The organism is Nocardia sp. NPDC050712 (genome assembly GCF_040654295.1).
Taxonomy (GTDB): Bacteria; Actinomycetota; Actinomycetes; order Mycobacteriales; family Mycobacteriaceae; genus Nocardia.
Genome location: NZ_JBFAHT010000006.1, coordinates 399,139 through 456,809, shown reverse-complemented (window position 1 = coordinate 456,809; position 57,671 = coordinate 399,139). Strand labels below are relative to the sequence as shown.

Annotated in this window: 48 protein-coding genes (2 of these 48 only partly in view); 31 read left to right on the top strand and 17 right to left on the bottom strand. The window is 68.3% G+C overall.

The genetic code is table 11. From position 1 onward, the window contains the following. The 3 genes from AB0H76_RS37425 to AB0H76_RS37415 form a co-directional block, all read right to left on the bottom strand. Positions 1–350, bottom strand: the 5' portion of a protein-coding gene (locus AB0H76_RS37425) for a hypothetical protein (RefSeq protein WP_357332142.1). Its footprint begins 148 nt before the window's first position; 350 of the gene's 498 nt are visible here — the first part of the coding sequence; the start codon lies at positions 348–350; its stop codon lies off the left edge, out of view. A 151-nt stretch (positions 351–501) separates the two neighbouring features. Beyond that, on the bottom strand, positions 502–2,610 hold the full coding sequence (locus AB0H76_RS37420; RefSeq protein WP_357332140.1) for a hypothetical protein: 2,109 nt from the start codon (positions 2,608–2,610) through the stop codon (positions 502–504). Between the two features lie 154 nt (positions 2,611–2,764). After that, positions 2,765–3,517, bottom strand: coding sequence for a CPBP family intramembrane glutamic endopeptidase (locus AB0H76_RS37415; protein ID WP_357332138.1), 753 nt, complete (start codon positions 3,515–3,517; stop codon positions 2,765–2,767). A gap of 251 nt (positions 3,518–3,768) precedes the next feature. Between AB0H76_RS37415 and AB0H76_RS37410 the strand changes: the two genes are divergently transcribed. Continuing rightward, positions 3,769–4,164, top strand: a complete 396-nt coding sequence (locus AB0H76_RS37410; protein WP_357332136.1) for a hypothetical protein — start codon at positions 3,769–3,771, stop codon at positions 4,162–4,164. Here the strand turns inward: AB0H76_RS37410 and AB0H76_RS37405 are convergent. From AB0H76_RS37405 to AB0H76_RS37395, 3 genes are all read right to left on the bottom strand, one after another. Then, positions 4,161–5,090, bottom strand: coding sequence for an RluA family pseudouridine synthase (locus tag AB0H76_RS37405; protein ID WP_357332135.1), 930 nt, complete (start codon positions 5,088–5,090; stop codon positions 4,161–4,163). The genes AB0H76_RS37410 and AB0H76_RS37405 overlap by 4 nt on opposite strands. 35 nt (positions 5,091–5,125) lie before the next feature. Further along, positions 5,126–7,360, bottom strand: coding sequence for a hypothetical protein (locus AB0H76_RS37400; protein WP_357332133.1), 2,235 nt, complete (start codon positions 7,358–7,360; stop codon positions 5,126–5,128). A gap of 68 nt (positions 7,361–7,428) precedes the next feature. Continuing rightward, positions 7,429–7,863, bottom strand: coding sequence for a TIGR03667 family PPOX class F420-dependent oxidoreductase (locus AB0H76_RS37395; protein ID WP_357332131.1), 435 nt, complete (start codon positions 7,861–7,863; stop codon positions 7,429–7,431). A gap of 161 nt (positions 7,864–8,024) precedes the next feature. Between AB0H76_RS37395 and AB0H76_RS37390 the strand changes: the two genes are divergently transcribed. After that, a complete protein-coding gene (locus AB0H76_RS37390; protein WP_357332129.1) occupies positions 8,025–9,869 on the top strand; it encodes an ABC transporter ATP-binding protein in 1,845 nt (614 codons plus the stop codon). Next, entirely contained in the window at positions 9,866–11,602 is a 1,737-nt protein-coding gene (locus AB0H76_RS37385; RefSeq protein ID WP_357332127.1) for an ABC transporter ATP-binding protein, read from the top strand. The genes AB0H76_RS37390 and AB0H76_RS37385 overlap by 4 nt, the downstream gene beginning before the upstream one ends. A gap of 63 nt (positions 11,603–11,665) precedes the next feature. Here the strand turns inward: AB0H76_RS37385 and AB0H76_RS37380 are convergent, their stop codons facing one another. Beyond that, on the bottom strand, positions 11,666–12,373 hold the full coding sequence (locus tag AB0H76_RS37380; protein WP_357332125.1) for a siderophore-interacting protein: 708 nt from the start codon (positions 12,371–12,373) through the stop codon (positions 11,666–11,668). 135 nt (positions 12,374–12,508) lie between these two features. Here AB0H76_RS37380 and AB0H76_RS37375 point away from each other — a divergent pair, with 135 nt between their 5' ends. Continuing rightward, on the top strand, positions 12,509–13,795 hold the full coding sequence (locus AB0H76_RS37375; RefSeq protein ID WP_357332123.1) for a SidA/IucD/PvdA family monooxygenase: 1,287 nt from the start codon (positions 12,509–12,511) through the stop codon (positions 13,793–13,795). Between the two features lie 12 nt (positions 13,796–13,807). Here the strand turns inward: AB0H76_RS37375 and AB0H76_RS37370 are convergent, their stop codons facing one another. Continuing rightward, the gene (locus tag AB0H76_RS37370; RefSeq protein WP_357332121.1) at positions 13,808–14,470 is read right to left on the bottom strand and encodes a GNAT family N-acetyltransferase; all 663 of its coding nucleotides are present in this window, start codon (positions 14,468–14,470) and stop codon (positions 13,808–13,810) included. Between the two features lie 148 nt (positions 14,471–14,618). Between AB0H76_RS37370 and AB0H76_RS37365 the strand changes: the two genes are divergently transcribed. Genes AB0H76_RS37365 through AB0H76_RS37335 form a run of 7 tightly spaced genes read left to right on the top strand, consistent with a single transcriptional unit; the run spans position 14,619 to position 31,733 of the window. After that, a complete protein-coding gene (locus AB0H76_RS37365; RefSeq protein ID WP_357332119.1) occupies positions 14,619–15,377 on the top strand; it encodes an alpha/beta fold hydrolase in 759 nt (252 codons plus the stop codon). Positions 15,378–15,384: 7 nt separating this feature from the next. Continuing rightward, complete coding sequence (locus AB0H76_RS37360) at positions 15,385–16,704, top strand: polyketide synthase (RefSeq protein WP_357332117.1); 1,320 nt, start codon at positions 15,385–15,387, stop codon at positions 16,702–16,704. Further along, positions 16,697–19,807 (top strand): nocobactin polyketide synthase NbtC, encoded by a 3,111-nt coding sequence (gene nbtC, locus AB0H76_RS37355; protein WP_357332115.1) that lies wholly within the window; start codon positions 16,697–16,699, stop codon positions 19,805–19,807. The genes AB0H76_RS37360 and nbtC overlap by 8 nt, the downstream gene beginning before the upstream one ends. 31 nt (positions 19,808–19,838) lie before the next feature. Beyond that, positions 19,839–24,890, top strand: a complete 5,052-nt coding sequence (locus AB0H76_RS37350; protein WP_357332113.1) for an amino acid adenylation domain-containing protein — start codon at positions 19,839–19,841, stop codon at positions 24,888–24,890. Continuing rightward, on the top strand, positions 24,887–29,494 hold the full coding sequence (locus AB0H76_RS37345) for an amino acid adenylation domain-containing protein (RefSeq protein ID WP_357332111.1): 4,608 nt from the start codon (positions 24,887–24,889) through the stop codon (positions 29,492–29,494). The genes AB0H76_RS37350 and AB0H76_RS37345 overlap by 4 nt, the downstream gene beginning before the upstream one ends. Before the next feature lie 44 nt (positions 29,495–29,538). Further along, entirely contained in the window at positions 29,539–30,630 is a 1,092-nt protein-coding gene (locus tag AB0H76_RS37340) for an MAB_1171c family putative transporter (protein WP_357332109.1), read from the top strand. After that, complete coding sequence (locus tag AB0H76_RS37335; RefSeq protein WP_357332107.1) at positions 30,627–31,733, top strand: MAB_1171c family putative transporter; 1,107 nt, start codon at positions 30,627–30,629, stop codon at positions 31,731–31,733. Before AB0H76_RS37340 ends, AB0H76_RS37335 begins: the two co-directional genes overlap by 4 nt. On the opposite strand, the gene AB0H76_RS37330 is transcribed toward AB0H76_RS37335, so the two are convergent. Both AB0H76_RS37330 and AB0H76_RS37325 read right to left on the bottom strand, forming a co-directional pair. Further along, entirely contained in the window at positions 31,717–33,084 is a 1,368-nt protein-coding gene (locus AB0H76_RS37330) for a SagB family peptide dehydrogenase (protein ID WP_357332105.1), read from the bottom strand. The two genes, AB0H76_RS37335 and AB0H76_RS37330, sit on opposite strands and share 17 nt — an antisense overlap. 18 nt (positions 33,085–33,102) lie before the next feature. Next, complete coding sequence (locus tag AB0H76_RS37325) at positions 33,103–34,035, bottom strand: ABC transporter substrate-binding protein (protein WP_357332103.1); 933 nt, start codon at positions 34,033–34,035, stop codon at positions 33,103–33,105. Positions 34,036–34,145: 110 nt separating this feature from the next. Here AB0H76_RS37325 and AB0H76_RS37320 point away from each other — a divergent pair, with 110 nt between their 5' ends. Next, complete coding sequence (locus AB0H76_RS37320) at positions 34,146–35,237, top strand: MAB_1171c family putative transporter (protein WP_357332102.1); 1,092 nt, start codon at positions 34,146–34,148, stop codon at positions 35,235–35,237. On the opposite strand, the gene AB0H76_RS37315 is transcribed toward AB0H76_RS37320, so the two are convergent. After that, a complete protein-coding gene (locus tag AB0H76_RS37315) occupies positions 35,212–36,276 on the bottom strand; it encodes a DUF6545 domain-containing protein (protein ID WP_357332100.1) in 1,065 nt (354 codons plus the stop codon). The genes AB0H76_RS37320 and AB0H76_RS37315 overlap by 26 nt on opposite strands. A 132-nt stretch (positions 36,277–36,408) precedes the next feature. Here AB0H76_RS37315 and AB0H76_RS37310 point away from each other — a divergent pair, with 132 nt between their 5' ends. From AB0H76_RS37310 to AB0H76_RS37290, 5 genes are all read left to right on the top strand, one after another. Further along, positions 36,409–38,262: an ABC transporter ATP-binding protein/permease gene (locus AB0H76_RS37310; protein WP_357332099.1), complete on the top strand. Its 1,854-nt coding sequence runs from the start codon at positions 36,409–36,411 to the stop codon at positions 38,260–38,262. A gap of 242 nt (positions 38,263–38,504) precedes the next feature. Continuing rightward, entirely contained in the window at positions 38,505–38,873 is a 369-nt protein-coding gene (gene rplN / locus AB0H76_RS37305; protein WP_194817848.1) for a 50S ribosomal protein L14, read from the top strand. 1 nt (position 38,874) lies between these two features. Next, positions 38,875–39,192: a 50S ribosomal protein L24 gene (gene rplX, locus AB0H76_RS37300; RefSeq protein ID WP_357332098.1), complete on the top strand. Its 318-nt coding sequence runs from the start codon at positions 38,875–38,877 to the stop codon at positions 39,190–39,192. Position 39,193: 1 nt separating this feature from the next. Beyond that, positions 39,194–39,760, top strand: coding sequence for a 50S ribosomal protein L5 (gene rplE / locus AB0H76_RS37295; RefSeq protein WP_194817327.1), 567 nt, complete (start codon positions 39,194–39,196; stop codon positions 39,758–39,760). A 4-nt stretch (positions 39,761–39,764) separates the two neighbouring features. Then, positions 39,765–39,950: a type Z 30S ribosomal protein S14 gene (locus tag AB0H76_RS37290; protein WP_194817328.1), complete on the top strand. Its 186-nt coding sequence runs from the start codon at positions 39,765–39,767 to the stop codon at positions 39,948–39,950. A gap of 98 nt (positions 39,951–40,048) precedes the next feature. Here the strand turns inward: AB0H76_RS37290 and AB0H76_RS37285 are convergent, their stop codons facing one another. Next, entirely contained in the window at positions 40,049–40,549 is a 501-nt protein-coding gene (locus AB0H76_RS37285) for a GtrA family protein (RefSeq protein WP_357332096.1), read from the bottom strand. Positions 40,550–40,716: 167 nt separating this feature from the next. On the opposite strand from AB0H76_RS37285, the gene AB0H76_RS37280 reads away from it, so the two are divergent. From AB0H76_RS37280 to map, 12 genes are all read left to right on the top strand, one after another. Further along, positions 40,717–40,950, top strand: a complete 234-nt coding sequence (locus AB0H76_RS37280; protein ID WP_357332095.1) for a hypothetical protein — start codon at positions 40,717–40,719, stop codon at positions 40,948–40,950. A gap of 25 nt (positions 40,951–40,975) precedes the next feature. Next, complete coding sequence (locus AB0H76_RS37275; RefSeq protein ID WP_357332093.1) at positions 40,976–41,206, top strand: hypothetical protein; 231 nt, start codon at positions 40,976–40,978, stop codon at positions 41,204–41,206. A gap of 23 nt (positions 41,207–41,229) precedes the next feature. Further along, positions 41,230–41,463, top strand: a complete 234-nt coding sequence (locus AB0H76_RS37270; protein ID WP_357332092.1) for a hypothetical protein — start codon at positions 41,230–41,232, stop codon at positions 41,461–41,463. A gap of 329 nt (positions 41,464–41,792) precedes the next feature. Continuing rightward, complete coding sequence (gene rpsH, locus AB0H76_RS37265) at positions 41,793–42,191, top strand: 30S ribosomal protein S8 (RefSeq protein ID WP_194817331.1); 399 nt, start codon at positions 41,793–41,795, stop codon at positions 42,189–42,191. Positions 42,192–42,205: 14 nt separating this feature from the next. Next, a complete protein-coding gene (rplF, locus tag AB0H76_RS37260) occupies positions 42,206–42,745 on the top strand; it encodes a 50S ribosomal protein L6 (RefSeq protein ID WP_357332090.1) in 540 nt (179 codons plus the stop codon). Between the two features lie 2 nt (positions 42,746–42,747). Then, entirely contained in the window at positions 42,748–43,155 is a 408-nt protein-coding gene (gene rplR, locus AB0H76_RS37255; RefSeq protein WP_357332088.1) for a 50S ribosomal protein L18, read from the top strand. Positions 43,156–43,186: 31 nt separating this feature from the next. Further along, a complete protein-coding gene (gene rpsE, locus AB0H76_RS37250) occupies positions 43,187–43,849 on the top strand; it encodes a 30S ribosomal protein S5 (protein ID WP_357332086.1) in 663 nt (220 codons plus the stop codon). Further along, a complete protein-coding gene (gene rpmD / locus AB0H76_RS37245) occupies positions 43,849–44,028 on the top strand; it encodes a 50S ribosomal protein L30 (protein ID WP_357332084.1) in 180 nt (59 codons plus the stop codon). Before rpsE ends, rpmD begins: the two co-directional genes overlap by 1 nt. Positions 44,029–44,031: 3 nt before the next feature. Next, positions 44,032–44,475, top strand: a complete 444-nt coding sequence (gene rplO / locus AB0H76_RS37240; protein ID WP_357332082.1) for a 50S ribosomal protein L15 — start codon at positions 44,032–44,034, stop codon at positions 44,473–44,475. A 138-nt stretch (positions 44,476–44,613) separates the two neighbouring features. Further along, positions 44,614–45,936 (top strand): preprotein translocase subunit SecY, encoded by a 1,323-nt coding sequence (gene secY / locus AB0H76_RS37235; RefSeq protein ID WP_357332080.1) that lies wholly within the window; start codon positions 44,614–44,616, stop codon positions 45,934–45,936. Beyond that, on the top strand, positions 45,933–46,478 hold the full coding sequence (locus tag AB0H76_RS37230) for an adenylate kinase (RefSeq protein WP_357332079.1): 546 nt from the start codon (positions 45,933–45,935) through the stop codon (positions 46,476–46,478). The genes secY and AB0H76_RS37230 overlap by 4 nt, the downstream gene beginning before the upstream one ends. A 4-nt stretch (positions 46,479–46,482) precedes the next feature. Next, positions 46,483–47,283 (top strand): type I methionyl aminopeptidase, encoded by an 801-nt coding sequence (map, locus tag AB0H76_RS37225; RefSeq protein WP_357332077.1) that lies wholly within the window; start codon positions 46,483–46,485, stop codon positions 47,281–47,283. Between the two features lie 61 nt (positions 47,284–47,344). Here map and AB0H76_RS37220 read toward each other — a convergent pair whose 3' ends face one another. Next, complete coding sequence (locus AB0H76_RS37220; protein WP_357332075.1) at positions 47,345–47,875, bottom strand: helix-turn-helix domain-containing protein; 531 nt, start codon at positions 47,873–47,875, stop codon at positions 47,345–47,347. 57 nt (positions 47,876–47,932) lie between these two features. Between AB0H76_RS37220 and AB0H76_RS37215 the strand changes: the two genes are divergently transcribed. Further along, positions 47,933–48,886 carry a hypothetical protein gene (locus AB0H76_RS37215; protein WP_357332073.1) on the top strand — a complete coding sequence of 318 codons (954 nt, stop codon included), beginning with the start codon at positions 47,933–47,935 and terminating at the stop codon, positions 48,884–48,886. A gap of 51 nt (positions 48,887–48,937) precedes the next feature. Beyond that, the gene (locus tag AB0H76_RS37210; protein WP_357332071.1) at positions 48,938–49,825 is read left to right on the top strand and encodes an LLM class flavin-dependent oxidoreductase; all 888 of its coding nucleotides are present in this window, start codon (positions 48,938–48,940) and stop codon (positions 49,823–49,825) included. A 141-nt stretch (positions 49,826–49,966) separates the two neighbouring features. On the opposite strand, the gene AB0H76_RS37205 is transcribed toward AB0H76_RS37210, so the two are convergent. The 4 genes in view from AB0H76_RS37205 to AB0H76_RS37190 are tightly spaced (at most 58 nt apart) and all read right to left on the bottom strand, a layout consistent with a single transcriptional unit that may run on beyond the window. Then, positions 49,967–50,410 carry a hypothetical protein gene (locus AB0H76_RS37205; protein WP_357332069.1) on the bottom strand — a complete coding sequence of 148 codons (444 nt, stop codon included), beginning with the start codon at positions 50,408–50,410 and terminating at the stop codon, positions 49,967–49,969. Next, positions 50,407–50,895, bottom strand: coding sequence for a DUF6301 family protein (locus AB0H76_RS37200; RefSeq protein WP_357332067.1), 489 nt, complete (start codon positions 50,893–50,895; stop codon positions 50,407–50,409). Before AB0H76_RS37200 ends, AB0H76_RS37205 begins: the two co-directional genes overlap by 4 nt. Before the next feature lie 58 nt (positions 50,896–50,953). Beyond that, positions 50,954–51,442, bottom strand: a complete 489-nt coding sequence (locus tag AB0H76_RS37195) for an SMI1/KNR4 family protein (RefSeq protein ID WP_357332065.1) — start codon at positions 51,440–51,442, stop codon at positions 50,954–50,956. A gap of 13 nt (positions 51,443–51,455) precedes the next feature. Then, a protein-coding gene (locus AB0H76_RS37190; protein WP_357332232.1) for a deaminase domain-containing protein crosses the window boundary here: on the bottom strand, positions 51,456–57,671 show its final stretch. It continues 13,728 nt past the right edge of the window; 6,216 of the gene's 19,944 nt are visible here — the last part of the coding sequence; its start codon lies off the right edge, out of view — the gene reads right to left on this strand; its stop codon occupies positions 51,456–51,458.

Below are 57,671 nucleotides of genomic sequence, written 5' to 3'. Positions count from 1 at the left end.
TGCAAACGGACCCATGGTGTTTTGGTTGGCGCCACGGCTTGCAGATCCCGCTTGGTGTCGTCGAACGGCGCCCACCAGAAATCCACGATCGAGCGCAGCACGATCCGATCCGCGCCGTGCGTGTGATCGAACGAAGAGATCCGCGCCGCCGTGAAATGCTGCCCGTGCTCGGTATCGCCGCTGCAAATCGAGCGCTCGGAGCCATACTTCAAGATCGTTGTGCGCCCGACCCTTTCACAAATGAAGCAATCCAGGCTCAACTCGATCAGCCGCTCCCAGTACACCCGCGACCGATGCTCTCGGTCGATCGGTCCCGTCAGGGCGGCAGTGATCTCCACGCTGCGCATCACGCGTCGGATCGTTGCACACGGTGCAAGCACCCACCTAACCCGCGCGTGTCCACCATCGCGTGTTGTCCCTCCGGCACCGTTTGTGAGGGTTCCACCCAGTGCCCCGGCACCCTCCCGTTGCGCCGCGCGGTGCCCTTCGGCCGCCAGTGGGTCAGGTGGCCAAGACGTAGGGGTGGTGGAGTTTGCGGGCGGCTTCGAGGATCCGGGTTACCGCGGAGGACGAGATGCCGACTTCGCTGCCGATGCCGATCGGGGTCCAGGATTGGTCGGCGAGAGTGAGGATTTCGGCGACCTGATCGACCGGGAGCTTCGACATGCGGCGGTCGATGATGGCGCGGGCGATCGCCCAGACACCGTCTTCGGTGTCGGGTTCGATTGTCGGCGCGGGACCGACGGTCTCGACCGCCTCGCGGGCCGCGGCAATGGCGTCCAGGGTGATCCGCGGGTGGCGCGGTTCGGGGCCGATGTCCGTGTCGAGCGTGAGCTGTTCCACGACCGGTTCGTTGCGGGACGGACGCGGCTCGGGCTTATCGGCGGGCTGCGCGGTCGAGCTATCAGGGGCCGAACTCGTTGCCCGGCTGGGGGTTTCGGCACGCACGGCGTCGCTGCCGGAGTCGCGGCCCGCCTCGTCCTCGGCGGTGGGGTTGGCCTCATGGCCGCCACGCGCTTCGCCGGAGTGCTCATCGCTGGAGTGGCTGTCGGCACCGAGACGGTTGTCGGCGAGGTGATTGCCACCGGGGTGGTCGGCGATCAGGTGGTTGGTGCCGGGCCCACCGGCGGTGGGGTTGTCGGCCGCATGGCCGCCACGCGCTTCGCCGGGGTGCTCATCGCTGGAGTGGGTGTCGGCACTGACACGGTCGTCGGCAAGGCGATCGCTACCGGGGTGGTGCTCGGTGCCAAGGCTCTCAGCGACCATGTGGTTGGTGTTCGGTCCATCGGCGGTGCGGTCGTTGACAGATCGGCCGCCGTTGTGGCGACGGGTGTCGTCGGCGTGCCCATTGTTGAAATGACCGTCCGCGCGTCGAAAGTCGGCATCGAGGTTGGCGCTGTTCCCGTTGACGCCATGGCGAGTGGCCGACCGGCCGTTCGTGGCGTACCTGTTGTGCCCGAATCCATTGGTGGAGTGCCCATTGGTCTCGTGACCGCTGAAGGCGTATTCGACCTCGCCGATCCCGTTGGCAGAGTGCCCATGGGCCTCGAGACCGCCGAAGTCGTTGTCGTGGGCGGCATAACCGTTGGTGCCGTACCCGTTGCGGCCACGATCGGCGGAATGCCCGTTGACCTGGTGGCCGTTCACCGACGACTTACCGTTGCGTTGCACCTCGACCCCGGGCCCCGGAACCGAAAAATCCTGCACTACATGCCCATTGAGCTTCCGCATCGGAATCATGGCCGCATACCCGTCATCCCGGGCCCACGATCCACCACCGCGTTCGTCCGTATCCTCCCGTGGCACGGCAATGTGAGGTGCAGGCGGCTGCTCGGCACTGTCCTCAGCAACCGCCACGCTATCGATAAGCTGCGCGTACCGCGCCGAAACCCATGCGTGCAACCAGATCACCACGCCGACCATCACCGGCGCGATCGAGAACTCCGCGGCCTTGCCCCAGTGCCCCGCGCTGAGGTGGGGCCCGGCGTTGAGCCCGATCGTGGTGCCCAGCAACGCGGTTTCGAAGAATACGACCTTGCCGCGCGGCAGCTCCCGGCCCCAGCGCGCCGCGGTGGTCGCCACCACCATGATGGTGATGATCGGGATCGAGATCATCGCCTCGATGCCGAAGGACAGCCAGTACAGCGGATCGGACATGTCCCCGCTGGGCACCAGGTTGTGCTGGACGTTGATACCGGCCCACACCATGCCGAGTATCACGACGCCGATCAGCGCCCGCGACGACCATTCGGCCCGCCGGTACAGCTGCGCCAAGCGCGCGTCCTGACTCGACACGCGGCGCCGCGCCGCGAGGGCCCGCCGATGCCACCTCGCGTCCGCCTCGTCGACCCGCTCGATCGCGGAGGAACTGCGCCGATCCCGCTTTTCGGCTTTCAGTTCCTGCTGGACGGCCCGCCGCCGCTGCCCGCGCCGCTGCGCCCGGATCCATTCCGCCAGCTCCCGCTCGGCCACGATCTCGTCTTCGGAGAGCACCTCGACGAGCGCCGAATCATGCTGCAGCGGCAGTTTCCCCCGCGCTGTCGCGACCCGCTGTGCCAATGCGGCGATCTCGGTACTACCGGCCCCGCCGTTCGACTGTTCGTCGAGCATCGCGAACCTTCCTGAACCAGGTGACGTGCCCACCGCACCGGGTGGCGACATGTTTGCTCGAACATACGTTTGATCGCAGCGAGCGTAAACCGGTCACCCCCGAACGTCAACGCCAACGCCGGGCCGAGTTGCGGCACAGGGGACTTCGCGCTGGTCAGCCGAGTGTGGTGTGCCAGACCAGCGCGGCGGCCAGGGCGCCGGCGCCGTTGACGGACCAGTGCAGCGCGATGGGCGCGAGCAGGCTCCCGGTGTGTCGGCGCAGCCAGGTGAACAGGGCGCCCGCGGCGCCGGTGGCCAGCACGGCCAGCGCGATGCCCGCGATCTGCCCGGGCAGGCCGCCGCCGAGAATCGCGGTGAGGCCGCGATTGGTGCTGGTCAGGCCGAGTGATGAGGCGACGTGCCAGAGGCCGAAAAGCAGTGAGCCCGAGGCGAACAGCCCACGTATGCCATAGACCCGATCGAGGGTGCCGTGCAGCACGCCGCGGAAGGCGAGTTCTTCGGGAATCGCGGTCTGGAGGGGAATCACGATCATCGAGGCGATGAGGGCGCCGGAGAGGGTGGCGTACCGATCGGCGAGGAAGAACGGGCGGGTCAGGGGGAGTAGCGCGCCGATGGCCACCACGGTGAGCACGATCGCGACCGCGCCCACGGCGTAGGCGGTGCCGCGGCGCCAGTGGCGCGGGGACAGCCCGAGTTCGGCCCAGCCGAGACCGCGCTTACGCATGAGCGCGAGCAGAATGACGGCGGAGATCGGAACGGCCAGGATGCTGGCCAGCGCAGTGGTGAAGTGCGCGATCAAATTCGTCCCGGCAAGCACGATGACGACCACCGCGACATCGATATAAGCGTGCACCTTCCGGCGAACCGGGCTGTGTTTACCCACCCCGTCGGCTACGCCTCCTGCCATCCCCCCTGGATCATCGACAACGGTCTGAAGCACCCGGCCCAGTGTACGGATCGATCCCACACCCGCTGTATCCCCCGATCGACCCATCATCGTTAACGGCATACCCCGCCACAGCACCCCCATGGCCATCTCCCGGCAAATGTGAATGAAACACGTTTCAGTATTTTCCCGAAACCACTCCGCCGTGAACTGGACGCTCGATACAGTTCGCGCAATCGCACCGGATGTGCGTGGCTACAAGGAGTTCCCGTATGAGTAAGACCCCCGGCCGACTCGGCGCCGGCCTCACCGCGCTGGCCGCCCTGACCTGCGCGGCAGTACTGAGCGCGCCCTACGCCTCGGCAACGCCCACCGAGCTGGAGGTGTCGGGCCGGACCATCCACGCGGCCTGCACCTACGAGATCACGGCGCAGGTCAATCACTGGTTCGAGGTCTGGTTCTACGACAACGCGCTGGTCATCCCGGGTAGCCCGGTCAAGCCGGCCAACGGCGTGGCGACCATCCAGTGGAAGCCGGCGAAGTCCGGCACGCACACGCTGTCCGCGTTGCAGGGTTCCCACATCGAGATCAAGGTGAACGTCGCCGAGCCGACCCTCACCGGCAGCGCCACCTGCGGCGCCGGTCCGCTCGGCTTCATGGGGTCCTAGCCCGCCCAGCCCTCCGGGTCGGTCCAGGCCTGGAGGGCGCGGGTGGTCTCGAAGCGGCGCGGTGCGCCGCTGATCGGATCGGTGAACTCCAGCACCGCGGCCAGCAACTGCAACGGCCGGGTGAAATCGTGCACCGGTTTATCGGTGAGCACCGGGTAGAAGTCGTCGCCCAGGATCGGGATCCCGAGGCCGTTCATATGCAGCCGCAACTGATGTGTCCGCCCGGTATGCGGCCGCAGCCGATAGCGGGCCAGCCCGTCGCGCTGCTCCAGCAGCTCCACCACGGTTTCCGCGTTCGGCTCGCCCGGCACCTCCTGGGCCGCGAGCACCTGCTTCTCCTTGATGATCCGGCTGCGCACCGTCCGGGGTAGCTCCAGGTCCGGATCGTAGGGCGCGATCGCCTCGTATTCCTTACGCACGGAACGCTTGTGGAACATGGTCTGATAGGCCCCGCGCCGCGCCGGATTGATGACGAACAGGATCAGCCCCGCAGTCACCCGGTCCAGCCGATGCGCCGGAATCAGGTCGGGCAGGTCCAGGTCGTGACGCAAGCGGACCAGCGCCGTCTCCCGGATGTGCTGCCCGCGCGGAATGGTCGCCAGAAAATGCGGCTTGTCGATGACGAGCAGATCTTCGTCCCGGTGCACGACTGTGATGTCGAAGGGCACCGCGGTCTCCTCGGGCAGATCCCGGTGGAACCACACCGCACCGCCCGGCACGTACGGCGCGTCCGGCGCGATCGGCCCTTCCAGATCGACGATTCCGCCCTGGCGCAGCAGCTCGTCGATCCGCGCCGGATCGACCCGCGGCAGCCGCTCGACCAGGTGATCGCGGATCGTGGCCCAGGTGCCGTCCTCCGGCAGCCGCAGGCGCGCCGGATCCAACCCGAATCGCTTGGGCAGCGGCGCCTGCTGTCGTCTTCTCATCGGCTCCGACCCTATGCCCTGCCGGAACGGGCTGGTCAGACCGGGGCGGGCGCCAGTTCGCGCTGCTCGGGCGCGGGCTCGATCGGCGGCACGTCCGAGTCCTGTCGCCGATTGCGCAGGTAGGCCCAGTGCAGCAGACCGGTGCCGGTGAGGCCGACCGCCGCGCCGATCGTCCCGGCCCGCCAGCCCGGCGGCCGCCAGGTGAGCTCGAGGACGGCGTTGTGGGTGCCCGCCGGGATGTCGACGGCGAGGAAGGTCCGCGCCACCGCGCTGACCGGGATCTCCTTGCCGTTCAGGGTCATCCGGTAGCCGGGCCAGTACAGCCGGGCGAACACCACCCGCCCGCCCTCCTCGGAGCTGACCCGGAGCTGGGCCGCGGCCTCGTCGCTGGCCCGCGAGGTGGCCATCACATTGGTGGTGTGCGCGACCAGGCCGTTGATCGTGGAGAGCAGACCGGATTCGCGTTCCAGCACCCAGATGTAGCGCTCGTGACCCGGGTAGTCCACCCACCGCCAGCCGCTGGGCGCGGGCTGCTGACCCGCGTCCGGATATTGCGCCCGATGCAGCACCACCCGGTCGACCTTCATCAGGTCGACGATCGGCGCCCCCGTGCTCGCCTCGACGCCGAACGCGCGCCGGAACGCGTCCGGGCAGGTGCTGCCGTCCCAGGCCATGCACAACTGCCCGGCGAACGGCGCGTGCCCGATCGGGGTGTAGGCGTTGACGTAGTCGAGTCCGAGCGCCTTCGCGTAGTTACCGACGGCCAGTGATCCGTAGGCGGCGGTGATGTCGCGGTCCTGCGGGCCGAGCAGCGCGCGGTCCGCCAGTTGCAGTGTGACGCCGTCGAAGTCGGGGAAGGCCGCGGTCATGGTGGACCGCCGCTCCGGGAAGTTGTACGACATCGGCGTGTGCGGCGCGATCGCCACCTGCGTGTAGGCGATCGGGAACATGGCCACCGCGATGAATCCGCAGGCCACCGCGGCCCCGTGGCGCCGGGCCAGCCAGATCGCCGCCGCGCCGAGGCCGGCGACCGCCAGCACCGCTACCAGGTGCCGCAGCACGATCAGGGGCGCCGCCGAGAACGAGCGCAGGAACAGCAGGCCGATCAGGCATCCCGCCGCGAAGACCCGCTGCTTGGTGGCCGCGAAAGCACCGTGGCGGCTGAGCAATACACACACCAGCACCAGCAGCGCGAGCGCGACCATGGGCAGCACCCGGGCCGGCCAGCGCAGCGGCCCGATCGCGCCCGGCCCGGCCGTCCACATCAGCACCGCCGTCGCGAACAGCGCGACACTGCTGAGTTCGCGCGCCGATTTCGCCGCCGCCCGCCAATCGATGAAGGCCAGCGCCGGAATCAGGAACCACGCGATGTAGACCATCGGCAGCGGTTGCACATGTCCCCACCACGCGGTGAACGCGGGCGTGGTGCTGGGCAGGCTCGCGTTCAGCGATTCCGACCACGGCACGGTGAGGAACGGATCGTTGTGGATGCGCGCGTTGCCGCGCCAGGTGTACTGCGAGGACAGCAGGCCGGGCAGATTCGCGATCAGCGCCGCCGAGGCCGCGAGCGCCGACACCAGCATCAGGTTCAGCACGGGCCGCCATTGTCGCCGATGGATGTACTCACCGGCCGCGACCGTGGCCATCAGCAGCCCGGATTCGACTGCGGGGAAGGCGTATTGGACGGTCAGCGCCAGGTAGAGGAACACGAACAACGCGATCGGCCCGCGTTCTCCGCGCACGTAGCGCACCGCCGAGGCCCACGCGTGCACCATCCACGCGGTGGCCGTCAGGCAGGTCATCCAGCTGGCCTGGTCGAAGAACAGGAACCATCCGCTGAGCGGAAACGCGATGCCCGCCACCGCGGCCCAGTGCACTCGGGCTCCGTAGGCCAGGCAGATCCGGTACACGCCGAGCGCCGCGATGATCGAGAACACCAGTTTCGCCAGCGTCGCGTACAGCGCGAGATTGTCGAACGAGGGCGCCAGGAAGTGCACCAGCAGCTGCGGCGGGTTGTAGAGCCCGGCCTCCTCGATGGTGTAGTTGCCCGCCATCCACTCGTGCGGGATCAGCCACGGGAACTCGCCGTCGCGCAGCCGGTTACCGAGCGCGACCCACATCGGCGCGTACTGCGCCTCGGTGTCGTCGGTGTAGTAGTGGCGCGGGTCGCCGAGCAGCACGGCCAGGTATCCCGCGATGACTCCGGCGACCGTGGCCGCCCCCCACAGTCGTACGTCACGCTTTGTTTCGGTGTCCCCGCCGATGCTCACAATTGCGGGATCGTAGAGCTATTCGGTGAACTCCGGAAGATGGCAACTGCCCGGTCGGTCCGATTGCCTCAGAATCCGCGCAACCGATCGGGCACGACACGAATCGCGACCGAGTAGGTGGCGAAGAACTTCTCCGCGCTCATCCCCAGGCTCCGCAGGCCGTCGACGTATTTCGCGGCGTAGGCGGCGAGTTCGTCCGCGGCCGGCGCGGCCGGGTCGATCCGCGCGTCGCCGGTGAGGACGCCGACGTCGTAGCCGCCCGCTGAGTTCAGGTTCAGCGAGACGCGGGGATTGCGCTGGATATTGCGCAGTTTCGCCTGGCCGGGCTCGCTGAAGATGAGGAACTCGCCCTCGCGCCACTGGAACCACACCGGATTGGGCTGCGGTGTGCCGCTGACGCCGACGGTCGTCAGCCAGATCAGTCCCTCTTTCTCCAGGCGGGGCACGATCTTGGCGCCCAGGGGAGTTGCGGGGTCGACAACGGGACTGTCCGTGGTGGTCATGCCTGTACATAACAAGCCGCGTACCGGCAGCGATTCCGCGCGTGCCGGTTCCGTCCGATTTGCGCCAGTGCGGCCCATGCATCCCGTGTCAACTCAACTTAGGCTAGCCTTCCTTCTGGTCCCGGGTGTTGGGCCACGTAGTCGAGAAGGGGAGTTTTCCTATGACGGTGGAGGTCACGCCGCTGCCCGCGGCGGAGACGGGGAACCGTAAACCCAAGGCGCAGGCGAAAACGCGCAAGCAACAAGAGGCGCAGGCGCGCAAGGAGATTCTCGCTCCGGTGCGCACCCCGCTGCTGCTGGCGAGCGTCATCATGGCGGTGGCCTCGGTGTGCTTGGTGCTGCCGTTCGTGTTCGTCGTCGACGCGTGCCGGGAACTGCTGGCCGATCAGGTCGACACCGACCGGGTCTGGCGGTTGCTGGCCCTGGCCGGTCTGGTGCTCGGCGCCCGCGCGCTGTTGCAGGCCATCGCGCTGACCTGGTCGCATCTGGTGGACGGGAGCTACCAGCTGTCGTTGCGCCGGCTGCTGGCCGCCAAACTCACCCGGGTGCCGCTCGGCTGGTTCGACGAGCGTTCCTCGGGCGGGGTCAAGCGGTTCCTGTCCGACGACGTGGAAGCGCTGCACTATCTGGTCGCGCACGCGCGCCTGGAGTTCGTCGGCGCGTTGACCGTCCCGCTGATCACCCTGGGCTACCTGTTCACCGTCGACTGGCGGCTGACCCTGGTGCTTCTGCTGCCGGTGGTCGCGTTCGGCGTGCTCTACAGCCGGGTCCTCGATATCGACGGCCGGGACCGGATCGTGGTCTACAACCGCTCCGAGCAGCGCACCCAGGAGGCCGTGATCGAATTCGTCGACGGCATCCAGGTGGTGCGGGCGTTCGGTCAGGCGGGCAAGGCGCACGGTGAGTTCCAAGCCGCGGTGGACCATCAGGCCCGCAGCGTGGACCGCATGAAGACGCCGATCATCAAGGTGCAGTCGGCATCCGACGCCGTGATCATGCCGGTGTTCGTGATGCTCGTGGTGCTGGCGGCCGGGCTGATCGCGGTAGGTCTGGACTGGCTGCCCGCGGTCGACGTGCTGCCGTTCCTGCTGGTCGGGCTCGGCGTCGGCTCCTCGCTGACCGGTCTCGGCTACGGCGCGCAGGCCCTGCGCACCGGCGGTGCCGCGGCACTGCGTCTGCACGAGTTGCAGCAGACTCCGGAGCTGGCCGCGCCGCCGGCGGACGCCGCCACCGAAGCGGCGCCCGCGGCCGCGGTGCGGTACGAGGGCGTCGGGTTCTCCTACCGCGCCGACCACGAGGTGCTGCGAGATATCGATCTGGAGCTGGCGCCGGGCACCATCACCGCGCTGGTCGGCCCGAGCGGCTCGGGCAAATCGACACTGGCGCAACTGCTCCCGCGCTTCTACGACGTCGTCTCCGGCCGGATCACCATCGGCGGCCGCGATATCCGCGACTACTCCTCCGAGGAGCTCTACCGCACCGTCGGATTCGTCTTCCAGGACGTGCGACTGATCCGCGGCAGCGTGCGCGAGAACCTGCTGCTGGCCCGGCCCGGCGCGGATGACGCGGCGCTGGAGCGGGTGGCCCGGGCCGCGCGCATCCACGACCGCATCCTGGCCCTGCCGCGCGGCTACGACTCCGAGATCGGTGTCGACGCGACCCTGTCCGGCGGTGAGGCGCAGCGCCTTTCGATCGCCCGCGCGCTGCTGGCCGACACTCCGATCCTGGTGCTGGACGAGGCGACCGCCTTCGCCGACCCGGAATCCGAGGCCGCGGTGCAGGACGCGCTGGCGGTGCTGGTCGCCGGGCGCACCGTGCTCGTCATCGCGCATCGCCTGCACACCATCACCGGCGTGGACCGAATCCTGGTGCTGGAGAACGGAATCCTGGTCGAGCAGGGTGACCACGCGAGCCTGCGGGCCGCGGGCGGCACCTATCAGCGGCTCTGGGAAATCAACGAGGCGGCCCTGGGTGAGCTGGCCATGATCGAAGCCGAGGCACGATGATTCGCAAGGTACTGGGCCTGATTCCCGCCGAATTCGCCCCGCTCACACCGAAACTCTTCGCCGCGATCCTCGCGCAGGCGCTCAGCCAGGCGGCGGCCTACCTGCTGCTGGTCCCCGTGCTGGCCGCGCTGTTCGACAACGACCTCGGCCGCGCCTGGCTGTGGACGGCGGGCATGGTGCTGGCCGTCGCCGGCGTCGTGGTGTTCGGCTACTTGCAGGCCGCCATCGGCCTGCGCATCGGCATCGGTATGCAGCACGGTCTGCACACCCGGCTCGGTGATCACCTGAACGCATTGCCGCTGGGCTGGTTCGAGCAGCGCGACGCCGGTCCGCTCTCGCGGCTGCTGGTGGAGCAGGTCCGGGAGATCCAGGGTCTGGTCGCCTATCTGCTCGCCAAGGTGCTGACCGGCATCATCGTCCCGCTCGGGGTCGCGGTGGGCATGCTGTTCATCGACTGGCGGGTGGCGCTGGCGATGCTGCTCGCCGCGCCGGTGCTGTACCTGATCAACAACCTGGCCAATCGCGGTTACGTGCGCGCGGATCAGCGCCTGCACGCCGCCGCGGCCGAATCCGATTCGCGGATCATCGAATTCGCGCAGGCCCAACCGGTGCTGCGGGCGTTCGGGGCGGTCGGCCGCGGCAACCGCGCCCTGGACGCCGCCCTGGCGGGCCAGCGCGCGGCGGGCCTGCGGATGATCGTGGCCAGCGTCCCCGGCCTGATCGTGTTCGCGCTGTTCGTCCAGGCCGTGTTCCTGGTGCTGGTGTACGTGGTGGTGGGCCGGGTGACCGACGGCGCGATCTCGGCGGCGGTCGCGATCGCGCTGATCGCGGTGAGCTCGCGCTTCATCGAACCGGTGAACCAGGCCGCGCAGGTGGGCAACGCGCTGCGCACGGCGGCCTCGGCCGCCGACCGGATCACCGCCCTGCTCGCCGAACCGGTACTGCCGGAGGCGAATACGCCGGTGACCCCGGGTGCGCCGAGCGTCGTCTTCGACAACGTCGACTTCGGTTACCGCCCCGGCGAACCGGTGCTGTCCGAGCTGACCTTCACGGTGCCCGCGGGCACGACCACCGCCATCGTCGGGCCGAGCGGCTCGGGCAAGACGACACTGCTGCGCCTGGTGGCCCGGTTCTACGACGTGGAATCCGGAAAGGTCGAGGTCGGCGGGCACGACGTGCGCGACCAGCCGTCGCCGACCCTGCTCGATCAGCTGTCGCTGGTGTTCCAGAACGTCTACCTGTTCGATCGCTCGGTCGCCGACAACATCCGGATCGGCCGGCCCGAGGCCACCGAAGCCGAGGTGCTGCGCGCGGCCGGGGCGGCACGGGTGGACGAGATCGCCGAGCGCCTGCCCGAGGGCTACGACACCCGGGTCGGCGAGGGCGGCGCCGCGCTGTCCGGCGGTGAGCGCCAACGCGTTTCGATCGCGCGGGCGTTGCTCAAGGAGGCGCCGATCGTGCTGCTGGACGAGGCGACCAGTGCCCTGGACCCGCACAGCGAGGCCGTGGTGGTGCGCGGCGTGCACGAACTCACCAGGGATCGCACGGTTCTCGTTGTCGCGCATCGCCTGGCGACCATCGCGCACGCGGACCAGATCCTGTTCCTGGACGGTGGGCGCATCGTCGAACGCGGCACCCATGCCGAACTGCTCGACCTCGACGGCCGCTACGCCGCGTTCTGGAACGAGCGCTCCCGGGCGAGCGGCTGGCGTCTGGAGCCCGCTCCCGTCTGACGCGAAAACGGCGAATGCCGCCCGGTTTCTCGGAACCGGGCGGCATTCGGCGTTGCGGGGGAGCTACTTCCAGTAGGCCTGGTACTTGATCGAGGTCTTCGGCAGGCCGTGGGTGGTCTTGAAGGACTTCACCACCGAGCGCGTGGTCTGTCCGCAGCAGGCGACCCAGGCGAAAGCATCGGCGGCGCAGGTGATCTCCTGCGCCTTTTCGCGCAGCAGGCGGCCGTCGTCGACGCGCTGCAGCCAATTCACCTCGTGGTGCGGCTTGTTGCGCACCGGCAGCGTCCGGTCGGATTCGTACTGCCATTCCAGCCAGACCCGTGCCGGGGTGTCGCCGATGGCGTCCAGCAGCGAGTTGATGGCGGGCAGCGAGGCCGTGTCGCCGAACATCACGTATTCGCTCGGAGTCTGTTCCGGCAGCTGGAAATCGGAGCCGAGCACCGTGACATCGAGCGTGTCACCGACCGCGGCGCGACGGGCCCAGTCGGCGGCCGGCCCATTGTGCAGCGCGAACTCGATGAGGCAGGTGTCCTGCTCCGGGTTCGGATCCACCAGGGTGTAGCCCCGGTGGTGCAGCTTGTCGGTGGTCGCGTCCGGAATCCAGAGCCGGACCCACTGCGTCGGATGCACCGGATGCTTGGCCAGCAGTCCGCCGGCGGTGAACCCGAGGCGGATGAATTCGTCGGTGACGTACTCGGTCGAGGTGACTGTGAGCTGGAAGTCTTCCCCACCCCAGGCCTTGACCATTACCCCATTGAAACCCTTGCCCATGCGACTAAGGTTAGCCTAACGACACTCGATTGTCGTCCGGTGGTCACTGCGTCGGGTATCACTCGCTACAGCATGGTGCAAATAAGGTAAGGCTATGCAAAGATAAGCCCCCGGGGCTTAGTGAGTGGAGAGCGAGTGGAGACACTTCTTGTAGTCGGTGCCGGCCCGAAAGCCCTGGCCGTGGCGGCGAAGTCGCGCGTGCTGCGCGAACTGGGCCTGCCCGCGCCGCGCGTGATCGTGGTCGAACCGCACGCGGTCGGCGGCAACTGGCTGCCCAGCGGCGGCTGGACCGACGGGCGGCATCGCCTGGGCACCAGCCCCGAGAAGGACATCGGTTTCCCGTACCACTCCACCTGGGCGCGCGGGCACAGCCACGCGATCGACGAGGCGATGACGGCATACAGCTGGACCTCGTTCCTGGTCGAGCACGGCACCTACGCCGAATGGATCGACCGCGGCAGACCCAGTCCGCAGCACCATGTCTGGGCCAAGTACCTGCAGTGGGTGGCGCGACGCGTCGAACTGGAGCTGGTGCTGGGCGCCGTGACCTCGATCCGGCAGCGGCCCGACGGCTCCGACGGCTGGCTGGTCTCGGTCACCGACGCCGACGGCGGCAGCGTCGACATCGACGCGGACGCCCTGATGATCACCGGTCCCGGCCGCAGCCGCAAAGCGCTCGCCGACCATCCGCGGGTGCTCAGCATCGCCGAATTCTGGGATCTCGCCGGAAAACGACAGCTGCCGGCCTCTTCCCGGGCCGCGGTGATCGGCGGCGGCGAGACCGCGGGCTCGGCACTGGACGAACTGGTGCGCCACGACATGCTGACCATCTCGGTGATCTCGCCGATGGCCACGCTCTACACCCGCGGCGAAAGCTACTTCGAGAACTCGCTGTTCAGCGATCCCGTCAAGTGGTCGGCGCTGAGCATCCAGGAGCGTCGCGACGTGATCCGGCGCACCGACCGCGGCGTCTTCTCGGTGCGCGTCCAGGAAAGCCTGCTGGGCGACAACCGGGTTCACCACCTGCAAGGCCGGGTGACCAAGGTCGTGGCCAACGGCGCCGGCGTCGCGATGACCCTGCAGAACGAGCAGCGCACCGATCAGGTGCACAACTTCGACCTGGTCATCGACGCGACCGGCGGCCAACCCCTGTGGTTCCTCGACCTTTTCGACGCCGACGTGACCGACCTGCTGGAACTGGCCCTCGGCGGCCCGATCACCCAGACCCGGATCGAATCGTCCATCGGCTACGACCTCGCGGTCTCCGGCCTCCCCGCCAAGCTCTACCTGCCGAACATGGCGGCGATCGCCCAGGGCCCCGGGTTCCCGAATCTCAGCTGCCTGGGCGAACTGTCGGACCGGGTGCTGCGCTCGGAGTCCGCGCGCCCGCGGCAGCGGGCGCGCCAGCTCGCGCAGGGGTGAACGATGGCTTTCTCAGCGCAGGACGGCCAGGTCCGCGGGCTCGCGGGGCAGCGTGTACAGCGCGATGCGCCGATCCGGCCGAATGTCGAACTCGCCGAGCAACTGCCAGCCGATCTTCTCCAAGGCCCGGCGCATCGGCCCGTTGCGGTAGTCGGGATCGCACATCAGCCTGCGGCATTCCGGTTCCGCGGCCAGGACGCCCTCGGCCAGCCGGCGCATCCAGGTGGACATGATGCCCTTGCCGACCAGGTTCGGATCCGCGGTGGCGATATGGAAGGCCATATCGTGCGGGTGCGCGTGGTAGAGGGTGCTGATCTCATCCTTGGCGGCCCGGTACAACTCGACGTAACCAACCTCGCGCCGGCCCAGATCGGGCCGGTCGGCGGCGGTGAAGTCGTAGCCGAGAACGCAGGGCAGGGAATAGGTTCCGGCCAGCTGCGCGGCCAGGTTCGCTTGGCGCCAGGCCAGCGGCATGTCCTGTTCCCAGGTCTGTACCAGCAGCGGGCGCGACATCCACTCGGTGATCAGCGCCGCGTCCTCGTCCGTGCTGCCGGCCGGACGCAGCGTGAACGGCGCCTCGAAGGTGGGCAGCACCGGCGCCGGCACGCGGCGGACCGCGTCGGGGATGTCGGTCAGCTCACGGGGGAGGGCGTGCGGCGTCCCGGTCGGGTTCATCGGCGTGGGGCTCCATTTCCTGGTTACTCAGAAGATTAGGCTAGGCTATACTAATTCCGCTCGAGCGGCGTGTGCAGTCCATCCGCGCGCGGAGCGCCCCAGTTCAATTCGGCCGCCGACCCTCTCGGCGGCATGTAGGGAGATCGAAATGGCAAGAGAGCTCGGCTGGCTCCGGCAATTCCAAAAGCCGCACTCCGATTCCCTTCCGCCACTTATCGTGTTTCCGCACGCGGGCTCGGGTGCCTCGGCGTATCGCGTATTCGGCAAGCACCTGGCCGAATTCTTCGACGTCGTCGTGGTGCAATACCCCGGCCGTCAGGATCGCGCCCGGGAGGCGGCGGCCGAGACGCTGCCCGAACTCGCGGCCGGCGCCTTCGCCGCGTTCCGCGACTCCGCGCACCACCGCGATCTTCCGATCACCGTCTTCGGCCACAGCATGGGCTCGATCGTCGCCTTCGAATTCGTGCGCCTGGCCGAGGCGGCGGGCCTCGACATCCGTCTGCTCGCGACCTCGGCCGCGACCGCTCCGGCCCTGATCGCCGATCTGCCCGGCCATCCCACCGACGACGAGGGCCTGCTCGATCACATGGGCGCCCTCAACGGGACCGGCAGCGAGGTGCTGGCCAGCCGTGATGTCCTGCGGATGGCGCTGCCCGTGATGAAGGCCGACTACCGCGCCTTCGACGCGTACTCCTGCCCGGCCGACGTCCGTATCGCCGCGCCGGTCCGCGTGTTCGGCGGCGACGAGGACCCCTTCGTCGCGCCGCGCGACCTGTACAGCTGGTCCCAGCACACCGGCGAGCCGGTCGAGGTCACCCTCTTCGAGGGCGGCCACTTCTATCTGAACGAGCACATCGAAGGCATCGCGGAACTGCTTGTGCCCGCCCCCAGCTCCGCACTGCGCTAAGGAAATCATGAGTACAGCCATGGACGACCCGATCGTCGTCGTCGGAATGGGCGTGGAGGCGCCGGGGGGAATAGAAAGCCTGCCGGAATTCTGGTCGGCGCTGGCCGAATCCCGGGAACTGATCGGGCCGTTCCCGCGCGACCGGGAATGGCCGATCGCGGAAATGCTGACGCTCGGGCGGCGGGAGGGTTGGGGCGATGTTCCCGACGCCGGTGGATTCCTCATCGGCGCAGCCGAATTCGACCCGATGTATTTCGGCATCACCCCGCGTGAGGCCGTGGCCATGGACCCGCAGCACCGGGTCGGCATGCGGGTGGCTTGGCGGGCGGTCGAGCACGCGGGCTTGAACCCGGGTGCGCTCGACGGCGAGTCCGCGGGCGTCTGGATGGGCGTGTCGCTGATGGAGTACGGGCCGCCGGCCGCGGAGATCAACGAGTACAACGGCTATCGCACCACCGGATACGCGCAGGGCGCGGTGGCGGGGCGAATCTCGCACGGGCTCGGGCTGATCGGGCCCTCGGTCAGCGTGGACAGCGCCTGCGCCTCGGCGCTGACCGCGGTGCACCAGGCGGCCGCGGCCATTCGCGCCGGCGAATGCGACTGGGCGCTGGCCGGTGCGGTATCGGTCATGGGTTCCCCGGGCGCGTTCTACGAGTTCTCGAAGAACAACGCCCTGGCCGCCGACGGCCACTGCCGCTCCTACGCCGCCGACGCCACCGGAACCCTGTGGGGCGAAGGCGCGGGTGTCTTTGTGCTGGAACGGGAATCGCGGGCGCGCGCGCTCGGCCATCGGGTGTACGGCCGGTTGCTGGGTTCGCGGGTCAACCACAACGGCAAGGGTGCGCCACTGGCCGTGCCCAGCACCGCGGCGCAGGTGCGACTGATCCGTGATGCCCTGGCGGTGTCCGGCATCGCGCCGGAGCTGGTCACGCTCGTCGAGGGGCACGGCACCGGTACCGCGGTCGGCGATCCGCTCGAGCTGAACGCCCTCACGCAGACCTACGGACAGCCCGACCGGGCCACCGGACCGCTGCTGGGATCGGTGAAGTCCAATACCGGTCACGCGCAGGCGGCGGCGGGCGCACTCGGATTGATCAAGGTCCTGCTGTGCGGCGCCAACGGCGCGATCGCGCCGACCTTGCACGCCGAGCATCCGACCACCGAAATCGACTGGAACGCCACCACGCTGCGGCTCGCCACGAAGCTCGAAGAGTGGCCGGCCACCGACGGCGTCCGGTATGCCGCCGTGTCCTCGTTCGGCGTCGCGGGCACCAACGCCCACGCGATCGTCGGCATGCCCCACCTGGAAGACGACACCGATGAGTAGCTATCTCCTGCCCGACGGCAGCATTCCGGTCCTGCTCTCCTCCGACACCGCCGACGGGCTGCGCACCGAGGCCGCCAATATCCTCGGATACCTGGAGCCGCGGCCCAAGGTGACGCCGGAACGCGTGGCGGCCATGCTGTTTCGCACCCGCACGCCGCGTCGCCACCGGGCCCTCGCCATGGTCACCACCCGTGCCGAACTGCTGGAAGCCCTGGGCGCCATCGCCTCCGGGGACCCGCATCCCGCCGTGGTCGCCGGCGACGGCCCGGCCACCGCGCGCCGGATCGGTTTCGTGTTCCCGGGTCAGGGCAGTCAGCGGCCGGGCATGGGCAAGTTGTTCTACGACCTGTCCGCCGCGTATCGGGCCCGGGTCGACGAGTGCGCGGCCGTTCACCGCGCCCGTTTCGGCCATGACCAGCCGCTGCACTATCTGCTCGGCACCGCGGGCGGATACGAGGAGACGGTCTGGGAAGTACAGCCCGCCTTGATGTTCCACATGACGGGCTTGGCCGCCATGTGGCAGGCCGCCGGCGTGGACCCCGCCGCGGCGATCGGCCACAGCCAGGGCGAACTGGCCGCCGGCGCGGTCTCCGGTGTGATGTCACTGCACGACGCCGTGCTCGTGGTCACCCATCGGGCGCGCCTGGTGGAGCGGATCTCGCCGCGCGGCTACTCGATGGCCGTGATCGCCCTGGACCGCGAGGACTGCGAGGCGCTGCTGGCGCGGCACTCCGGCTGGGCGGAGCTCTCGGTGGTGAATTCCCCGCACATCATCGCGATCTCCGGCGACCGCCAGACCATCAAGGACATGGTGGCCACGGTCACCGAGCGCGGCCAGTTCGCCCGCGAGATCGGTGTCGCCTATCCGGCGCACACCTCGATCGTGGCCGAGGTGCGCGCGGACTTCGAGGGCTTCCTCGGCGGCGAGATGGACAACCCGACCTTTATCCCCTCCGAGATCGCCTGCTACGGCGCCACTCTCGGCACCGCGATCTCCGAAGACCTGGAGCAGGAGCAGTACTGGTATTGGAACCTGCGCAATCGCGTCCGGTTCGACCTGGCCACCGTGGCCGCTGCCGCCGGCGGGGTGGACACCCTCATCGAGGTGGTCGAGCACCCGGTGCTGCAGCTGGCGATCCAGGAGAATCTCACCCTCGTCCCGCCGGACCCGGCCCGGGGCAAGCGCGACTTCCGCGTCATGGGCACCTCGCTGCGCACCACCGTCGGCCTGCGCGAGTTCACCCGCAATCTGGCGGTGATCGCGGTGCACGACCTCGGCTATCGCTGGGATGCCCTGCGCGTGGACACTGCCACGGCACCCGAACTCCCGCTGCGCGATTTCCCGCACACCGTGCTGAATCCCCGCAGGCACTGGGCCGCGGCAGGCTACAACTCCGAGGCAATCCAGTCGACCAACCAGGGGCCGGCGCCGCAGCGCCTGGTGGAGCGGTGGCTCCCGCAGTCCCGCCATGCTCTGGTCGCCCCGCGCACCATCGCTCTGGTCGATCACACGGGCGAGTGCGCCGAACTGGCTACCGCGCTGGTCACGGCCGCCGACCGGCACGGGGCCACCGCGTATCTACTCGATCCCGCGGTCGAACGCGACTACGACAGCGCGGTGATCCTCCTGCCGCCGCGCCCGGAAGCCGGTGCGGTGCAGGCCGCTTCGGATCTCGCGGACTTCTTCGCCGGTCGGGCCTGGGGCCCGGCGCTGGCCAACCTGCGGCCGGGCGGTGAGCTCTGGCTGGTGACCGCCGGCGGCGAACAGGTGGTCGCCGGAGATCCCGTTCCCCAGCTGTTCCACGGTGGCGTGAGCGCCGGATTCCGCTGTGTCGCCCTGGAAGACCCGCGGTTCCGCCTCCGGCACCTGGATCTGCCCGCGGACCTGGCGTCGGTACAGGCCAACCGCTGCATGGCCGCTCTGCACACCGCGGACGAGCCGGAACTCGCCCTGCGCGCGGGCAAGGCCTTCGTGAAGCGCCTGGTCGTCGACGAGTCCGAGCCCGTGGCTCCCGCCGATCTCGCGCACGTGCTGATCATCGGCGGGACCGGGCAACTCGGGCTGCGCTTCGGCGAGCACTTCGCCCGCTCGGGCGCCCGGCGCATCACGCTGCTCAGTCGCTCCGGCAAAACCGGCAGCGTGGCAGCGGAATTGGGACGCCTGCGCAATATCGGCGGCCTCGAGGTCGACGTCGCCGCCTGCGACGTCACCGACCCGGCCGCCGTCGCCGACTTCGCCGCCGCGATCGCGGACGCCCCGATCAGCCTGCTCATCCACGCGGCCGTCAACTACGTGGACGCCGAACTCGCCGATATCACCCCCGAATTGGTCACCGCGGCAGCCGCATCCAAGCTCGTCGGCTTGGAGAACGTGCTCGACGCGGTGCCGCTGACCGCCGACGCGCGGATCGTGCTGTGCTCCTCCATCGCCGCGACGCTGCCGGGACGGGGCCAGATCCTGTACGCCGCTACCAACCGCATGCTCGATGTCACCGCCCGCCGACTCCGGGCACAGGGCCTGGACTGCACTTCGCTGGAGTGGGGGCTCTGGAGCGTGGCCGGGCAGCTCGATGCGCATGGTTTCGATCGTGTGGCGAACGCCGGCGTCCTGCCCATGCGGCCGGACGAGGCGATCGCCGCCGGCTTCGGCGGTCATCGGATCGATGCCGTGATCGCTTCCGGCGAGTGGGATCTGGTGCGCACCGTGCTCGGCGCTTTCGGTCAGCACAGTGTGCTCGAAGAAGTACCAGAGTCGGCCCCGCACGTTCGGATCGCCGAAATCGCCCCGTCGCCCGTCGCTCAGCCGGCACCCGAAACATCTACTCCGGCAATCGAATCAGTCGTCGCGGCGAGTGTGCCCGTGCTCGACCTCCCGCTGGTGGACCGGATGGTGGTCGAACTCGGCGTCGTCATGGGGATCGAGGGTCTCGACGACATCGACCGCACGGTCCCGCTCGTCGCGCTCGGCCTGGACTCCCTGCAGGCCTTGGACTTCCGCAAACGCGTCCGCTCGACGCTGGATCGCGATCTGCCGATCGCCGCGATCCTCGGCGGGGCCTCGCTCGACGACGTCGTCTCGCTCATGGCCGAGCACACCAACTAGCGCTGTATCACTGAGGCTTAGGACCAGATTCATGTCAGACACCAACAGCACCGCTCTGGATCGCCGCCGCGAACTGCTGCGCCGACGGATGCAGGAGTCCGGTCTGGCCGCTGCTCCGGCCCCGGCCCCGGTGCGGCGCACCACGGCGGGGGAGCGGCGTCCGCTCTCGCCCGGCCAGCGGCGCATGTGGTTCCTGCAGACCCGCGATCCCGCGGACACCACGCTCAATGTCTGTGTCGCCTACCGGTTGTCGGGTCCGTTGGAGGAGCAGCGACTACGCGAGGCGGCCGCCGCCGTCCTCGCCCGGCACGACGTGCTGCGCAGCACCTACGGCGTGGATACCGACGGCGAGCCCTATCAGGTTTTCGCCGACGAGGTCTCGCTGCCGTGGCAGTCCCATGACGTCTCGGATCTGCCGGAGCAGGGCCGGGCCCGGCGGGTGGAGGTGCTGGCGCGCCGTGAGTTCGGCCGCGCCTTCGATCTGTCGGCCGAGCTCCCGCTGCGCTTCACCCTGGTGCGCACCGGCGCCGAGGAACACATCCTGCTGCTGTCGGTGCATCACATCGGCTGGGACGACGACTCGTGGGCCGTGTTCTTCCGCGAGCTCGGCGCGGCATACAACGGCCGGGAAAACCCGCCGCTGAACGCGCAATTCGTGGATGTCGAGGTGCTCGACGCCGTGGCGGACGACGAGTCCGACCTGGAGTACTGGCGCGCGGCGCTGCGTCCGCTGCCGGAACCGCTGGAGCTGCCCGGCTCGGCGCTCAGCGCGCCCTCCAAACAGGCCGAGCGCTGTGTCGTCCCGCTGCCGGCCGAGGTACTCGACCAGGTCAGCGCCTTCGCGCGCGAGCAGGCCGCCACCCCCTTCATGGTGCTGCTGGCCGGATACGCCGCGGTAATCGAGCGCTACACCGCCGCAGGCGATTTCCTGGTCTCCATTCCGGTGGTGAACCGGCGCTCCGCGGCTGCCGAACAGCTCATCGGCTACTTCGGCAACACCTTGCTGCTGCGCGAAACCCTGCGCCCCGGTGAGACGTTCACCGGCCTGGTCGGGACCACCAAGCAGACCTGCCTGGACGCCTTCACCCACCAGACCGTCGGCATCGATCGCGTGGTGCGCGAGGTCAATCCGGAACGCGTCAGCGGCCGCGACGGCATGGACCAGCTGGTGCGCCTCGGCTTCAGCGTGCGCAAGAGCGCGGACGGCTTCGCGCTGGCGGGCGTGACGTCCACGCAACTGGACGAACTCGGCGCGCCCACCGCGCAGGTGCCGCTGGCTTTCGCGGTGGTCACCGACGGCGCCGGCGGTGCGCTGGTGGAGGCCGAATACCAAGTGGACGTGCTGACCCGGCCGCTGGTCGAGAGCATGCTCGCCCATTACGTGCAGCTGCTGGACAGCGCACTGCGCGCGCCGGATCGGCGCCTCGGCGATCTCGATATGCTCGGCGCCCAGGATCTGGCCGCGGTGCTCGCGGCCTCGCGCGGCGCGGTCGCCGAGATCACACCCACCACCATCGTCGAGGTGCTGGAGCGCAGCGTCGCCACCGCGCCGGACGCACTCGCGCTGGTCTCCGACGACGCCGAACTCACCTACGCCGAGCTCGATCGCCGTGTGAACCGGCTGGCGCACTGGCTGATTCGGGAGGGCGTCGGCCCCGAGGACATCGTCGGCTTGCGGATGACGACGTCGATCGAATTCATCGTGGCCCTCTACGCGGTGCTCAAGGCCGGTGCGGCCTACCTCCCCATCGACCCGGCCTACCCCGACGATCGCATCGACTACCTCATCGAGGACGCGGCCCCGCGCCTGGTGCTCGGCCGGGTGGAACTGGACCTCGCGGAGCAGGACGCCGCCGATCAGCCCGAGACCGCGCCCGCCGACGCCGATCGCGTGCGCCCGCTGCATCCGTCGAATCTGGCCTACGTCATCTACACCTCGGGCTCGACCGGCAAGCCCAAGGGTGTTCCGGTGCCGCACAACGCGATTGCCGAGCATGTCATCGGATTCGCCGCCGAATGGGGCATGACGGCCGACGACCGGCTGCTGCAATCCTCCTCGGTCAGCTTCGATGCCTCGCTACTCGACATCTTCGTCACCCACGCGCTGCAAGCGCGGCTCGTGGTGCCGAAACCCAGCGCCTTCTCCGACATTCGCTATGTCGCGGATCTGATCACCCGGCAGGGCGTCACCGTCCTGCACATGGTGCCCTCGATGCTGAGCACCTTCCTGCTGCTGCCCGAGGTCAGCGAATGGCGGGAGCTGCGGCACGTGCCGGTCGGCGGCGAGGCGCTCGTCGGCGAGGTCGCGGACAAGTTCGCGGGTGTCTTCGACGCCGAACTGCGCAACCACTACGGCCCCACCGAGGCCGTCGTCTGCTCGACCCACATGACGGTGGACGGCCCGCAGGGCACCGGCATCGTGCCCATCGGCATCCCGAACCAGAACGTGCACGCCTACGTGCTCGACGCCGCGCTGCACCTGGTGCCCGCCGGTGTAGCCGGTGAGCTCTACCTGGGCGGCGAACAGCTGGCGCGCGGCTATCTCGGTCGCGCCGCGCTCACCGCGTCGCGTTTCGTCGCCGACCCGTTCACCCCCGGCGCTCGCCTGTACCGCAGCGGTGATCTGGTGCGCCGCAACGAGTTCGGTGAGCTGGACTTCATCGGGCGGGCCGACGAGCAGGTGAAGGTGCGCGGCTTCCGGATCGAACTGGGTGAGGTCGAGGCCGCGCTCGCCGGGCACCCGAGCGTCGGCCACAGCGTGGTCGTCGTCGCCGAGGATCCCGCGCTCGGGCCGATGCTGGCCGCCTACCTGGTGCCGGCGAACGGCCAGGAGGTCGACATCGAACAGGTCCGGGTGCACGCGGCCGCGGTGCTGCCGGACTACATGGTGCCGCGCGCGTTCGCCGTCATCGACGAGATCCCGCTGACCGTGAACGGCAAGCTCGACAAGCGGGCCCTGCCCGCGCCGACCGCCGCCGTGCAGCGCCGGCACCGCGAGCCTGCCACCGCCACCGAACGCCGGATGTGCGCCATCTTCGCGCAGCTGTTCTCCTTGCCCCGGGTCAGCGCGGACGATTCGTTCTTCGAACTGGGCGGGCACTCGCTGCTGGCCGCGCGGCTGGTGGCGCAGATCCGCGCCGAATTCGGTCTCGAACTCGATGTGCGGGTCATCTTCGATACCCCGACCGCCGCCGGGCTGGCCGCCGTCCTGGTCTCGAAATTCCGCGACGAGTTCGAGATCGATCTCGACGCCATGGACGACGAGGTCGAGGAGACCACGGATTTCGGCGCCGACGTGAGCGCGACCGGGCGGCCGCCGCTCGGCGTGATGGAGCGCCCGCGCGAGGTTCCGCTGTCCTACTCGCAGCTGGCCATGTGGTTCCAGTACCGGATGGAAGGCCCCGGCACCGCCGGCAATCTGCCGTTCTCGGTGCGCATCGACGGCGCGCTGGATATCGACGCGCTGCGTGCCGCGCTCGGCGATGTCCTGCTCCGCCACGAGGCGCTGCGCACCACGTTCCCGGAGCGGGAGGGCGTGCCGTTCCAGCTGGTGCACGCGGCCCTCGACGTACCGTTCGAGGTCCGCTCGATCGCCGCCGGCGAGCTGGACGCCGAACTCGCCGAGATCGCCCGGCACCTGTTCCGGATCGAGTCGGATCCGCTGCTGCGGACCACCCTGCTGGTCTTGGACGAGCAGACCCATGTGCTGTCGATGCTGGTGCATCACATCGTCGCCGACCACGCCTCGCTGACCGTCCTGCTCGACAACCTGTTCGCGGCCTATCGCGCGCGGTTGGCGACCGGTGCGGCGCCGCGCTGGTCACCGCTGCCGATCCAATACGCGGATTACGCCCTGTGGCAACGGCAGATCTTCGACCACGCCGCCAATCCGTTCGGCCGAGCCCAGCTCGAGCACTGGCGCCAGGCGCTGTCCGGCCTGCCCGACGAGATCGCCGTCGCCCACGACCGCGCGCGCCCGCCCGTGCTGGGCAAAACCGGTGCGGTCGCGACGTTCACGGTGCCGCCCGCTCGCCGCGACGGCTTGGTCGCCCTCGCCCAGCAGTGCGGCGCAACGGAATTCATGGTGTGCCAGGCGGCCGTGGCCGCCGTGCTGCACAAGCTCGGCGGCGGCCCCGACATCGCGCTGGGTACGCCGGTCGCGGCCCGGGTGGACGCGGCCACCACCGAACTCATCGGCCTGTTCGCCAATATGGCGGTGCTGCGCAACGACTTCTCCGGAACGCCGACCCTGCGCGACACCGTGCTGCGTGGGCGCGAGGTGGTGCTCGACGCGCACGCGCATCAGGAGCTGCCGATCGAGCGCCTGGTGGAGACGCTCAATCCGGCGCGCTCGCGCTCCCGGAATCCGCTGTTCCAGAGCATGCTGCACTTCCGCGGGGCGGACTGGGCCCCGGCTCCGAAGGTGCTGTCCGGATCGACGACCGCGACCGCGCTGCCGACGGATTTCGATATCTCGTTCCTCGATCTGAACCTGAGTCTGAATGTCACCGCCGACGGCGGCATGGATGTCCGGGTGGTCGCCAACGCCGATCTGTACGAACCGGAGACGGTCCAGCTCATCGCCCAGGCGGTGTCCGCGACCTTGGACGGCTACGCCACCACCCCCGACCGCGCCGTCGCGGACTTCGAGGTGCTGCCGCAGTCCGAGCTGGCCCGGCTGCTCGCCGCGCCGGCACCGCTCGCGGCGGCCGCTGCCGCGCCGAGCGCCGGGCAACGGCCCGCCACCGACACCGAGCGCACCCTGATCACCCTGCTCGAAGAGCTGCTCGAGATCGAAGACGTGGAGGCCGAGGACAACTTCTTCGCCCTCGGCGGCGACAGCGTGATCTCCATCCAGTGGTCGGCCCGTGCCACGGCGCTCGGTCTGCCGCTCACGCCGCAGCTCGTCTTCGAGTGCATGACCGTCGCCGAACTCGCGGTCGCGGTCGACGCGGCCGCGGAAAACCCCGAGCCACAGCAGGATGCACCGACCGTGGCGCCGGTGGAATCGGCGCCGATGAGCGCCTCCGGCCTCGATGCCGCCGCCCTCGCCGCCTTGACCAACTCCTGGGGAGCGCAGTGACCGCGTCCGCGCCGCCGCAGATCGAGGACGTGCTCGCCCTCAGTCCGCTGCAAGAGGGCCTGTTCTCGCTGTCGAAGCTCACCGGCGACGGCATCGACCTCTACACGATGCAGTTCGTCGTCGACATCGACGGTCCGGTGGACACCGAGCTGCTGCGCCGCAGCGGCCAGGCGATGCTGGACCGGCACCCGAACCTGCGGGCCGCCTTCTGGGATCGGGATGTGCCGCGGCCGGTGCAGATCGTGCCCGCGCGGGCCGAGCTGCCGTGGAGCGAACGCGAAGCCGTCCCTGCGGAATTCGACGCCGTCGCCGAGTCCGAGCGGCGTCGGCCGTTCGACCTCGGCCGCGGACCGGCGCTGCGGATCCTGCTGCTCACCGTGCCGGGTGCGGCCCGGCGGCGGATGATCCTCACCGCCCACCACATCCTCATGGACGGCTGGGCGGTGGCGGTCTTCTGCACCGAGCTACTGGCCGTTTATCGCGCGGGCGGCTCGGTGGCGGGTTTGCCGAAGCCGCGCCCGTACCGCGACTACATCGCCTGGCTCACCGGGCAGGACACGGCCGCCACCACCGAGAAGTGGCTGGCCTATCTGAGCGGAGTCAGCGGCCCGCTGATGATCGCCGACGGCGCGGCCCGCACGACCGCGGTGCCGGAGACGACGCGGGTGGAACTGCCCGCCGCCGAGACGGCGGCGCTGCGCACCTGGGCCCGGACCAACGGACTCACCCTCAACACGGCGGTGCAGTTCGCCTGGACGGTGCTGCTCGGGCGGCTGACCGGGCGTCGCGACGTGGTGTACGGCACCACGATTTCCGGTCGTCCCGAACATCTTTCGGGTGTGGAACAGATGATCGGGCTGTTCATCAACACCGTGCCCGTCGCCCACCGGATCGACTCCGAGGTGACCGTCGTCGACCAGTGCGCGCGGTTGCAGCGGGAGAGCGCGACCATGCGTGACCTCGGCTACCTCAGCCTGTCGGCGGTGCAGCGCGCCGCCGGGCACGGCGCGCTGTTCGACACGCTGTTCGTCTTCGAGAACGCGCCCATCGACGACGCGATCCAGACCGTGGACATGCCGGACGGCTCGACCTTCCGGCCCATCGAGATGGAGAGCCTCGCGCACTACCCGCTGACGGTGGTCGCGCACCTGTCCGGCGACGCCCTCGTCGTCCTGGTGGAGGCCATCCCCGCGGCGCTGCCGTATCTCGCGCCGGGGGAGATCGGTGAGCGGCTGCTCGCCGTGCTCCGCCGGCTGCCGGGCATCGGTGCGGGCAGTCCCGATGACCTCGATGTGCTGACAGCGGCCGAGCGGCTCGAACTCGCGGGCGCGGCAACGGTATCCGCGGGTAGTGAGCCCGCCGAATCGGTATGGGAGCTGTTCGAGCAGCAGGTCGCCGAGCGGCCGGACGAGATCGCGGTACAGACCTCGTCCGGGCCGGGCTCGACCTACCGCGAACTTCGCGACGCCGTGGCGCGTCTGGCCGATGAGTTGACCGCGCACGGGGTCGGGCCGGAAACCGTTGTGGCCCTGGCGCTGCCGCGGTCGGTGGAGTCCATTGTCGGCGTATTCGCCGCGCTCGCGGCCGGTGCTGCCTACGTGCCGGTGGATATCACACTGCCCGTCGCTCGCATCGAATCGATTGTGCGGCAGGCACAGCCGAGCATCGTGCTGACCACGGCGAGCTGCCGCGCGCTGCTCGGCCCCTCGGTGCCCACGCTGATACTGGATGATCCCGCTGTCGCGGAGCGTATTTCGGCGCGTTCGACCACCGTGCCGGACCTGGCGCGGCACGCCGCGCAGTGCGCGTACCTGATCTTCACCTCCGGATCGACCGGTGAGCCCAAGGGCGTCGCGGGCACCAACGCCGCGCTGATCGCCTATTTCCGCGACCACTACGACCGGGTCTACCGGCCCGCCATGGCCCGCCTGGGCCGCCGGCTGCGGATCGCGCACGCCTGGTCGCTGAGCTTCGACGCGTCCTGGCAGCCCATGGTGGGTCTGCTTGCCGGCCAGACGATTCACCTCTTCGACGCCGAGGAGATGCGCGACGCGCACCGGCTGGTGGCCGGCATGCAGGCCTACGGCATCGACATGATCGACACCACGCCGTCGATGTTCGCACAGCTCAATACCGCCGGGCTCGTCGACGGCGAGCTGCCGGTGCTGGCGCTGGGCGGCGAGGCCATCGACGCCGCGCTGTGGGCGCGGCTGCGCGCGCTGCCGGGTACCGCCGTCTACAACTGCTACGGACCGACCGAGACCACCGTCGAAGCGGTGGTCGCGCCCGTCGCGCTGTTCGATACCCCGACCATCGGCACGCCGAACGCCGGAATGTCGGCCTACGTGCTCGATTCCAGACTTCGGCCGGTGCCGCGGGGCGTGATCGGGGAGCTGTATCTCGCCGGCCCGCAGCTCGCGCGTGGTTACGTCGGTAAGCCCGAGGTCACCGCGGATCGTTTCGTGGCCGATCCCTTCCGGGCCGGCCGGCGCATGTACCGCACCGGTGACCTGGTGCGCCGGTTGCCACACGGTGGACTGGGCTATCTCGGCCGCGCCGACGATCAGGTCAAGGTGCGTGGCTACCGCATCGAGATCGGTGAAATCGAAACGGCGCTACGGCGATTGCCCGGCGTGGACACGGCCGCCGTGACCGTGGTGCGCCGCGCGGGCGGCGCGAGCCTGGTGGGATTCGTTGTCGGCGAGCCGAATCGCGGCGTGGATCCCACGCGCCTGCGCCTTGCTCTCGCGGAACGCCTGCCCGCCTACATGATTCCGGCCCGCATCCTGGTCCTGGACCGGCTTCCGGTGAACAGCAACGGCAAACTCGACGGTCACCTGCTCGCGGCGCGGGCCGAAGCCGCCTTGGTCGCCGGCGCCGGGGACGACACCGCGACGACCCCCACCGAGAAGGCGCTCGGCGAGGTGCTCGCCGAGCTCTTCGACGGCCGCGTCCCCGGTGTCGACGAGGACTTCTTCGCCCTGGGCGTGGACAGCATCGTGGCGATTTCGCTGGTCAACAAGGCCCGCCGGCGCGGTCTGACGCTGAGCCCGCGCATGGTGCTCGCCACCCCGACCGTCCGGGAACTGGCGGCGGCGCTCGACGCCTCCGAGTCGGTCGGCGCTACAACGGATTCCGCCGACTACGGCGAGATCCAGCCGCTCCCCGTGGTCTCCTGGATGTACGAATTCGGCGGCTACCGCCGCTTCACCCAGACCGCGCTGCTGCGCCTGCCCGCCACCGTGCGCGGCGCCCACCTCGAAGCGGCGCTGCAGGCGGTGCTCGACGGATACGACACGCTGCGCTCGCGGCTGGTCGATACGCCCGACGGCCCGCGGCTGGTCACCCGCGCACCCGGCGGCGTCCGCGCCGCCGACCTGATCACCCGAATCGAGCTGGGCGACAGCGAGATCCTGGTGCGGTCCGCACACGGGCCCGACGCCGAGCGTGCCGCCGCGATCGAAGCGCGCCTGCACTCCGGGCCGCGCACCACCGCGGCGGTCGTGCACGCCGCCGCCCGCCACGTCACCGACGAAATCGACCCGCGGACCGGCGATATGGTGCGGGCGGTGTGGTGCACCGGCACCGACGAGGGCGAGGTGCTGCTGCTCGCCGTGCACCATCTCGCCGTGGACGTCGTCTCCTGGCATCTATTGCTTGCGGCGCTGGGGGAGGCCTGGACCCAGGCCGTCGCCGGTGCCGAGCAGCCGGTCCTGCCGGAGGTGACCTCCTACCGCGAGTTCTCGCGCCGCATGACCGAGCGGGCCGACGAACCCGAGGTGCTCGCGCAGCGCGCCTACTGGGCCGGGCAGCTCGCGGCCCCGGACCCCGCTGTCGGACAGCGTGTTCCGGATCCGCGCGCCGACACCTGGGCATCCCTGCGCGTCGCCGCCGCCGAAACGCCGGTCGAGGTCACCGAGCGCATTCTGCGGGGTCTCACCCGCGAGGAGGGCGTGCGCGAATTCCTGCTCACCGCCCTGACCCTGACCCTGGCGAGCTGGCGCCGCGAACGCGGTCAAGACCCCAGCGGTGGCGCGCTCATCGCCTTGGAGGGCCACGGCCGCGCCGACGCCGAGCTGGGCACCGATACCTCCAACACCCTCGGCTGGTTCACCAGCGTCTTCCCGGTCCGCCTCGGCGCCGCCGCGACCGCGGTGGATGTGGCAGCGGCGGAACAGGATCCGGTCGCCGCCCGAGCGCTGCTCGACTCGGTGACCGCGCACCTGGCCGCCCTCCCGCACCAGGGCCTGGACTACGGACTGCTCCGTTACGTCACCCGCACACCGGAACTCGCCGCCGCCCGGCACCCGCAGATCGAATTCAACTACCTGGGCCGCGTCGACCTCGGCGGCCACGACCCGGACTCGTTCGCCCTGCTCACCGGCCCCCTCAACGAGGCCCTGCCACTGGACCCGGAACCGGATCTGCCCCTGCGCTATGCCCTCGATGTCATCGCGGCCATCGGCACCACCCCCGAAGGCCCCCGGCTCACCACCAACTGGCGCTGGAGCACCGCCCTGTTCACCGCGGCGGACGCCGACCGGCTGACCGACCTGTGGCAGCGCGCGGTAGCGGCCCTCGCCGCGTCGCACGGGCCTCTCTAAGATCGGGAACGCACCAGTCAATTGCGAGTCGCGGGAGGGTATCGATGAACTCTCCCGCACCGCTGTGGCTGGTCCTGCCGACCATCGTCATCGCCGGCCTCATCGGCGCGCTGCGGTGGTGGCTGGTCGATGACATCGCTCCCGATCGGCTGGTCAACTGGGGACTGACCTGGTGCGTTCTCGGGCTGATCATCGAGGAGTCCGGCAAGGGCACCGACTACGCCGATCTCACCTACCGGATCTTTCTCGCGTGCGGAATGGTGTGCCTGTCGAAGATCTACGGCCTCGCCGCGCTCTTCGACGGTGCGGATCCGAAGACCGCGGCTGCTCGGCAGCGACAATATGACTCGCTAGCGCTGCTCGCCGCGGTGGTCGTACTGATCACCGGGCGGCCTGTCGATCCCGGCGAAGCGGGATTCCTGTGGCGGACCTGGGCGCTGATGGTGGCCTTCAACATTCCGCTGGTCGCGTCGTCGATTCGCGGAATGCGGGCCTGCGTGCGGGAACTCCGGGTCGCGGGCCTGTCCGCGTTGCAGCGGCTGGCGTTCGGCGTCCTGCTTTTCGCCACCACATCGTGGCTCCTCGGCGCTGTCCTCTCCGCGGGCAAGGTGCTCTCCGGCGGCGTGCTCGATACTCCCGGCGAGCACTGGACCGCCTCCGCCTGTGCCAGTTTCGCTTTTCTGACCAGCTTGGCGGCCATCCCGGTCGTCCGAGTCCTGTCCGCCCGGGGCGGGCTGGATCGGGCCAGCCGCATCGATCGCAAGTTGCGGCCGCTCTGGGAGGAGCTCACCGCGGCGGTCCCGGAGGTCGTGCTGACCAAGACCGATGTCGCGGACTCGGAATTGCGGCTCTACCGCATGACGGTGGAAATCCATGACGCGCTACAGCATCTGCGCCAATTCGTGCCCGACGGAAAGTCGCCGGCCTCGCACCGCACGACCTACGCGATACAAATGGTCCGTGCGGCCCAGGCCAAAGCCGCGAGTGGCGGCAGGACCGGCATCGCGACGGATATCGAAAACCAGCGGTCCCAGAATCGGGACGTAGCAGCCGAACTAGAGCATTTGATGGCGCTGGCGAAGAAGTGGCCGCGCGCGAAGGCTGTGGCGCAGCGGGATCCAGCGGGTCGGTGGTGAACGTTCCCGTACCGCCCTGGCTGGGGGCGTTGGCCATCGCGTTCGTCGCGCTGATCGCGGTGTCCCGATGGTTTCTCGTGGACGACACGATCAGTGACCGCCTGGTCAATCGGGCGCTCACGCTGCACGGCCTTTCGCTCTTCGTCGAAGAGTGCGGGGCGCGGACCGATTTCGCGGACCTGACCTATCGGCTGTTCCTCGGTATCGGGGTGCTCTCGATCGCGAGTATCCACGGGCTCGCGGTTCTCTGGGCCGGTGCCGATCCGCACACCGCCCGCGCCAGGCAACGCTGGTATGACCTGGTGGCGGTGCCCGCCGCGGTCGTCATCGTGGTGATCGGCCGTCCGGCGGATCCAGCCGAGCCGGGGTTCTGGTGGCAGGCGCCGGTGGTCTGGGCGATTCTCAATGTCCCGTTCGTTGTCATGGCAATCCGTATCGGCAAGGCGAGCGCCGGCGAGCTGCGGGCGGGCCGGACGGCGCTGCGTGAGCGAATACTGTTCTCGGTCATTCTGATCATCGCGCTCTATTGGATGTATAGCGCCGTCGCTGCCGGTGTTCGAGTTTTCGGGGGTCAGCCGTTGAACAGTCCGGCAGCGGAATTCACTGTCGGCCCGCTGGTCGCGGGGGCCGCGCTCACCGCGGTGACGGCGGTGCCACTGATCGATGTGTTGCTGTCGCGCACCAGCCTGGATCGGGTCGGCCGCCATCACCGCAAGTTGCAGCCGTTGTGGCAGGACCTGATCAGCGCGGTCCCCGATGTCGTCCTCGATCAGGGTGCGGGCCGGACCCGGAATCCGGAACTGCGGCTGTATCGGCAGATCGTCGAGATTCGTGACGCCCTGCAGAGGCTGCGCTATTACATGCCGACGGAACATGTGCCGAAGCGCGGGCGCCGTGGCGAGGCCGATCGGATCGCGCGGGCGATCCGGGCGAAAGCGGGCGGTGCGTCACCGAATTCGGCGTCGCACATCGAGAATCCAGAAGGAATGCGCGATGACATGGCCGCGGAACTCGAATATCTCCGCGCCTTGAGCCGGGTGTGGCCGGCCGCCCGGGCCAGGGTCCTCGACGGACCGCGGAGCGAGCTCAGCGCGACCCGATGATCATGCTCCCCACACTGCACTCCTCCAGCTCGTCCACACCCGCGGCAACGTTGAAAGCCGCTGTGTCGCCGAAACCTTGGGCGCAGGCCCCGAGGTTCATGGCCGTGGCCGCCAGGTAGAGGGTCTGCATCAGGACGCCGACGTGCTTGAGGATCGAGGCGTAGGCGACCTGCTCGTAGGTCCACATGACGCGCCCGGAGCGGGCCGCCATGATGAGCAGAACCTGCGGTTCGGCACCCGCGGCCAGCGTCGCCGAGGTGGACTTCAGCAGGCGTGAGACCGCGGGGGCGTCTGCGGCGGCGACGGGGCGCAGCACGTGATCGAACGAATCGTAGTGGTACATCCCGGGTTCCAGGCCCGCCACGTTGCGCACCACGGGGTAGAGCTCGAGCTCGTAGACGCCGCCGCCGGAGGGGTAGGGTCGCGACAGGAGTTCCTCGCCCGCACTCGGCGCGGTCGAACCCTTGGTTCGCGCTGTGCGATACAGCAATTCGGACAGCTGCTCGGCGGTGATCGGCCGCGCGTCGTCGAATGCTCTGGTGGACACCCGATCTTCGAGAACGGCAGCGAAGCTGGGATCCGCGCCGCGAAGCGCGGACAGGTCCGGCACCGGCAGCGCGACCGGTTCGCCGGGGTATTCCGCCTTGCGCGCGACCGGTTGCGGGAACTGGCCTTTCGCCCATTTGGTGGGGCCGAAGTGCTCCCAGGTGACGGTGCGCTCGCCCAGCGTGCTGCGCCGGTGGAACCACAGGTCGGGCGCGCTCCAGCTGCGGCTGCTGAACTCCTTCTCCTCGGCGTAGGGGTCGGCGACGAAGAACCCGCCCCACAGCAGATCCTCGGCGAACTGCATCTTCACCGAGATCGGCAGCGTCGAGTCGGCCGCGCCGAGGCCGTCCAGGATGGCGAGCAGTCGCGGATCGTGGATGCGCAGATCGCACCAGGCCCGCGGATGCTCGAGCACGAAACCGTCCGAATCCCGGTGCAGCACCGCGAACTTCGACAGCGCCGCGGCCCACGGCACGGCCGCCGGACGGGCGGCCGGCTGCCCGAACGGCTGCACCGTGTAGAGATCGCGACCGCCGTCGCGCACCGTCACCGAGAGCCAGCCGCCGTCGGTGAGCCGGTCCATCAGCCGGTTCACCTCGGCATCGCCACCGCCGGCGGCCATGTCCGACACCGTCGAGGGGCCCTGGTTCAGCGTCTTCAGGGCGCGCAACTGCCCGGCGGCCAGGCCGGTCAGCTTCTCGTTGCGCGGCGGGTTCAACAGCACCGCGCCCGCGGGCGTGGTCAGGCAGGTGACGCCTTCGCGCAGCGCGAATCGGGTCTGCTCGGGGTAGGACGGGGCGGACATCTCGCAGGGCCTTTCGAACTACTTGGCGGCAGCGGCGAACGCGGGCGCCAGCTTGTCCAGGATGTAGGGCACCGACAGCGCGGTCGGCTGGTTCACGGCGCTGATCTCCTGGGTCGTCAGGAAAACCACGGCCCCCTTCTGCACCGCCGGCAACTCGTTGTACCCGGGCAGCTGGCGGTACCTCTCGTCGTTGCCGGGGGTGTAGCCGGCCAGCAGCAGGTCGGCGGTGATCTCGCTGACCCGCTCCGGGGACAGCGACAGCCGGCCCTGGTTCGACGGCAGTTCGGTCAGCGACTTCGGGATGCTCATGCCCAGCTGCGTGAACACCTTGGTCGAGCCGTCGTTCGGGTCGGTCAGCACCATCATTTGCGTGGGGCCGGCCAGCCAGGTGCTGGCGAAGGTCTTGCCCTTCAGACCCGGATTGGCGGCGGTGATCGCAGCGATCTTGCCGTCGACACCGGCGACCACCTTGGTGGCCTCGTCCTGCTTGCGCAGCACCTTGCCGAGCGCGACGATCTGGTCCTGCCACGGCGTCACGATCGCCGCGGTCAGGCCCGGCAGCGTCGGCGCGATCTTGGACATCTCGTCGTAGGTCTTCTGGTCGGCGATGAACGGGTCCGCCAGAATGAGGTCGGGTTCCAGGGCCGCCACCTGCTCGGCGATATTGCCCGTGGTGTTCAGCGCCTTGCCCGAGGCCAGCAGCGTTTGCGGCACCCACGGCGGCGTGGACTTCGACATCGTCGCCACGTTGTCGATGAAGCCGACGGGCGCCACACCCAGCGCGAGCGTGGTGTCCAGCCACTGGTTGCCCAGGGCGACAATCTTCTTGGGGGTCCCCTCGACCTTGGTCTCACCACGCGCGTGCGTAATGGTGACGGCCTCGCCCCCGGAGCCGGAATCGGTGTCGGACCCGCCACACGCGGTAATGCCGAAGGCGAGGGCGGAGGCCACTGCCGCCACCGCTAACCGCGCCCAAACGTGAGACGCTCGAACAGTCCTCATCCCCGTACCCTTCTATCAAGCTAAGTCAGCCAAGGCTAACCTATTTTGCGAGGAGCTCGATGCAGACCCCGATCTCCCTCGCGATCACGGTCTTCTTGGCCGTTGTCATGGCCGGTCGCTGGGTGCTGGTCAACGAGCTGACCTCCGACCGTCTGCTCAACCGGGCCTTCGGCTGGAACCTCGGCGGAATGGTGGTGTGGGGGGTGGTGGCGGCCGCCGGATCGATCACTCTCGGCGAGCGGCTGTACCTGGCCGTGGCCGTTCTGGGGGTGGCCAATATCTTCGGGCTGGCGCGCCTGCTCGACGGTGCGGACCCCGAGGGCGTGTGGTCGCGGCAACGCCGGTACGACGCGATCGCGGTCACCGTTTCCGTCGTCACCGTGTTGTGCTTGCTCGTCCTGCCTGCTGATCGGCGCGACTTCGTCCTCGGAATACTCTGGGCGACCAGTAATTTGGCGCTCGGAGTGGCGACGCTCCTGGTCGCGCGGGTGGCGTTTCGGGAGGTGCGCACCCGATCGCGCACCACGCGCCAGCGGCTGGCCTACGGCTTGCTCTTCGGGGTCTGCGTCTACAGCGCTGTCGCCGCCCCGATCGGCGCGCTCGGCGTGCTCGGGCTGCTGGACGTGGCCGGCGTGGTCGGCGGGCAGCGTCCCGGCGAGATCTCCGATACCTGGGTCGGCTCATCCTTCCTGACGCTGGGCGCGATCACCGGGGTACTCGCGATCCCGCTGGTACGTGCGGTCTTGATCCGCACCGGCTGGGACTCGGCCGGCCGCGGCTGCCGCCGGCTGCACCCGCTGTGGTCGGACCTGACCGCCGCCGTGCCGGAGGTCGTCCTCGCGCCCGACGGCGCCCAGCGGGCCGACTCGGAGCTGCGGCTCTACCGCATGACCGTGGAAATTCGTGACGCGCTGGTGCACTTGAAGCCGTACGCGCCCGGTGGCGGCGAACAGGACGCCGCCGGTTACGCCCGCCGAATCGCGCAGGCCCTGCACGCGAAGACGATCGGCGCGGCCCCGATCGCGAGCCACCCGGCCACGGCGTCGGAGCTGCCGGCCGACCGCACCGCCGAGCTGCACCGTCTCTTCGAGCTGGCGCGCGCGTGGTCGCCGGCTCGCGCGGCGATCAGCACCGCTGCGCTACCCCGGTAGCCGCCTTCGCGCGCGGCCACGCCGCGGCCAGCTCGAAGAGGGCACGCAACTCGGCCGCCCGATCGGGCGGCGCGGCCGGGGGAGCGGTGTCCCAGGCACGGTGCGCGGGTGCCCCGAGCGACTTCGCGCGTGCCGCTTCCGCGACCCGCAGGGCGTAGCCGTCGATATCGGTCGCCGGATCCGGGAGTTCCTCGAGGGCAGACCCCTTCAGCTGGAGCAGCGCGTCGCGAATTTCGACTGTCATCCGGTAGAGCCGCAGGTCCGGGGCATCGCGGTAGGAAGCATCCCGGGCTAGGACGACCTCCGGGACCGCGGCGGTGAGATCGAGCCACAAGGGGCGCAGGCGGCGCGATCGGCGCGAGTCCCGGTCCAGCCCGACGCGTTTCAGCACCGCGAGTACCAGCGGAATCGCGATCAGCAGGCACAGCACGACCAGGACCGAATACCCGACGATCGCAAAGAGCAGCCCGCCGACGGCGGTCGGCAACCCCAGGGCGGCGCGCACCGCCACCGTCGCGGAACCCACGGCGAGGTACATGCCGACCAGGAGCAGCGCGGAATACGTCAGCCGTTCGCGCCACGTGCTGACGGTGCGCAATTCCCGGACGCAGGCGCGGATGATCAACGGCCCCGCGGCGATCGCCGCCACGTTGCTTGCCGCCCACACCCATTCGCTCACGCGGGTGTACCCCGCCACCGCGGCGCCGGCGATACCCAGCGACGCGCCCGCCCCGAACCAGTTGTAGCGCGGCTGCCGCGCCGCCGCCGCGACCGGATCGGCGCCATCCAGCAACCGGGCGACCCCGTACACATTGGCGATCGCCAAGGGCCCAGAGGCCAAGAACAGATACTGCGCCAGCTCGAACCCCACCACCCCGGCCAGCCCCGCGAAACACAGCATCCCCAGGGCTTCCCAGCTCAACGCCCAGTTCAGCAGCCGATCGATGAACTGATCCCGCACCAGCCACCACCGCCCCAGCAGGATCGCCGCCGACAACCCCACCAGGAGCGCGGAAATCGGAGCGGACAGGGCGGTCATCGCGATCGACAGTATCGGTAGCCCAGGCGATGCCGCGTCGCAAAGGAATCGCAGTGCAGCTAAGGACGACGGTGGCTGTCGAATCGGGTTAGACTGCGCCGACTTTCAGCTGTTCAGGGATGGGAAGCGTGCGTGGAGACGTCTAGGGACTGGGGCATCGAGTGGTTCGAGAGCCTCAAATGGTTGCTCATCGCCTTTTCGATTACTGCCGTCGCGTTCACGATTGTGGTTGCGCTGCTGCTGTCTCTGACGCGATGGGGACGCCAGTTCTGGTCTGTCAGCGGTAACTTCTTCCGCGGTCCGGTCGGGTTGCGGACTATCGCGCTGGTCGCGGTGCTGCTGTTCATGACGCTTCTTTCTGTGCGCATGACCGTGTTGTTCAGCTACTGGAGCGTCGACATGTTCGACTCGTTCCAGCTGGGCGGATCAGCGCTGGCGGCCGGTGATTCGGCTCAGGTCGAACTCGCGAAGGACGCGTTCTGGGCCTCGATGTACCTCTTCATGGTGCTCGCCGCCATCCATGTGGTTCGAGCGCTGGTGGACTATTTCATCCAGCAGTCCTTCGACATTCGCTGGCGGCTGTGGCTGACGGACAGCGTTACCACCGACTGGCTCAATGATCGTGCCTATTACCGGGCTCGATTCATCGACAACACCATCGACAATCCGGACCAGCGTGTGGAATCGGACATCACCCAGTTCGTCCAGCAGTCTCGGGTGCTGTCGATGGGTGCTGTCGAGGCTGTGGCCTCGATCATTTCCTTCACCAAGATCCTGTGGGACCTGTCTGGCCCGTTGAACGTCTTCGGTGTGGAGATCCCGCGCGCCATGATGGTCTTGGTCTTGGTCTACGTGCTGGTGACGACGGTGATCGCCTTCTGGATCGGCCGACCGCTGATCCGGATCAACTTCCTCTACGAACGTGCCACCGCCAACTTCCGTTATGCGCTGGTGCGGCTGCGCGACGCCGCCGAGAACGTCGCGTTCTATCAGGGCGAGGGTGTGGAGAGGCGCGGCCTGCTCGGTCGTTTCGCCGAGGTGATTCGGGTGTACTGGCGCTTGGTTCTGCAGACTCTGAAGTTCCAGGGCTGGAACTTGTCAGTCGGTCAGACAGCGATCTTCTTCCCCTACCTCGTACAGGGCCCGCGTCTTTTCACAGGCGCGGTGACGCTGGGTGGCTTGCAGCAGACGGCGCGTGCGTTCGGTGCCGTTCACGATTCGCTGTCGTTCTTCCGTGAGGCGTACGACGACTTCGCCGGCTACCGGGCTTCGCTGATCCGTCTCGACGGCCTGCTGGTCGCTGGCAAGGACTCCCGCGACCTGCCGAAGATCGCCGTGGTCGAATTGGATGACGCGGTGCAGTTGGACAACGTCGACGTACGCAAGCCGGACGGCGAACTGCTCATCGATGACCTCAACCTGCGCCTCAACCCGGGCGATGCGCTGGTCGTCAAGGGTGCCTCGGGTAGCGGAAAGACCACATTGCTCCGCGCACTGGCGGAGATGTGGCCTTACACCGGCGGCCAGCTCGGGCGTCCGGTCGGCAACAACACGTTGTTCCTGTCGCAGATCCCGTACCTGCCACTCGGCGATCTTCGTACGGCCGCCGAGTACCCCGGCAAGCCAGAGGACATCACCGACGACCAACTGCGCGAAGTACTGGGGAAGGTCCACCTCGGCCACCTCGTCGACCGCCTCGACGAGGAAGCCGACTGGGCCAAGATCCTCTCCCCGGGCGAGCAGCAGCGCCTGGCCTTCGGCCGCATCCTGCTGATCAAGCCGAAGGTCGTCTTCATGGACGAGGCGACTTCGGCGGTCGACGAAGGCCTGGAATACTCCCTGTACAAGCTGGTCCGCACCGAACTGCCGGAGACCATGGTGGTCAGCGTCGCGCACCGCAGCACCGTCGACCAGCATCACACCCAGAAGCTGGAGCTCCAGGGCGGTGGTCCCTGGACCCTCGCGCCCGTGACGGCCGACGCCTGACGGACTGAACGCGAGCCCAGGCCGACCCTCGATTTGGGTCGACCTGGGCTTTCCCCTACACTAGACCGGTTGCCTGCGGGAGCTATGCCCGCAATTCGGCCGCGAACCCCCAGCAGTGGGGTCCGAGTTTGCTTACTCGGACCGGTAAAACCGCTGGCAGGCGCGCGTTCGGGTGGCACATGACCATGCCCGTCGGGTCGGCAATCCGGCGTGGCTTATACGTCCAGGTCAAGGAGGCTGAAGTGATTCAGCAGGAGTCGCGCTTGCGCGTCGCCGACAACACGGGAGCGAAGGAAATTCTTTGCATCCGCGTGCTCGGTGGCTCGTCGCGCCGCTATGCCGGTATCGGCGACATCATCGTCGCCACCGTCAAAGACGCTGTCCCCGGTGGCAACGTCAAGAAGGGTGAGGTCGTCAAGGCCGTCATCGTGCGCACCGTCAAGGAGCGCCGTCGCCCGGACGGTTCCTACATCAAGTTCGATGAGAACGCCGCCGTCCTCATCAAGCCGGACAATGATCCGCGCGGCACTCGCATCTTCGGCCCGGTCGGCCGTGAGCTGCGTGAGAAGAAGTTCATGAAGATCGTCTCGCTGGCTCCGGAGGTGCTCTGACATGAAGGTGCACAAGGGTGACACCGTTCTCGTCATCTCGGGCAAGGACAAGGGCGCGAAGGGCAAGGTCATTCAGGCCTACCCCGCGACCGGCAAGGTCCTCGTCGAAGGCGTGAACCGTATCAAGAAGCATGTTGCCGATTCCGCGAATCAGCGCGGCGCCTCTTCGGGCGGCATCGTGACCCAGGAAGCCCCGATCCAGGTCTCCAACGTGATGGTCGTGGATTCGGATGGCAACCCCACTCGTATCGGTTACCGCACCGATGAGGAGAGCGGCAAGCGGGTCCGGATCTCCCGTAAGAACGGGAAGGACATCTGACATGACCTCCACTGAGAACAAGGTTCAGCCTCGCCTCAAGGAGCGCTACCGCGCCGAGATCAAGGACGCGCTGAACGGCGAGTTCGACTACGCCAACGTGATGCAGATCCCGGGCGTGGTCAAGGTTGTCGTGAACATGGGTGTCGGCGACGCCGCCCGGGACGCGAAGCTGATCAACGGTGCCGTCAAGGACCTGGAGCTGATCACCGGTCAGAAGCCGGAGATCCGCAAGGCGACCAAGTCGATCGCGCAGTTCAAGCTGCGTGAGGGCATGCCCATCGGTGCGAAGGTCACGCTGCGTGGCGATCGCATGTGGGAGTTCCTGGATCGCCTGGTCTCCATCGCGCTGCCCCGTATCCGCGACTTCCGCGGCCTGTCGCCGAAGCAGTTCGACGGCAACGGCAACTACACGTTCGGCCTGAGCGAGCAGTCGATGTTCCACGAGATCGACGTGGACTCCATCGACCGTCCGCGTGGTATGGACATCACCGTGGTCACCACCGCGACCAACAACGAAGAAGGCCGCGCGCTGCTCAAGCACCTCGGCTTCCCGTTCAAGGAGAACTGAGCACATGGCTAAGAAAGCACTGGTCAACAAGGCCAACGCCAAGCCGAAGTTCGCGGTCCGCGCCTACACGCGCTGCCAGAAGTGCGGCCGTCCGCACGCGGTGTACCGCAAGTTCGGCCTGTGCCGTGTCTGCCTGCGCGAGATGGCCCACAAGGGCGAGCTCCCGGGCGTGCACAAGAGCTCCTGGTGAGCCGGCGCTCCTCGTGAGCGCCCACCGGTAGTCGAATACAGAATTCAAGGACCCGAGCCGGGTGGCTCGGGTCCTTGTTCTGCGTTCGGGGCCGATCATCAGGCGGGGTTCGCGGCGAAGGCGTAGATGAAACCCGAAGGCGTCAGGTGGACAGGAGCTTTCGGCATCGTGATGCGGGGCGGCGTGGTGTCGAAGACCAGGACCCGGAGAGCGGCGAAGCGCAGGACACCGGCCAGGGCGGAGGCCGTGAGGTAGACGAGCTGTTCGGTCCAGATGGTCGGATCGGCACAGACCCGGGGGAGGAGCAGCATCGCCGCGCTGGTCAGGGCGTAGGCGGCTGCGGCAGTGCCGGCGGACTGCAGGTGCCGTCGCCAGTCGGGGGTAGTGGCGGTGAAGGTGAAGCGGGCGTGCAGGTGGGTGCCGACGAGGGTAGAGGCGATCGTGATGACGGCGTTGGCCAAGGCGAAGGGGAGGACGAGGGCGAGCAGTGTGACCGCGACGCTGGAGACGAGGCCGTTGCTGCCGCCGACCAGGGCGTACCGGCAAAAGGACGCGACGGGACCGGAGCCGGTCAGCAGGTTGCGTAGTGAACGGTCCATCGGATTCTCCTCGTCACAACGTATACGTAGAGCTATACGTATACAGAGAATCGTCGAAGGCGGCAACCTCAAGCCCGGCTTCAGATCCGGCAGTGGCGTAGGAAGTTAGTAACGAACGTGAGTGTTCGCCGATCTTGAAGTGAGAACTATCTCGCTTGGAGGATCGAATGCACCGTCTGACAACAAAATTCGCCGTCGCGGCTACCTGTGCGGCCATCATGTGCGCGGGCGCGGCCCCGGCCATCGCGGCCCCGCAGGCCCCGGTCGCCCCGGTCGCCCCGATCGCCGAGTCCGGCACCGGTTCCGCGGCGATCGACATCCCGCTCGGCCTCATCAGGTTCATCCTGTGCGGCACCTGGGGTAGCCCCAACCCCAACCCGAACCCCGTCTGCCAGCGCTGACCGCACCTGAACTCTGAGGATTCAAATGAACCGTCTCGCAACTAAATTCGCCGTCGCCACCGCCGCCACCGCCATCATGTTCGCCGGCGCGGCCCCCGCCACTGCCGCCCCGCAGGCCCCGGTCGCCCCGGTCGCCGAGTCCGGCTCCTCGGGCACCGGCTCCGCGGCCATCGACTTCCCGCTGGGCTTCCTCAAGTTCATCCTGTGCGGCGCCTGGGGTAGCACGCAGCCGAACCCCAACCCCATCTGCCGCTGACCGCGCTCGGACTCGGAGAAACAATGACTCGCCTCGCAACTAAATTCGCCGTCGCCACCGCCGCCACCGCCATCATGTTCGCCGGTGCGGCGCCGGCCATCGCGGCCCCGCAGGCTCCGGTCGCCCCGGTCGCCGAGTCCGGCTCCTCGGGCACCGGTTCGTCGGCCATCGATATCCCGCTGGGTCTGCTCAAGCTGATCCTGTGCGGCCAGTGGAGCAACAGCACCGATCCGCACCCGAACCCCAGCTGTCGCTGAGGCTCATCTCACACGCGAAGGCGCGGCCACGAGGGGTCCGCGCCTTCGCGTGTTCGGGGCCGCGAGCACCGGGCCCGACCTGGGGGGACCCCGATTTTGTCCTGGTGACGGGGTTCTCTACACTAGAGCGGTTGCCTGGGCACATCTGTGTCCGCATCGCGGCGTGAGCTCGATATCGCCCATGCGGCCGGCCCGGGTACGGAGAACTCGTAAGAGAACTCATCCGGTCGGCAAATGTCGCCCGGACCAGCCCCATTGCTGTAGGCCCACCGTTGGCATGTGCCGGCGCTGCATGGGAACCGCAGCGAGAAAGGTGTCGAGGTCTAACCATGACCATGACTGATCCGATCGCAGACTTCTTGACGCGTCTGCGCAACGCCAACTCGGCGTACCACGATCAGGTGAAGGCTCCGCACTCCAAGCTCAAGGTGAACATCGCCGAGATCTTGAAGCGTGAGGGTTACATCGCCGATTACCGCACCGAGGACGCGACTGTGGGCAAGACCCTCATCGTCGATCTCAAGTACGGCCCCAGCCGTGAGCGCTCCCTGCAGGGCCTGCGCCGCGTCTCGAAGCCGGGTCTGCGTGTGTACGCGAAGTCCACCAACCTGCCCAAGGTCCTGGGCGGCCTCGGCGTGGCGATTATCTCCACGTCGACCGGCCTGCTCACCGACCGTCAGGCCAAGCAGCAAGGCGTGGGCGGAGAAGTCCTCGCCTACGTCTGGTAAGGGAGGTAGGACAAATGTCGCGTATTGGTAAGAAGCCCATCGCAATCCCTGCCGGCGTCGAGGTGAACATCGACGGCCAGAGCATCGCGGTCAAGGGTCCCAAGGGCACCCTGACCCATGTTGTCGCCGAGCCGATCAGCATCTCCAAGGGTGAGGACGGCCAGCTCGAGGTCGTTCGCCCGGACGACCAGCGGCAGAACCGTTCGCTGCACGGCCTGACCCGTACCCTCGTCGCCAACATGATCGAAGGCGTCACCAAGGGCTACGAGAAGAAGATGGAAATCTTCGGTGTCGGTTACCGTGTGGCCGCCAAGGGCTCGAACCTCGAGTTCGCCCTCGGCTACAGCCATCCGGTGCCGATCGAGGCCCCGGCAGGCATCACCTTCGCGGTGGAATCGCCCACCAAGTTCTCCGTGTCCGGCATCGACAAGCAGGCGGTCGGCCAGATCTCCGCTGTGATCCACGGACTGCGTAAGCCCGACCCGTACAAGGGCAAGGGCATCCGCTACGCCGGCGAAATCGTTCGCCGCAAGGTCGGAAAGACGGGTAAGTGATCATGGCGCAAACCGAAAATCAGATTGCCAAGCGCAAGCCGCGCGGCAAGGACGCGTCGACGGCGCGTCGTCTGTCGAAGACCCGCCGTCACTTCCGTCTGCGCAAGAAGGTCGCGGGCACCACCGAGCGTCCGCGCCTGGTGGTCAACCGCTCCGCGCGGCACCTGCACGCTCAGCTCGTGGACGACAGCGCCGGCAAGACCCTTGCCTACGCCTCGACCATCGAAGCCGATGTGCGCGCGGTGGACGGCGACAAGTCGGCCAAGAGCAAGAAGGTCGGCGAGCTGATCGCCGCCCGTGCCAAGGCCGCCGGCGTCGAGGCCGTCGTGTTCGACCGTGGTGGTCACGACTACCACGGCCGTATCGCGGCGCTCGCGGATGCCGCTCGTGAAGCGGGGTTGAAGTTCTGATGACTGCAAACAAGAACGAAGGGAACGTCTAATGCCGGGACGTCAACGGCGTGACGGCGGCAGCGGACCCGCCGGACAGCAGAATGGTGCCGCTGGCGGCACCGGCGACAACCGTGGCGGTGGCCGCGATCGTCGTGGTGGCGGCGACAACCGTCGTGACCAGCAGGCCGACAAGAACCAGCTCGAGCGCGTAGTTGCGATCAACCGCGTCTCCAAGGTCGTGAAGGGTGGTCGTCGCTTCAGCTTCACCGCCCTCGTGATCGTCGGTGACGGCAACGGTCTGGTCGGCGTCGGCTACGGCAAGGCCAAGGAAGTTCCCGCGGCGATTCAGAAGGGTGTCGAAGAGGCTCGCAAGAACTTCTTCCGCGTCCCGATGATCGGCTCGACCATCGTCCACCCGGTTCAGGGTGAGGCGGCGGCCGGTGTCGTCATGCTGCGTCCGGCTTCCCCCGGTACCGGTGTGATCGCCGGTGGCGCGGCTCGTGCCGTGCTCGAATGTGCCGGCATTCATGACATTCTGGCGAAGTCGCTGGGTAGCGACAACGCCATCAACGTCGTGCACGCGACGGTTGCTGCGCTGAAGATGCTGCAGCGTCCGGAAGAGGTCGCGGCTCGCCGTGGCCTGCCGCTCGAGGATGTTGCCCCTGCGGGCATGCTGCGTGCGCGCGCTCTGGCCGCTGGAGGTGGCAAGTAATGGCACAGCTCAAGGTGACCCAGACCAAGTCCACGATCGGCGCCAAGTCGAACCAGCGTGACAGCATGCGCACGCTCGGCCTGCGCAAGATCCGGCAGACCGTGGTTCGCGAGGACACCCCGCAGAACCGTGGCCTGATCAACGTCGTGCGCCACCTCGTAACCGTTGAGGAGGTCTAAGCCATGACCATCAAGTTGCACCACTTGCGTCCGGCCCCCGGCGCCAAGACCGAGAAGACCCGTGTGGGTCGCGGTGAAGGCTCCAAGGGCAAGACCGCGGGCCGTGGTACCAAGGGCACCAAGGCGCGCAAGAACGTTCCGGCCGCCTTCGAGGGTGGGCAGATGCCGCTGCACATGCGGCTGCCCAAGCTCAAGGGCTTCACCAACCGGAACCGTGTCGAATACCAGGTCGTCAATGTTTCGGCCATCGCCAAGCTGTTCCCGCAGGGTGGCGAGGTCGGCAAGGCCGAGCTCGTGGCTGCCGGCGCGGTTCGCAAGAACCAGCTGGTGAAGGTTCTCGGCGATGGTGACATCGGCGTGGCGGTCCAGGTGACCGCCGACAAGGTGACCGGCTCCGCCAAGGAGAAGATCACCGCGGCCGGTGGCACTGTCACCGAACTGGGCTGACGGTACTCTGCAATTAGCATGTGGCACCGGACGAGTGAGAGCTCGTCCGGTGCCACTGTTAGAGTTTCACGTATTGCCTGCCAAGCCCCGTCATGGCGTTAAGCCGTGGCATGACCATGTCGTTCGCCAGGAGGATCTGTGCTTTCCGCCTTCGTATCGGCCTTCCGGACTCCGGACTTACGGCGGAAGATCCTCTTCACGCTGGGGTTGATCGCGCTGTACCGTCTCGGTGCCGCGCTGCCGTCCCCCGGTGTGGATTACCAGGCGGTGCAGGAATGTATCGACCTGGTTTCCGGTGGTGATTCCGCCGGTATCTACCAGCTGATCAATCTGTTCTCCGGTGGCGCTCTGCTGCAGTTGTCGGTCTTCGCGATCGGCATCATGCCCTACATCACGGCCAGCATCATTATTCAGCTGCTGACTGTCGTCATTCCGCGGTTCGAGGAACTGCGCAAGGAAGGCCAATCCGGCCAGACCAAGATGACGCAGTACACGCGCTATCTGTCTATCGCGCTGGCGATTCTGCAGGCCACCGGTCTGGTCGCGCTCGCCGCGCGCGGGCAGCTGCTACAGGGCTGCCAGCAGGACATTCTCGCCGACACCTCGATCTTCGGCATGATCATCATCGTGCTGGTGATGACCGCCGGTGCCGCGCTGGTCATGTGGTTCGGCGAGCAGATCACCGAGCGCGGTGTCGGCAACGGCATGTCGCTGCTGATCTTCGCCGGTATCGCCGCGCGTATCCCCAGCGAGGGCAAGAACATCCTGGACAGCCGTGGTGGCCTGGTCTTCGGCCTGGTCTGCCTGGCCGCGCTGGCCATCATCGCCGCGGTGATCTTCGTCGAGCAGGGCCAGCGCCGGATCCCGGTCCAGTACGCCAAGCGCGTGGTGGGCCGCAAGATGTACGGCGGCTCCTCGACCTATCTGCCGTTGAAGGTGAACCAGGCCGGCGTCATCCCGGTGATCTTCGCCTCGTCGCTGCTCTACCTGCCGAACCTGGTGGCGCAGCTGACCTCTTCGACGAACAACCCCGATCCGAGCTGGTGGCAGGACCTGATCCAGAAGTACCTGGTGAACCCGGGTAACCCGGTCTACATCGCCATCTACTTCGGCCTCATCGTCTTCTTCACCTACTTCTACGTGGCGATCACCTTCAATCCGGAGGAACGCGCCGACGAGATGAAGAAGTTCGGTGGCTTCATTCCCGGGTATCGTCCCGGTCGGCCGACCGCCGATTATCTGAACTATGTGTTGAGCCGGATCACCCTCCCCGGTTCGCTCTACCTCGGTCTCGTGGCCGTGCTTCCCAATCTGTTCTTGGATATCGGCAACTCCGGTGGCATGCAGAATCTCCCGTTCGGCGGCACCGCGGTGCTGATCATGGTGAGTGTCGGCCTGGATACCGTGAAGCAGATCGAGTCCCAGCTGATGAATCGAAATTACGAAGGGTTCCTCAAGTGAGAGTTGTACTGCTCGGTCCGCCGGGTGCCGGCAAGGGCACCCAGGCCGATCTCCTGTCGGACAAGCTGGGCGTTCCGCACATCTCCACCGGTGACCTGTTCCGCGCCAACATCTCCCAGCAGACCCCGCTGGGCCGCGAAGCGCAGAAGTACATGGACGCCGGTGACCTGGTGCCCAGCGATGTGACCAACCGCATGGTCGAGGCCCGGGTCAACGAGCCCGACGCCGCCAACGGCTTCATCCTCGACGGCTACCCGCGCACGGTCGATCAGGCCGACGCGCTGGAGAAGATCCTCGGCGACATGAACAGCAAGCTGGATGCGGTGCTGTGCTTCGTCGTGGCCGAGGACACCGTGGTCGAGCGCATGCTGGCCCGTGGCCGCGGCGACGACAACGAGGGCGTCATCCGCAACCGGCTCCGCGTGTACCGCGAGGAGACCGAACCGCTGCTGACCCACTACGACGGCCTGGTCGTGTCCGTCGACGGCATCGGCGAGGTCGATGACGTGAACGCCCGCGCGTTACAGGCGCTGGGGCACTGACCTGATGGTCTTCGGCCGCAAGTCCAAGAAGGTGGTGCCGTTCCGCACCGCCGGTGAACTCGACGCCATGGCGGCGGCGGGCGCGATCGTCGGTCGCGCTCTCGTCGCCGTGCGCGAGGCCGCCAAGCCTGGGGTCACCACCCTGGAATTGGATGAGGTCGCCGAGCAGGTCATCCGCGACGCGGGCGCCGTGCCGTCCTTCAAGGGCTACCACGGTTTCCCGGGGTCGATCTGCTCGTCGGTCAACGACCGGATCGTGCATGGCATCCCGAACGCCGAGGATGTGCTGGCCGAGGGCGATCTGGTCTCGATCGATTGCGGTGCGATTCTCGATGGCTGGCACGGCGATTCGGCGTGGACCTTCGGCGTCGGCACGCTCATCGAGGCGGATCGGCTGCTGAGCGAGGCCACCAGGTTGTCGATGGAGGCCGGCATCGAGGCGATGGTCGCGGGCAACCGGCTGACCGACGTCTCGCACGCCATCGAGCTCGGCACCCGCGCGGTCGAGAAGGTGCACGGTCGGGCCTACGGCATCGTCGACGGCTATGGCGGTCACGCCATCGGCCGCGAGATGCACATGGATCCGTTCCTGGCCAACGAGGGCGCGCCCGGTAAGGGCCCGAAGCTCGTGGTCGGCTCGGTGCTCGCGATCGAGCCGATGCTGACCCTGGGCACCACCCAGTCCAAGACCCTCGAGGACGACTGGACCGTGGTCACGCTCGATGGTTCGCGCTCCGCGCACTGGGAGCACACCGTCGCAGTCACCGAGGACGGCCCGCGCATTCTCACCCTGCGCCCGGAGTAGCCACTCCCGCTTGCTCTTTCCCGCACCCCGCGCCCGTCAGGGCCGGGGGTGCGTTGGCGTTTCAGGGTCGCACGGTCGGAAAGAGGATGGGGCTCAGCAGATATGGCGCTCGGTCGGCCGTGGGCGCGTTGTGCAACCGGGGCACGATAGCGGCGCGCAGGTCTTCGATCAGGGCTGACACCTCCTCCGGCGACAGCCAGACGGCGTGCTGCCGATAGCCGACGAGATCGGCGGCGGGGTCGGCGGTTTCGGTGCCGAGGTAGGCGTTGAACTCCGCCAGCAGGGTCGCCATGGCGGCGGCGAAGATGTGCCGATGTTCGGCGCTGGTCGCCGCCGCGGCCCGCTCGGGGGCGATGACGGCGCGTTCCCGGTGCAGCCGGTAGGTGCGCTCCACCGCGCCGCGAACGCGCTGCTCCTCGGCGACTTCCAATATGCCACCGGCACTGAGCAATTCGACGTGCCGGTAGACGGTGGCCTTGGAGACATCGGGCAGCCGGGCGCAGAGTTGCCCGGTCGTCAGCGTCTGCCCACCGGAGAGGGCGTGCACGATCCGCAGCCGCACCGGGTGCGCGAGCAGCTCCACAGAGTCCATTTCCTAATGTTCTCATCTCTGATACCTTTCTCAAAGTTGAGAATGATGGAGGATGTCATGGACATGGCCGAGTGGCAGATCCCGGAGTACGCGGACCCCGCGACCTTCGAGGAGCGTGAGGTGATGCTCGGCTCGGGCGAGTTCACCGTGCCGGGCACGGTGAGCGTCCCGCGCGGTGCCGGGCCGTTCCCGGCCGCGGTGCTGCTGGCAGGTGGGGGACCGTTCGATCGCGACGCGACGGTCGGGACGAACAAGTCGCTCAAGGACATCGCCTGGGGGCTGGCCACCCGCGGAATCGCCGTGCTGCGCTTCGACAAGGTCACCGGCGCGCATGCGGACCGGTTCTGGGCGAGTAACCCGACTCCGGCCGGCGAGTATGTGCCGCACGCGCTTTCGGCGATCGAGCTACTGTCCGCCGAGCCGGGTGTGAGTCAGGTCTTCGTGGTGGGGCACAGCATGGGCGGCAAGCTGGCCCCGCGGGTGGCGGCGGCCGCGCCGGCGGTCGCCGGGATCGCGATCCTGGCGGGCGACACCCAGCCGATGCAGTGGGCGATGGTGCGTGTCCTGCGGCACCTGCACGAGGTCGATCCGGTGACGGCGGCGGGCCTGCCGCCGGTGGCGACCGCCGTCGAGCAGGCGAAAGTAGTCGACAGTCAAGAGCTTTCGCTGTCCACCCCGCCGGACTCCCTGCCGTTCGGCGCGCCGGGTTCCTACTGGCTGGACCTGCGTGCCTACGACCCGGTCGGCACCGCGGCGGCGCTGGACCGGCCGATCTTCCTCGCGCAGGGCGGGCGGGACTACCAGGTCACCGTGGCCGACGACCTGCCGGGCTGGCAGGCGGCGCTCGCCGACCGGCCCGAGGTGACGATCCGGATCTACGACGCCGACGACCACATGTTCTTCCCGGGCGCCGGGCCGTCGCTGCCCGCCGACTATCTCCGCCCGCACCATGTCGATCCTGCCGTGATCACGGACCTCGCCGACTGGATCGCCGCTGTGCCGAATCCTTGATTACGTCGCGCGATGGCCCCGAAGCGCCGCTGTGCTGCAATGATCTTGGGGATGGAGCTACGTTTCGGGATTCAGTTCGCGCCGGTGGCCGAGGATTTGACGCGAATCCGGGAACTGGCCAGATTCGCCGATCGTGAAGGCCTGGACCTGCTGGGAATCCAGGACCACCCCTATTCCGGCCCGCTGGCCGACACCTTCGCGGTGATCGCGACGGTGCTCGCCGAGACCTCGGGGCTACGCGTGTTCCCCGACGTGGCCAGCCTGCCGATGCGTGGCGCGGCCATGCTCGCCAAGCAGGCGGCCACCTTGGATCTGCTCAGCAACGGACGTTTCGAGCTGGCCCTCGGCGCGGGCGCGTTCTGGCCCGCGATCACGGCGATGGGCGGGCCGCGGCGGACCAATCCCGAAGCGCTGCAAGCGCTCGAGGAGGCCACCGCCGTGATCCGCGCGATGTGGCAACCCGGTGCCAAGGCTGAGGTTCCTGGCGACTATTACGCTGTGCACGGTGTGCAGTCCGGGCCGGCTCCCGCACATTCGGTCGGGATCTGGTTCGGCAGTGTCGGGCCCAAGGCCAACGCTTTGACCGGCCGCATCGCCGACGGCTGGGCCGCGCCGATTCCGCACTACCTCCCCTACGAGAAATGGGAAGGGGCGCAACACCTTATCTCCGCGTCCGCCCTGGACGCAGGTCGGGATCCGGGCGCCGTTGCCCGAATGGCACAGTTGGTGGGGCACATCACCGAGTCGCCCGGTCGAGTGACGCTGCGCGGCGAGGAACCGATTCGTACCGACGCCGCGGGCTGGGCCCGCATTCTGGCCGATCTCGCCCTCGAAACCGGCTTCGACACTTTCGTGTACTGGCCGGAAACAGCCGACGATACCCAGCTGCGACGCTGGATCGGTGACGTCGTTCCTTACACCCGCGCCCTCTGCGCCTGACCTGAATTCTCGGGTCGTGCAGTGGGATCGAAAACCTCCTGGACTTTGTCGGTGAACTTTTACGTTGCACCGACCGTATGTCCGGGGCGGGGGTGGTCGCGTGAGTAGCGGACTACCTGAATCCTCTTGCGCGACTACGCACTAGCGCGCAGGAATGCCGAGCGACAGATCCAGCGGGCGGTTGCCGTCGCCCTCGTTCCAGGCGTGGTACCGGAGGGCGTCGGGGGACGGGATGCGGAAGCCGTCGCGCAGGGCGGTGACAATCATGGCGGCCAACTGCCGATAGTCCGAAGTGGTTGCCGGCCAGGGGAGCTCGGACCACCGGTTGTCGCCCCGGTCGGGATCTTGCTGTTGCCAACCGGATTCGGTCATGAGCCGGGTACCGGCCACTCCGGCCTGCGCCTCGGGGGTCAGACTGGAATCGCCGGGCACTTCCGCGGTGAGATAGTCGGGATACCGCCGGAATTGTGTGAATCTCCTGTCGGCAGAGTGGGCGCCGGCTTCTTCGATGATCACGACGCCGCCCACCGGCAGGTCCCGCAGACAACGGGCCAGGGCGGTGGCGAACGCGCTCCACTCGGTCACAGCAGGCCTTGGCGTTCCAGTTCGATGGCTTCGTCGTTGTTCGCCAGCCAGCCGTTGGTGGCCACTGCGAGATTGATGCGAACCGGCCCGCCGAGCAGCCGGAGCGTGGCTTCCGGACCGGCCCAGCGTATTTCAGTGGCCTCAGGGAGCTTGGCGGTCGGTGCGCCGAGAGCGGTGGTCAGTGCGGCGGTCATCCGGGCGAACGCGTCGTTGACCGCGTCCTGTCCGGCCTCGTCCTTGGGTGCGAATCCGGTAACCGCCAGCTCCATCACCTGCACCCGCCCGCCATTGCCCCGAGCGCTGCCGCTGGTGGGCCCGAACCCGCAGTCGAAGCGAGCCCGGTCCTCTCCGGTGCTCAGCACAGTCCAGCCGAAATCGGCGGCGAGGCCGGCGAAATCGGAGAACTGCCAGGACCAGCGCAGATCACGCAGGCGGGTGGCCAGGTCTACGAGGTCGGCGTCGGTCAGGGTGCTCAGTTCGCTCATCTCGCCTCGAGTTTCGTAGGTTCCGGTTCGATCCGGCTTCCACTGTGCCACATCCGGCTTACTGAATGCCCATCTTACGTCGCAGCTCTATCGCGCGCGGAAGATAGTCTGCCAATTCTTTGAGCCATTCATTGAAGGTCTGCGAATTCGGCTGCACCGGTTGCTGTTCCGAGTATATCCAGAAGTGAGGGTCGGCTGCCCGCAAGTCGTCGGCGCGAAAGTAGTAGAACATGTATCCTTGATGTGTTTGAAAAATGAACGCATCCTCGAACGGTGCGAAATCGAGGCCGTGATCGTCTACTACGATTTCGCGAGCAGTCTGTTTTGCCTCGAGCAGCCATTCGTAATCCCATTCACCGGTGCGGGTCAGCCAGTAGGGATTCTTGCCGCCGAACGACAAGAACTGTCGATAAGATTCAGGAATGGCGTCTACGCCCTGCGCCGCAAGCAGAGCCGCGATATCCGCATCGCTACACCCTTCGATCGCCTGGAGGGTGACGAGTCCGTTGTCGATCAGTGGTCTAGCAAGGGACTCCACGTAGCTCATCGTTCAATCCCGTCTAGTTCTGGGCAGCTGGGTCGTGGGTCAGTGTAGGCCGGTTCTTCTGGACGGGTGGATAGTCGGTCACGAACAGCACATCGATGTGAACGTTGGGATACATGCGCTGGAACTGCTCGATTGTCGGCGTGCACGAGTCGCAAGGAGTCTGCTCCGAAAACAGCGTCATTCGTCCGGATACCGGATTCGTGCGGTCGGCACCGAGCGGGTACAGCTGCTGCAACTTCTTGAACAGATGCTCCAGCATGTTGTTCTCGGCGTCGTTGCTTCGAATCAGGCTGGGCGGCAAATTCGGTATGACGCTGTTATTCGCGGCGGGCGGTGCAATTTCTGGAACTTGTGCCCGCTTGGCTTGCGGGATGCTGCGGCCGGCATCCTCGGCACCGCTGAATCCCACGAACTCACCCGATAGTTTTCCGATCTCGAACGCGACCGCGCCGCCCATTCTCTTCCACCCGATGACCGCGGCTTTCCGGGCCAGGATGTGCAGCTGTTGCAGCGGCGCGAGAGCGGGGTCATCGACAGCGACCTTTTGCACGTGTGGTGTGGCGGGGTCGTTCATCGTGTCCCAGCCGGGCTCTTCGAGCGATTCCCACGGCTGGTTCGGATCCGCCTGGTGGACAGTCGGTTCGGGGGTTGTGCCATCGGGCCGGGTGGGTTCGAAGGTGTGCCAGTCCCCGTTGTCGCGGACGACAGCGGGGGAGTCGGGCTGGTTGCGGACGCCGACTATGTCGGTGGGAGCTGTCACCGGGCTGTTCAGCGCGTTGGCGAGCTGCTGGGCGATCGCGACGCCGTCGCAGGACACCAGGCGGATTTCCCTGCCCTCCACGAACCCGGGGTGCTGGCGGACGAGGTCGGCGATCTGGTCGAGGGTGAGGCGGTTGCCATTGCCGTCGCTGGGATTGCCATCGCGATCGCTGTGCACGATGACGTCGAGTGCGCCTTCGTTGCGCAGGTTCTGGGCTACCCGCGCAGTGCCGGGATCGCCGCCGATGGCGACGGCGTCGGGGGTGTACTGAACGGGGGGACCGGCGGCGACAGGCGCGTCGAGGTCCGGTTGTGGACCGGGATCCGGTTCGGGCACAGGCTGTTCCGAGTCGCGGACGGCGTCGGCGGCGAGCTGGTCCAGCACGGCCTGCCGGTGCTCGTCGGCGGCGCGGAAGTCCGCGGCCGGATCGAACGAGGTGACCGGGAAGGCCGGCCGATTCAGGTCGCTGTCGCCGTCGGAACGCCCGCCGAACGGTATGAACCGGCGCAGGCCCGTCTTCGGCTCGCCCGCCGGCTCGCCCTGCAGGATGTCGCCGATGCGGTCCGCCAGGCGTTGATAGTCCGTGTCGTTCAGACCACTGAACTGCGCCACCGCGTCGGACCCGAGGTCGGCCCCGGTCGGTGGCGCGACCCGCCAGGTCACGCCGTCGGATTGCAACCACACCGTCAGCGGCAAGCCGTCGAGCGGGACAGCGGCTTGCACGAACTGGGGGTAGGCGCGCTGCTGGGTGCCTGCCGAACCGATGGGCGGCAGGGCGATCTGCCGCGTGAACAGCTGGTGCGCGACATGGGCCGGATGGGTGTCGCCTAGCGACGGATCCGCCCGCGCCATCAGGAATCCGCGCTGGACGAAGTCGAGGCGAGGGGCGGCGCGGCCGTGCGCGTCCAGTTCCAGCGGGGTGGAGCCCGCGCCGAGTTGCCCCAGCCAGGCGGTGAAGCCGAGTTGCGTGTGGCCGCCCGCTCGCAATCGCACGTAGTGGTCGAGCATGGCCCCGACCGCCTCGGCCCATTTCGGCTGCCGCGCGGGCCCTTCAGCCTCCGCGGCATCGACATGGTTGTAGTACCACAGGTCGCCGCCGACGCTCGGGTTGGCCTGCACGTACTCCAGTCTGCGTTGACCGTTCCAGAGCACGTCGGCGTAGTCCGGATGCGCGGCGGTCAGCGCGTGCAGCGCGTCCAGATGCCCACCCGGCGCGGCGGCGATCACCAAGCGTGGTGGGTAGCCGGGGAATTCGGCCACGTTGGGGGTCAGCCGCACGCCGCCGGGGTCGCTGCGCAGTTCGTCATCGATCCACTTGCGGCCGATGTCCTCGGCGGTGCGAGTGTCCCCGCGCACTGCCTGCGCGGGCGCGGGCTCGGTCTCGGGATCAGTCGTGCCGTCCATCGGCCACGGTTGATAGCCGTGCAGGTTGTCGTGCGCCAAGCGCACCACGTCGAAGGAGGTCTCCGCGGTCTCGAGACCGGCCTTCTTCAGGTATTTGCGCAGCGCTTCCTCACCTGCCGCGCGGGCCTGCTTTTCCGGATCGACAGCAGCCGGATCGGCGGCTCGCGCGGCGGCCTTCTCGGCTTTGGCGAGGGCACGATCATAGGCTTCGGTGTAGGTGCGCTCGGCCGGTCCGACCGGGACGAAGCGGCCCTCCTCCCGGAGCGCGGGTAGTTGTTGGATCTCGTTCGCGTAGCTCGCCGCGCGCCGGTCGATCAGGAGGGCCTCGTCACGCGGGTTTGCCGGCGCTGTGGGCTCGTTGATCGGCTGGACGCCACGCCCGAGGTCCCAATGGGCCCGGAAGTGTGCGGCAGGGTCGCGCCCGTTGACGCTGGGTCCCAGCTCGATCAGCCGGGCCCGGACGGCGCGGACGGCGGCCCGGTGGGCGGCCGCGTTCACCATCGCGTCGGTCAGCGGTGTCCTGATGTCCTGACGCGCCGTGCGCTGTGCCTCGGCGACCGCGTCGAAGTACAGCTGGGCCAACGGAGTCGCGTCCGCCGGGGCGTCGTACACACCCACCAGGAGCAGCCGCAGCCGTTGCATCTCGTAGCTGCGCGCGAGCGCCTCCGCGGTGCGGTCCAGCATCGTCGCGACGTATTCGTCACGGAACATTGTCAATCGGTCCAGGGGCCCGTCGGGCATCCCCAGGGCATCGGCCATGGTCGCGGCGTAGGTCAGCGCTCCGACCTGGGAGATGACCTCCGCGTGCAGGTCGAGAACCAGGCTGTTCGAGTCGATGTCGTAGCCGATATCCCGCCCGCCGCTGAAGCTGACTCGCACTTCGCGGGCGGCCAGCGTGTCCCGGGTCCAGTCCGCGACCGCCACCGCGTCCTGGGCCCAGTCCCGGGGCCCTATCCCGTCCCGTTCGGAATCGGCCTCGAACCGGGCCCAGATCTGGTTCAGGGCGGCCGCGGCGTCGTGGGCCAGCGGTGGCTGCTGCGCCAGAACCTGTGCTTCGGTGAGCATCCCGACCGTCTCGCCCACCGGTACGCCCAGCCCCGTGCGTGTCCGTTCGGAGTTCCACGCCTGCCACAGGTTCGACTGCTCTTGACGCACCCGGACCACGCCCGAATCATCGACATGCACAGTGACTCTGGTGGCTACCGGATCGCCGCCCAGCCGGTCGAGCAGGGAAACGTCCGAGCCGATGACGGCGTGGGACAGATCGGCGAAATCGCCGCCGACCTCGGCCACCAGGACCTGGTCCGGCGCGCCCGGCAGCAGCGCGACCCGGCTGTCGAGCGGCCGTCCGCCCTCGGCCCGGATCCGCGACTGGACCAGCTCGCGGCCGACGTGGTCGGCGATCCGGTCGGCGGCTGTGGCGATGCGATCGGTGAGTTGCTGGTGCTGGGCGGTCAATTCGGCCAGCGATCGCATCCGGGTGACGGTCTCCGCGCTTGCCTCGTACACGCTGAACCGCTCCAGCAGGCCCTCCACTACGGCGGCGGGGCCGTGGTCGAGCAGGGCACGAACATCGACCGCGCGGATCGGGTCGAACGAGGAGGACACGCTCCTGGCCACCCGGTCCACGTCGGCGAGAACCGCGTCCAGCTGCCGTCGCAGACCGGCGTGCTCCTGCACGAGCCGGGCCAGCGCCCGCGCGGATTCCGGTGTGGCGGGCTGATATTCGCCAGGCTGGAGCGCGTCGACTTCGCCGGCCCGCGCGGGGTCGGCACTCGACGTCTGCTGCGCATCGAACAGGTCCCCGGCCAGCAGCGCGTCGATGCCCGCGTCCCGCCCCAGTGCGCGCAACTGCTCCGGCGTGGCGGCGGCATCGACGCGTAGCCCCGCGGCGACGGCGGCGTCGTAGGCCGTGAGGTATTGCTCGTGCAGGGCACGCGTATAGAGCTGATCGACCAGCGGGCGCCAGCCCAGGCCGGTGTCGACCTGCCCCGCCGCCGACAACTCCCGGGCCAGCTCGGCCTGCCGGCCCAGCGCGGCAGCGTCTGTGCGCAGTTGCGCCGCGGCCTGGTCCGCCGGACTCAGGAACCGGCCCTCGGCCGGGGTCGCGGGCAGCTCACCGGCGCGTATCGCCTCCGCCCGTACCGCGGCGTCGACGACCGCGGCGGCCAGCGCCGCCGGACTGCGATCGCTGATGTCGATCCGCACGTCCATGGTGCGGCCGACGAGCGCGTCGTCGTAGTTGCCGTAGCGCACGGTGGCGCCGGCCTGCCGCAGCAGCGCCTGGGCTTCGCTTCCGGTCTCGGTGCGTCCGAGAATCGCGTCGACCGCACCGGCGGTTCGATCCCGCGGACCGTGCCGGAACAGCGGCTCGGCACCGGGTTCCGCATCGGGCCGCGTATTCATGGTGTCCCAGTCGGAACCGTCGAGGGTGGCCCGCGGCTGGTTCGTCTCCGGTTGGTGGACAGACGGTTCCGGGGTGTCGCCATCGGGTTGGGTCGGCTCGTGGGTGTTCCAGGTCGCGTTGTCCGGGAGCACGGCGGGGGAGTCGGGCCGGTTGCGGATGCCCACTACGTCAGACGGTGCTGTGACCGGCGCGTTGAGTGCGTCGGCCAGTTGCTGGGCGAAGCCGTTCGCGCTGTTGCAGGAGACGAGCCGGACCGGGGTGCCGTCGACATAGCCGGGGCTGTTGCGGATGGCGTCGGCAAGTTGTTGCGGGGTCAGCGGGTTGCCGTTGCCGTCGGTGGGGTTGCCGTGGGCGTCGCCGTGCAGGATGACGTCGAAAGCGCCTTCGTTGCGCAGGTTCTGGAAGACGCGCTGCGTGGCGGGGTCGGTTCCGACGGCTAGTCGATCGGGTGCGTGCTGGGCCGGCAGGTCGGGGGTAGCCGGTGCATCGGGTGTCTCCGGATCGGGGTGACCGGGATCCTGCTGGGACACGAGGTTGTTCGTTCGCTCGTTACCGGCGGGCGGATCCGTAGCCGCCTCGACGATTTCGGGAGTGCGGGAGTCGGCCCAGGGCATGGTCGGAACTTGTTGCGGCCGGTAGGCCAGCGCGGCCGGAGGGTTCTGGTTCTCGTCGAGCCCCCGGGCTTCGAGCCGGAGCAGGACCTCCTCGAGGGCGCGGAGCTGCGCATCACGGCCGGAGATCTCTTCGCGCAGATGCTGCTGGAGCTGGGCCAGCTTCTCCGGGCTCAGACGCTCGTCCGCATCGAGGGCGCCGTCCCGGAAGGCCTCGTAAACCTTCGCCCACCGTGCGTTGTTCCGGCGTTCGAGCTCGGCTGCCAATGCGGCCTCGCGCTTTTCCTCGAGCTCTTTTTTGCGCACGGGATCGGTTTCGGCCTCGATCGCGGGATCGGGCTCGACGTTCAGGCCGAAGGAGGTGAGGTCGACACCCATGATCCGGGCCCAATCCGAGCTGGGCGTGGGGCGCGTGCCATCCGGAGCGGGAATATCAGGTATCCCGCGCTGCAAGAACTGGTCGGTGAATTCGCGGATGTCACCGATCAACTCCCGCAGGAAGGCGACAGCCTGCTTATGTACCGGGAGCTGGACGCCGGCCACCCGCGGATCCACCGCTTTGTCGCCGTGCCGCACCGGATCGAATTTGTCCAGCTTCGCCAGGGTTTCGGCGAACTCGGTCAGCGCGGCGATCAGTTCGGCACGTTCGTCGGGGCGATGGGCCATATTCGCGATCGCGGCCCGCAACTTCTTCGGATCGATACCCTCGAAATCGGGCAGGTACCTGATTTCGTCGGCGTACTTGATCAGAGCCAGTTCTTCGGGCTTGATGCCGAGGCGGCGGGCCAACCGGGCCTCGTCACCGGCGTACTTCTTCGGGAGCAGATCCACCGGCTTGGCCGGGTCGGCACTGAGACGACGTGCCAGCCGATCCCGCGCGGCGTCAACCGCTTTGGCCACTGCGGGATCGACCTTGGCATCGATGGCACGGACCGCCGCCGCGTAATTGACCAGCGCTTCGGCCTTCTGGAGCGCATCACCGATTTTCGGATCGGCCATCGCCGCGGCGAGCCGGTCCGGCGTCAGCTGTGCCGGATTGACCTGCAG

Bases quoted from the DNA above. Each gene is read 5' to 3' on its own strand.
- AB0H76_RS37420 (WP_357332140.1), bottom strand. From the start codon at position 2,610: ATGCTCGACGAACAGTCGAACGGCGGGGCCGGTAGTACCGAGATCGCC.
- AB0H76_RS37415 (WP_357332138.1), bottom strand. From the start codon at position 3,517: ATGGCAGGAGGCGTAGCCGACGGGGTGGGTAAACACAGCCCGGTTCGC.
- AB0H76_RS37410 (WP_357332136.1), top strand. From the start codon at position 3,769: ATGAGTAAGACCCCCGGCCGACTCGGCGCCGGCCTCACCGCGCTGGCC.
- AB0H76_RS37405 (WP_357332135.1), bottom strand. From the start codon at position 5,090: ATGAGAAGACGACAGCAGGCGCCGCTGCCCAAGCGATTCGGGTTGGAT.
- AB0H76_RS37395 (WP_357332131.1), bottom strand. From the start codon at position 7,863: ATGACCACCACGGACAGTCCCGTTGTCGACCCCGCAACTCCCCTGGGC.
- AB0H76_RS37390 (WP_357332129.1), top strand. From the start codon at position 8,025: ATGACGGTGGAGGTCACGCCGCTGCCCGCGGCGGAGACGGGGAACCGT.
- AB0H76_RS37385 (WP_357332127.1), top strand. From the start codon at position 9,866: ATGATTCGCAAGGTACTGGGCCTGATTCCCGCCGAATTCGCCCCGCTC.
- AB0H76_RS37380 (WP_357332125.1), bottom strand. From the start codon at position 12,373: ATGGGCAAGGGTTTCAATGGGGTAATGGTCAAGGCCTGGGGTGGGGAA.
- AB0H76_RS37370 (WP_357332121.1), bottom strand. From the start codon at position 14,470: ATGAACCCGACCGGGACGCCGCACGCCCTCCCCCGTGAGCTGACCGAC.
- AB0H76_RS37365 (WP_357332119.1), top strand. From the start codon at position 14,619: ATGGCAAGAGAGCTCGGCTGGCTCCGGCAATTCCAAAAGCCGCACTCC.
- AB0H76_RS37360 (WP_357332117.1), top strand. From the start codon at position 15,385: ATGAGTACAGCCATGGACGACCCGATCGTCGTCGTCGGAATGGGCGTG.
- nbtC (WP_357332115.1), top strand. From the start codon at position 16,697: ATGAGTAGCTATCTCCTGCCCGACGGCAGCATTCCGGTCCTGCTCTCC.
- AB0H76_RS37350 (WP_357332113.1), top strand. From the start codon at position 19,839: ATGTCAGACACCAACAGCACCGCTCTGGATCGCCGCCGCGAACTGCTG.
- AB0H76_RS37340 (WP_357332109.1), top strand. From the start codon at position 29,539: ATGAACTCTCCCGCACCGCTGTGGCTGGTCCTGCCGACCATCGTCATC.
- AB0H76_RS37330 (WP_357332105.1), bottom strand. From the start codon at position 33,084: ATGTCCGCCCCGTCCTACCCCGAGCAGACCCGATTCGCGCTGCGCGAA.
- AB0H76_RS37320 (WP_357332102.1), top strand. From the start codon at position 34,146: ATGCAGACCCCGATCTCCCTCGCGATCACGGTCTTCTTGGCCGTTGTC.
- AB0H76_RS37315 (WP_357332100.1), bottom strand. From the start codon at position 36,276: ATGACCGCCCTGTCCGCTCCGATTTCCGCGCTCCTGGTGGGGTTGTCG.
- rplX (WP_357332098.1), top strand. From the start codon at position 38,875: ATGAAGGTGCACAAGGGTGACACCGTTCTCGTCATCTCGGGCAAGGAC.
- rplE (WP_194817327.1), top strand. From the start codon at position 39,194: ATGACCTCCACTGAGAACAAGGTTCAGCCTCGCCTCAAGGAGCGCTAC.
- AB0H76_RS37290 (WP_194817328.1), top strand. From the start codon at position 39,765: ATGGCTAAGAAAGCACTGGTCAACAAGGCCAACGCCAAGCCGAAGTTC.
- AB0H76_RS37285 (WP_357332096.1), bottom strand. From the start codon at position 40,549: ATGGACCGTTCACTACGCAACCTGCTGACCGGCTCCGGTCCCGTCGCG.
- AB0H76_RS37280 (WP_357332095.1), top strand. From the start codon at position 40,717: ATGCACCGTCTGACAACAAAATTCGCCGTCGCGGCTACCTGTGCGGCC.
- AB0H76_RS37275 (WP_357332093.1), top strand. From the start codon at position 40,976: ATGAACCGTCTCGCAACTAAATTCGCCGTCGCCACCGCCGCCACCGCC.
- AB0H76_RS37270 (WP_357332092.1), top strand. From the start codon at position 41,230: ATGACTCGCCTCGCAACTAAATTCGCCGTCGCCACCGCCGCCACCGCC.
- rpsH (WP_194817331.1), top strand. From the start codon at position 41,793: ATGACCATGACTGATCCGATCGCAGACTTCTTGACGCGTCTGCGCAAC.
- rplF (WP_357332090.1), top strand. From the start codon at position 42,206: ATGTCGCGTATTGGTAAGAAGCCCATCGCAATCCCTGCCGGCGTCGAG.
- rplR (WP_357332088.1), top strand. From the start codon at position 42,748: ATGGCGCAAACCGAAAATCAGATTGCCAAGCGCAAGCCGCGCGGCAAG.
- rpsE (WP_357332086.1), top strand. From the start codon at position 43,187: ATGCCGGGACGTCAACGGCGTGACGGCGGCAGCGGACCCGCCGGACAG.
- rpmD (WP_357332084.1), top strand. From the start codon at position 43,849: ATGGCACAGCTCAAGGTGACCCAGACCAAGTCCACGATCGGCGCCAAG.
- rplO (WP_357332082.1), top strand. From the start codon at position 44,032: ATGACCATCAAGTTGCACCACTTGCGTCCGGCCCCCGGCGCCAAGACC.
- map (WP_357332077.1), top strand. From the start codon at position 46,483: ATGGTCTTCGGCCGCAAGTCCAAGAAGGTGGTGCCGTTCCGCACCGCC.
- AB0H76_RS37220 (WP_357332075.1), bottom strand. From the start codon at position 47,875: ATGGACTCTGTGGAGCTGCTCGCGCACCCGGTGCGGCTGCGGATCGTG.
- AB0H76_RS37215 (WP_357332073.1), top strand. From the start codon at position 47,933: ATGGACATGGCCGAGTGGCAGATCCCGGAGTACGCGGACCCCGCGACC.
- AB0H76_RS37210 (WP_357332071.1), top strand. From the start codon at position 48,938: ATGGAGCTACGTTTCGGGATTCAGTTCGCGCCGGTGGCCGAGGATTTG.
- AB0H76_RS37200 (WP_357332067.1), bottom strand. From the start codon at position 50,895: ATGAGCGAACTGAGCACCCTGACCGACGCCGACCTCGTAGACCTGGCC.
- AB0H76_RS37195 (WP_357332065.1), bottom strand. From the start codon at position 51,442: ATGAGCTACGTGGAGTCCCTTGCTAGACCACTGATCGACAACGGACTC.